Origin of the sequence: Fontibacillus panacisegetis, from assembly GCF_900102215.1 — a bacterium.
Lineage (GTDB): Bacteria > Bacillota > Bacilli > Paenibacillales > Paenibacillaceae > Fontibacillus > Fontibacillus panacisegetis.
Genome location: NZ_FNBG01000002.1, coordinates 1 through 57,671 on the forward strand (window position 1 = coordinate 1; position 57,671 = coordinate 57,671).

The following is a 57,671-nucleotide window of genomic DNA, read 5'->3' on the forward strand; positions in this document are numbered from 1 at the left end:
CGACGTGATAGACTACAATGAACGTTTTAGCGAACGTGTCATTCGTGGCTTCGGTGATCTGGAGGTAAAGAAGAAACTAAATGAGATGTTTGAAGTACGATATCCAGTGCGGGAGACAGAAGAAAAGTAGCCTAATTCCCTTGTTCTTTGGGGCGGGGTTCCCCCGCCCCAAAGAACATCCACACCGACTAACGAACACCCGAGAAGTTACTGTCTACTCATTTACATAAACTTCTTGACGCTACCCACTCAGAACATACGTGCCTGTGTTCGGCAAAAGAAAAAGCGCCGTTTAGGGCGCTTTGACTACTAAATCGAATATTACATCAATGTATCCAGAAAAAGTTTCAACCCAATCTTCATTTGGAGCATCTTCTTTGCTGTAGAATTCCAGAGTTTCGTCGTTCCGAAGTGAGATGCTGAGTTCACTACCTTCATAACGGTTTCTAGTATGAAACTGTTTGTTCACTGTTTCCACCTGAAAGTTTTTGTGGACTGTGATCTTAACTACCTGATTGCTCTGCAATCCAAATATCCCTTTCAGTAAACAAGAACAAGGTTAAGTCCTGTTTCCCGGAATAAAGATTCAAGGGATAAAAAGCATTCACACTCTCTGAAGGAACAACTTGATCAATAATGTGTAGAATTTCCCAATAGGCACGATTTTCTGGACTGCTAAGTTCCTTCTTAAACTCCTCGAACGTTGACATCATACTCCTCCCTTCAAACATCACAACTCGACATCAGGAAGGATTTCCCTCTAATCATCAGAATTTCGAAATTTAAAAACTGCCACAAAATTAGATACAGCTTCGAAAGCTCCTAAAAAAATTAAAAAACATTGAGATAAGGAAAGTGACTGTGGCCATGCTGCAACTAAACCTCCATTCTCATAAGTCAAAAAATAAGCTCCAGCTGCTAAAAGGGCATAACCAGTAGCTTTTAGCGCACTTATGGCTCTTTCAAATAAATCAGAATTAAATTTGAAATGTTTAAGAATTAAACTACCAACTAAGAATACCGCCAAAAATACCATACTATCAACTATTATTTTGTTGAAATATTCAATCGGTATCAACTTATCATCCATCATCTCTACCCCCTAATCCCACAATTCGACATTAGGAAATATTTCCCTGCTTTACACATCTCTGTTTACTACAAAACTGCTTTGTCCCTGTCCAGGTTCCCCAAATACACGTTTTGCATCGCTCTGGCTGCTTTGGTTGCAAACGTGGCTTTTGAAGCCTATTACGTTTCCCTGCCATGTCTTCGCTCACCTCTATTCCTGGGTGGCCCCGCTCTCCCGAAAGTCACTTTTACCAACCATTTGATGATCTTCACACCATCACGCTCCGTTCAACAAATAAAAAAAGCCGCTCCGGATCAGGAACGGCTTTGGCTGTACTATGTACGGTATTTACGGAATAAATAACGCATTTTGAAGGAAAAACACTAATTATGGCTGCTACTATAACGCTTATTAAAATCTGGCGAACATAGTGTCCGCCGCAAAAACGCTACGCTCTTTGCTTTAAAGAATACGTACTCAGTTACTAGAGAGGAATGACAAGACCATTTTATCGAGCAGACTATAATCGGGTCAAAATATGTTTACTTCGAATTCGTTTAAAAACCACGTATTGTCCGCCTAAATCTGAAAAAACCTCACTATTTCGCATTTACCTAACTTTACTGGTCTTCATGTACCTACATTTTGGGAAGCTGCTGCAACCATAGAATTGCCCTTTTGCACTCTTCCGGAGCACCAACTTATTCCCGCATTTTGGACAAGTCATTTCGTCAACTGATGTTGTAGCCATAACCGCCTTTGGTTTCGGAGTAGTTCCCGGGTTCATTGCAAGAATCATTTCAACCAATTCCTCACGGTTTACCAAGCGGACTCGATTCGACTTCGCTAAGTCATAAGTTGCAGCAGTGAAATCGCTATTTGTGACGACCCATGCCTCAGAAGCCCCATAATGAGCAATAGCTGCCTGCGCTTCTTGTACTGCTTTGATTCCGACATTCTTACTATATCGTTTCGCCTGAACAACGATTTTCTTACCATCCTTCTGGATGATCAGATCGGCGCCAAAGTCGCCAGCAGCTTTGGTCACCTGTGCTTTGTATCCCTAAGCTTGGAATAAATGGCCTAGATATTGCTCGAACTGAACGCCTTCCATCTTGTCTATATCAGCGATTCCGGACCGTTTAAGTCGCTCAGTTCTTTTTATGCTAATCATTGTAGAAATAGCTATAAAAGTAGCCAAGGCTATGACTGTAACAATAATAGCCGCATTAAATGACTTGGTTAGACCATACGTACCAAAAATAGAAGCGAACAACAGAAGCCCGAATAACCCCTGAATAAATTCCTCTTACTGCTTTGCCTTACTCTTTCTTCTTGCCATAATAATCCCCCATCGAATTTTATCTTTACACAATCATTCGACAATTGGGACTATATTCCTGCAATGCATAGAAAAGGCGAGAAGAGGTACGCTCCGGTGCAATGCCGCATTCATGCAGCCGTGCGTGTCATTCTCGCCTTTTTCTATGCTCCTAATGTATCATGGAAAAACTGTCATGTAGTGTTCAAGTTAGCGTCAAAATGGAAAGTAATTCTTTCAAAATTAATTAGGCAAATTATTAGTAATATCTATAATGTCATTTCTTATATCGATGTTAAAAACAAATATTGTTAATAGACACAATAAAATTAGGACCACTAAAATTATGCAAATTATAAGTAAGTTTCGCTTCATAGATGTTTTTTCCCTTCCTGCACTTAAAGGTTATACATACCACCGTCAGCTTCTTTAGCCTTACTAACCGAAATCCACTGATGTTTTGTCCCTATAACTATACCAGTCGTAGCTTCTTTAAATTCCCAGTTACAGGTGAAATAGGCATAGTATCCATCAGATGTAATATGAGGAGTATCAGGGTTTTTATTGATTTGTGCCATAGGTACCCAGTTTTGAATGACATCTGCCGAGTGTCTTAAAATTCTAGATATTTTACTGGTGTCTTTAGCAACTACTTTGATTTCTACTTCAAAACTTAATCTCAATTTATACCAGTCTATACCCAAAAGGGTAGCAGTTGCTTCAATGCCTTTACTAAAAATTTCTGTATCTCCTATAGCCAGTGTTGATACCCCATAACTATTTATAGAAGGTTCGGAAGTAGTTTCTATTGTTTGTGTACTTATGATTAAATCCCCGTTAAAAAAAGATTGTTCCTCTGTATTATTTAATGATGAAGTAGTAGCTGTGAACAAAGTTTTAAGAAAATTAGGATCATTTAAATATTTGACAATCTTCTCTTGTTTTTCCCTTGGAAGACTTTTGTACTTATTAATAAAAGATTTTGAATCTTGGAAAGAATTTGTAGAAAGGCTTGCAGTAGATTCGTAATAACTTATTAGCTGCTCAGGAGTCAGTATTTTAAAGGGTTTTACAGAATCTGCACTAACGCTTGGAACCAACACCAACAATAAAATAAAAGACATTAATACTGCACCAATTTCCTCATCTCTTAATCCTCCTAATTGGATTTTTTGTCCAGTTAATTTGAATAACTGGGATAATTAACCATTACTATCATATGTCAACAAAAATATTTATCAATGTATACAATGTGAATATTTAACTATAATTATATAAATATACTTTTTCGTTTTATTTTTTTGTCTCGTTTTCGAAAAAAACCATCAGTTTTAGGGTATTTGAGATACATTCGACTCCTTCTAAGATCTTTCGTCGTATAGTGCTTTCTGACAAGCCCCGTCGGAAGAATAGCAACGTCTCTTTGTAAGAAAATCCCTGAATGTACCGATATTCGATCACTCGCTTCACATCTTCATCTAGGATGAGCGACCAGGCACGCCGCATCTGGTGCGTATATAAATGATACTGTTTATATACCCAACGCTGCTTTTCAATAAGGATAGCCGCATTCGCAGTCTTGTCAGCATACAAATCTTCCTGATCGATACGGCGCGTAACCTCCCCATCAACGGCCACCTGTTTCAGATCCTCTTCGAACCTTTCAAAATCCTGCATAAGCATTGTCATCTCTTTATATTTACCGAGCATGAATTTTGTACGCTGGATCTCTTCTTCTGTTGCTTTCGGAAATAGTTCTCCTTGTTCCCAAGCCATCGCCATTCCCCTCATTCCCCTTTATGGTATAATTTCAAGAGGAATAGTTTACTGATTGACCCCCTCTCCCGGCCAGGTTATGGGGGGCATTGTATAAAATATTTGGCACGCTTAATTTGGAGGGCTTGATTTGAACGAAATTTTGTCTGCCTGGTACCTAGACCTCACTACGATGTTTATAGGCATTTTAGGAATAGGTATAAGCTATGGGTTTGAAAAACTATTTAAATGGAAACATCAAAAAAATGGAACAAGTCCCAGATCGAGATTCGATGATCCCAGTGTCTATAGGATAACGATTTATTTCTATATTGGGCTTATCATTTATATTATAGTCGAACCTATTTTCAAGTTTTTCTTTTAATGAAGGCGAAAGTTAAATGCTTCTCGGCCTGATACTGGTCCAATTCCACAGTCCTTGCTGGCCCTTGGCCGGAATCGGTTCTGGCAGCATCCGAACATTATCCAATTCCCAAGCGTAACGCCCTAACGAATAATCGCTAAATTTACATTCTTTAGCACTTACATCCTTGGTAGCTCCGTTTTCACCATTGAACAATACTGTTGCTCCGCTGACGTAATCTTCTCCGATCGCCCAACATTCTAATAAATAGGCAATTGCCACAATACCACCGGTTGGCAGATTATCCGCCGTACAACCATGTTTTTCGAGCGTGGATTTGATCGGTCCCCATTCGCATGCTTGCCGATCAACTTTCTTGCCCGCATGAATCGCCAGTTGCCCTCGGTAGTTGGTACGCCACCCTCTGGTTTCATTATGTTTTTCATTAATGGCTATCAATGTCGCATACGGTTGATGAATCGTTATGGCTTTCACGAAATCGCCTCCCTTGGATAAGCAAGTGGCTGTTGGTTGGAAGCAATATACAGCGGGTGCTTTGGATGTCCGCCTGCTGTAATATCAAGACTTACTGGTTTATATTTTGCGATCAAATCAATAACTTCTCGATCACGTCCTTTATAACTGCCTTTCGTCCCCCACGCGACCACGATTTTATGTGCAACTTCCGCTGACTCAAGTATGTGCCGATTATTCTCCGGACCAACTGGATCGGAACAGAATTTAAGTTCTCTCGGGTCCGTCGCACGGTAAGCAAATAAGTTTCTGACTTCTAACGCACCATATCCCCATTTCTTTGCAAATCCAACGCATCGACGGATAGTAGGATCGTCCTCATGCGTATCAGCTGTACTCGGATTAATCATGATGAATAAGATGACTGGCAATTTTACATCCCATATTCGCCATAAAGAGTATCTATAAATTCCGGTTGGATCAATTACTGCTCCTTTGTTATAGATTGCTTTATCACTCATAGATTTCACCGTCTTTCTAATAAATTGGAAACACTGCATTCAACTTCTCAATTTCATGGGATTTAATAATTCGAAAATACCCCGTTAAAGCAGCATTATGCTGCTCCTTTAGACCCTCAGCGAACAGTCCGCAAAGGTGGAGCATTATCTCAAGATCGGCTCGGTTGTTTGCTATTAGGTAGAGTCTCAATTTCCCATCGCGACCAGCATTCCAGGTTATCTGAGGTACCTCTGGAATATAACTTTTACTTACCATTGCTCAGTTGCAAGGTTTTGATAGCTATATTCTTCATCGTGATCGCTGAACTTCCGATAATGTCCATGCCGGCAATGCGCTCCAATGCCTCTTGAAGTCTGGTGATCTTTGCATCCTTATCCGCTATCGATTCGTGCCCAACGATCTGCAGCTCACGAGGTCCGTTTCCCTTCTTGATAAATCCCTTCCGTACAAGGTTCTCAAGTATGTTAAATGCCGTTGAGGATGAGTTATGACCCATGTACTCTGCTATCTCCCGCACTGTAGGAGGATAACCTTTACTGGATACGAATGATTTTATGAATTCAAGCGCCTGCGCTTGGCGCCGGGATAATGGTTTGGTACTCAATGTAATCTCTCCTTTTAAAACAATTCCATTTGTCCGAACTCTAAATCTTTTAACTGAACAAAATTCGGAGCTTGTTCCCAAGCATCTCCGCCATAACCAATAAATTCACGCTCTCGGCGGATTTCGTAGGGTTTCCTTAGTACCCTGTAATGATAAAGGCGGCCTGCAGTATACCCCGACAATGCCCGACCGATGATGTTCCATTTATAATATTTGTTAACTGCGATCAGTTCGATGTTGGCACCCACAGCAGCAAGGATTTCATTAATCCCCTCAGCATGTTGAATCATCTCTGGCTTGCTGGCTTCCACTGCACGAGAAGATCCTCTATAAAAGAAATCAAGCATGATCATTCTCCTTAGAACAATGTCAATTGAATCGGATCGGGTTCCTTCAATACAGCTAAGCGATCCCAATTTGTTGCTGGCCAATCTCCAGCATAGTTCTCCCCTCTAAAGAAAACTCGTTCATATCCAGAAGGAACAATCACACGTTTTTCAAAACGAGCCTGGCCTTCAGGAATGATATGTGTCCAATTGCCGGGAGGAGAAAACAAAATCTCCCGGCTCAAGTCCACACATTCTTGCCATGTGATATGATTTTCCATTTCATCACCTCAAATAATCCCTAACTAATTCAGCGCCAACTGATTCCTTTGTGCCAACTTGGCTGCTGCAGTATTTCCAATGCTTTATGCAGCATTTCCTTATCAAACCACCCGAAGTGGCATTCAGCGTGAGGAATACCAAGTACATTCGCGAGTCTTCCATACGCCTGCTCACGCTTGATATTCTGGTTAAGTTTCCATATCGGATCAAACAAGGCGTGGCATTTTTTCTTGAGCTCTCGCAGCTCACGATTGGCTAATCGCCCGAGTGGAATATCAGTCCCAGTATGAACGCCAACATACGCGTCACAACTTGTACATTTATAGCACCGACCATTGCCATACTCTTTGCCATATATCGCAGCATTGCTAGTAAAAACGACGCTACTACTGCAATATGGGCAACTTGTTGGAATCGGGTATATATTTATCATATTTATCATTTTTCTCATTTCACAGTTCACACCGCTTCTTGTTTACTAAATGCCTGGCGGTTATGCTCCGAAAAGAACCTTTGAACATGCTCTGTCACATCTTGACCAGGAAGCAGCTCCGAGAGATCCGTTGCCACGAAACGGACAACCAACTGCATCAGGTCAAACAGTTCGCGCATAATACGCTCCCGATCCAAACCGAGTGATTCGAATGTGCCTCCCAGGGCTTCCAGCCCACTATATACGTTCTGCCTCTCCTGGAGGGGATCAGTGCCGGCGGTGATTGGAACGAACAGCGAAACGGCTGAACCAAACACTGGCGTTACAACTTTACTGGTCTGACCTGCAGTTGCAAGTTCTTGCTTCAGTCGAGTGTTCTCTTCCTCTAACTCCGAGATGCGAGTACCAGCTTGATCAGCAATGACAGCAGCTCCGGACATAGCATCCTTCAGCCGTGAGATCTCTGCAGCTTGTTTTTGAGCAGCGTGAGCTGAAGGTCATCCAAACCGCCAACTGGACACGATCGGGGCTCGTTATACAGCGTCAAAGACGAATGACTCCATACGCCGAGTAAAGTTATTCCAGGCTGTTATAGACGATCTGCAGGAGCGTTACAAGCAAATCCAAGCTATAAAGGATGAGTATGGGGATGCATACGAGGATAATGACCTTGTCTGCTGCTATCCCACCGGAGGATATATTAAGCCAAAACGTATTACAGAGGGCATGGATGTACTTGTGCGAAAAAGGCTGATGTTAAGAAGATTCGCTTCCATGATCTCCGCCACACACACGCTTCGTTTCTTCTTAAGATTGGTATCAATCCTAAGGTAGCTGCCGAACGCCTCGGGATGACTCCGGCCATGTTTAACGAGCGATATTCTCACCTGCTCCCTACAATGCAAGATGAAGCTGTAGATCGGATCGAAGCTGAACTGAAAAAGCATGCCGAAAAATCGATTGATTCTTCTGATAATTGAGCCACCGTTAGCAAATCCGTTAGCAAATCATCATTTCTGGCCTTTTTTCATCCTACTATTCACCTTCAAACACATTCTATACACAGCAAAAAACCCTTGCTACGCAAGGGTTTCTCTTCTTATGGGCCCTGAGGGACTCGAACCCCCGACCAATCGGTTATGAGCCGACCGCTCTAACCAACTGAGCTAAGGGCCCATGTTACTATTATTGCGGGGGCAGGATTTGAACCTGCGGCCTTCGGGTTATGAGCCCGACGAGCTACCGGGCTGCTCCACCCCGCGTCAGTAAACAGCGACAATATTTAATATACACGAATATGTCGGGATATGCAAGTCTTTTAAGGAATAAATCTTACTCCATATTTTCCTCTGCGGGAACGGAAAATTTCAATTTCCCTCATTTCATCAAAGCCGTATATCCAGCCATCCTGCTCCAATCTCTTCGCAAGACAACCCGCTTGAAATTTAGTTCTGTACAGTTTATTAAAATATATCCAACGCATTAAATGTGATTCCCCTTCCGTTAATGTAATTTATGTCTCTGACTATAGAGTACCCAATTAAGCTCAAAAAAAGTAATGATAATGAAAAAAAGACCACCAGATTATTGGTGGCCTCACTAATCCCTTTTTTATTTTATCAAGCTTGATTAACCCCTTACTTCTCCCTCTGGAATAAATGGAGTTCCGTCATCCTGAAATTGGGTTTTAGGGTTCAGCTTAATTTCCTGAAGCATTCCATTGCCCTTTTCCGACCATTCCTTCAAGGCTTCTTCAGGAGTTTTCTTGTTCTCCAATACCTCATTAAAATAGGTTCGACCTACATTCGTTATGCTGTAAAGGCCTGGCTTATCAGCCATCAGCTTATCAGCCTTTGGATCAGTTGGTGGGAATGGCTTCAACGTATAGAACGCCTGAATGTTATACGAAAGACCTTGTCTAGGCTGAATATAGGACTTGCGCGACACCATTTCATACGTATTGCTCCGGGATTTCAGCTTCGCGTACTCCTCCCCATTCACAAACTGAATGAATTCCCAAGCTGTCTCAGGATTTGCCGCACTGCTGTTAATTGAGAAAGTATAGTTATACCAAATGTTTCCCCCTATTCCAGGGTTCTCTGGATGCACAGGAACCGTTACAACATCCCAATCAATTGGTGTAAAGTTTTTAATTTTTGCAGCATTGTTGTTTGCATCCGCGATTTCATTGACGAAATTGCTCTCAGAAACGGTCATTGCTACTTTTCCAGAGAGGAACAAATCACTCGAAACAGCACTCCACGTCTCATTTGGATCGTTAAGGTTAGCTCCAGGAATAATCTTATCTTTAGACAGCTTGCTAATCGTCTCCCATACCTTCACCCATTGAGGGGAACTCACGGTCATGTTTTCGGCTTTGTCATCGTAAACCTTAAGCTGTAAACTGTTAACATAGTTATACTGCATATCCCAGAAAGGGTCATTACCTTTATAACGATTGAAGGAGAAGCCGTATACTCGATCCTTACCTTCTCCATTAGCCACCAGGCGAGCTTTGTTAAACATATCGTCCCATGTCATATTGTCAGTTGGGGGCTCCACACCAGCATCCGTGAAGATTTTCTTATTGAAATACAACGCTGATGAAGAGAAGGATGGTGTCAATGCATACAATTTGCCCTCACCAATATCCTTAAGGCCATTAATAACAGAAGGGACAAAATCCGTTGTGTCAAATTTATCCTCCTGAATCAAAGGATCGAGCTCTTTCACCATGTTTTCCTGAATTAATTGCTTCAAAATAGAAGTATCCCCCATAACAACATCTACAGGGTTGCTTCCAGTCATAATTTTCTTCATGCTTTCCATGTTATCGGGTTGTTCAATCGGTGTGGTTCCATCATTATAACGATATTGGTTTTGATCCACCGCCGGAACGATTTCGATCTTTACATTATTGTGTGTAAACTCAAAAATATCCGTATATTGTTGACGAAGCCACGAATCATCCGATCCACCGTACAATACGCCTATACGAAGAACTTTTTCTTCATTGGTATTCGACTTTTTTGTTCCATTGCAACCGGACAATAGCCCTACAGCAAGCGTAACTGCCAAAGATACTGTCAATACCTTTCCCATTTTCTTCAACCTGTTCGTCATCATCATTTATCCCCCTCTAATGATTTCGGTGCCATAATTACGATACGTTCGCCATCAAATTCCATACTGGCACGTCCGTCGATGCCAACAGCCTCTAGATACTCTTTAGGGACTTGAAGTCTACCGACCCGATCTACTACTACAAAAGCTTCGTGTATCTCCTGTAAACCGCCGTTCAAAGCACCTTCTACAGTTGCCAGATCCAGATTAGGATTACGCTTCACAAACTCGGTGCTTGTTAACCCATCCCGGATTGCTACAACCCGATCTACCTTACTGGCTAGTGTCAGATCGTGTGTAACGATAACAATCGTAATTCCTAGCTCACGGTTTACCTCGCGGAATATTTTCATAATTTGATCCGAAGTAGAAGTATCAACTGAACCTGTAGGTTCATCAGCAAGAAGCATCTTAGGACGATTAGACAAAGAGATGGCGATTGCGACCCGCTGCTGCTCACCGCCCGAAAGCTGATGCAGCTTATTGTGCATACGGTCCTTCAGACCAACCCATTCCAGCAATTGCTTAGCGTAAGCCCGGTCAAGCTTGCCAGTTAACAGCATTGGCATTTCTACATTCTCGAGCGCTGTCAAATAGGGGAGCAAATTTCGCGCATTATTTTGCCAGACAAATCCAACCGTATTCCGCTTGTACTCTACCAGCTGATCATCACTAATTTTAAGCAAATCCCATCCTCCGACATTGACCTGACCAGCCGAAGGCCGATCAAGTCCACCGAGGATGTTGAGCAATGTTGATTTACCACTACCACTGTTACCGATAATCGCCATCATTTCGCCTTGCTCAACCGTTAAATTTAATCCTTGAAGAGCAACTACTTCGATGTCATCGGATTTAAAAATTTTTACTAGTCCTTCACAATGAATCATATTACCGCTCCTCTCCCATCTTGACCGCCTGATGGACACGGAGACGACGAATTTGCCAGAACAGAAGTCCCGCCCCAAGCATCAGCATGATGAATACGACAGCGTATAGTTGTAAAGTGTCCGAGGAATTAAAGACAATCCTGAACGGAGGTACTTGTGTTGTTACGTTATCAGCCGTCTGCAAGAATGGAAGATAGAGTTTCCCGACAAGCTTGCCGATTACGATCCCTAGTACAATAGATAATCCCGCGGTCAAAATCTGCTCGGTCAGCAGCATAAACGTTAACTGTCTGCGAGATAAGCCCATCGCACGCAAAATACCAAATTGCACTACTCGACCTGATAAATTAAAGAACCAGTACAGTACATAACCGATCAATGATACAATGACTGACACGAGGAACCCTAGGCTTAAAATACCAAATACGCCACCACGGGTAGGATGCTTACTTTGTGCAGTCAACTCACTCCGCACATCCTTAACTGAATACAGCTCTACCCCTTGATCACTCAATTTCTTCATTAATGGCCCTACCAAAGCACCCGGTTTCATTTTAAGCCATACTTCATAAGGTATTAGAGGCGATTGGTCATAAATATAATCCAGATTTGCCACGATAAATGGTGCTTGATCAGGATATTGGCTAGGCCAATATGGTATGATTCCATACACCGCGAAATCAATCGCTTGATCTCCAATAGAAACGGTAATTACGTCCCCTGTCTTCAGCTTGAATTTCTCAGCCAAATTTGAAGGGACTAGAGCCGCACTCTCATTCATCCCTAATAAATTCAAATATTGATACGGATGCGAAGGAAATAGATCGTTACGGAACCAAGCAACCTGTGCAAAATCCACATTATCAACACCCATCACATTGCCTTGCCCGGCAGAACGGCCAGAAATGATAATATTCCCTTTAGTCTGCAAAACTCTAGCAACGTGCTCAACCCCATCCAATTCATGAAATACTTGGAACGGCGGCTCTGAAAAAATTTGTTTTTCCGGCTGACCGTTTTGGCCGCCTTGACCGCCACCTTGACCTCCTTGGCCACCCTGACCTCCGTTTTGCCCCTGACCGGAACCACTCTGAGTTTTTTTCATTTCAGGCGTAGCTTCCCACACAGTTTTCATAATAACGTCTGCACCATATTTATAGAGCGTTCGTTCTGTAGAATTCAGATCGATCGTTCTCGCAGCTGAAGCATTATATACTCCCAGTCCTAAAGTTAGAACAAGCAAAATCATTAGCGGATAATAGGACGAAGCCGATCTTGACAATTGAGTCAAGCTCAAATAATAAGGTACCGGCAGCCATTTCTTCCCAAGCCAGCCAATCAGTTTGAGCAGCCACGGGAAAACACGGAGAAAGAATAGTCCTATCGAAAAAATAGCAAGAGCAGGCACAAAGAACAGGAATGGCTGAACCTGCAGCTCATCTGTCGTCATTCCAGTCTGAAACGTCAATATTTGACGCTCTTGGAACAAATAAAATCCATATCCCGCGATTCCTACCAGGATAATATCAATGAACCAGCGCTGCCAAAATGGAAGTCGATCTGAGCGCGCTTGTTTCTGCTTTGCATTCACAATTGAAGCGCGAGCATAGGATATCGCCGGTAATAGCGTTGCAAGAATAGCAATTATGACAGCGGCAGCTCCCAGCGCAATTGCATCCAGATTGAATCCCACCGGAATCGACTTTCGATTTACAAAGGTCAAAAATCCGTTAGCAGAGCCGATGCTTTTGGACATAAACCAGCCTAATAAAGGTCCTAGTATCATAGCTACAGCACCGAGAATAAGACCTTCAAGAAGATAGATCATAATGATTTGCTTCGTAGATGCGCCACGACTTCGAAGCACTGCAATATCACTTTGCTGTTTATCTAACGACTGACGGGCATTCATCACAATATAATAGAAAACCATAGCAATCATCGGTGCCGCCAGTGTAAATAATAACGTCTGCATTTGCAGGCTTTGCTTGCGGAACTCACTCAAAAGACTGCCAAAGGAAATATCAACCTTTGTATCCTTCAGCTTCTGGTACAATTCCACGTTTAGACGGTCCAAAGTACTTGATAGTGGTGTCAACTGGCTTGTTGTGATCTCTCTGAGATCAAACGCATAATACCAGCTAGAATTATGTAATGGAATGGACAAGTTCTTTAGCAGACCGTCATTAAATACCTTTTCACTAACAAAAAGGTTGTTCATCATGCCTTCGAAACCTTGGTACCAATAAGGATCGGTTTCTTCTGTCGCTTGGAACGTACCTACGATTTTTACTTTGAGCGTAACATCCACACCACTGGATATCGGATACTCCATTACATCTCCGACATGCAGATCTTGTCGGTACATCGCTTCTTCCAGCATCAAGGCTTCCAGCATATTTCCGTCCATTTGGTCGGAGTACATTTGCCCTCCGGTTACAGAGACTTGATCACCTAATTCACTCATAGAGACGATCGTCATTGTTCGTGTTCGGCTGGCATCGACCTTGGATGGATCTTCCGGATACACTTCCGTACTCCGAATCGAACGGGAATTCATGTAAGTCTCAAACGGAAAGCCTATTTCCTTGGGTACTTCATCCTTAATATATTGACTTACAGCCTCAAGACCTGCTAAATCGGTTTTGGTGCCTCCCGGGGCCTGATAGCCCATGATTAACGATCCAGCTGGAAGTCCTTTACTCTCTTCTTTTAATGAACTGGATACAACGCGCTTAAGAGAGCCGTCAGAATACATCGGTATACTGACCGTAAATGAAACCGCAACGACCAATCCAAGCAAGGTGCTAAGCGTCAGCCATTTCGTGTTCCACATTTTGCGGAACATCAGACGTATAAGAGGTACTCCCATTAACGACCCACTACTTTCTGTCCAGGTGTTAATCCTTTAAGGATTTCCATTTCGGTCGCTGTTTGAAGGCCTACTTCCACATCAACCTCACGCTTCGAGCCGTCATCTTCAATGACCTGTACATAAGTACGCGATCCTACCGTGCGCAGTGCTGCAATCGGAATCAACGTTGCGTTCTCTTTCCGCTGGGTTACAATGCTGGCACTCAGCGGTCGACCGCGTTCCACATCACTAGGCCATTTATCCAGCTCAATGATCAGGTATTTATCAATAGAATCCTTATTGGCATTATTTCCGCCGTCGTTGTTATTGTTATCATTTGTGGAAGCCGTGTTAACTGGCATTACTTTAACCTTGCCAGCGAACTCGCCAGCTGCATTAATATCAACCTTCGCTTTCATGCCTACAGACAATTTCGCCAAATCCTCTTTGGCAAAAGATGCTGCAACCACCAAAGACGAAGTGTCTGAAATTATGCCGAGCGAATCATATGACTTCACCGTTGCGCCTTTTTCTGCTTTTATCGAAACTATCGTGCCCGCGAACGGTGCCTTCAGCGTTCCATCAGCAATTTTTTGTTCAAGGTCAGCCAATTCCTGACGTTGTTCCTCGAATACGATCGCTGCTTTTTCGAATTCAATTTCATCCATTTCTTCTTTCGTCCGAAGCGTCTCTTTCATAGAAATCTCCTGTTGTCGGAAATCAAGCCGCTTCTTTCGAAGATCTTTCTGCAGACTCTTAACGTCCAGCTGGATCAATGTGTCACCTTTTTTGACCTTATCTCCAGCCTTTACCAGGACACTTTGGATATGAAGTCCATCTTCAGTAAAATACAATGCTTCTTCACGCTGACTCATGAGCTTGCCTACAGCGCTTACTTTTAGCTCAATCGGTCCTGAAGTAACTTCATATTCAGGTTTTTTGGAAACAGTCGGCGGTGTAATAACCGGCAACACTTCTTCTTCGTCTTCATTCGGGAGCAAGGAACAACCCGTCGCGGCAACTAAAATAAAGCATAATGACAACAAAGTCAGCGTACGTGCCAAAGCCCCTTTTTTTCTACTAGATAAATACTCCATCCACCATTTCGTAAACATGGTCCGCTACCTCCAAGATTGTAGGATCGTGTGTAGTCATACAAATTGTCACTTGTTCTGTATGTATTATATTTTTGAACACAGCCATTATCTGAGCACCCATCTGCGAATCCAGATTCGCGGTAGGTTCGTCTGCCAGAAGCAGCTTCGGTCTATGAGCGATAGCCTTAGCGATCGCAACACGTTGCTGTTCCCCACCAGACAATTCAAACGGGCGATGAAACATTCGTTTTCCAAGACCGACTAGTTCAAGGCAATGCTTCACCCGTGCTTTCCACTCTTGAGGTGGAACGCCCGCCATACGAAGGGAAAGCTCGACGTTTTCCCAAGCAGAGAGCAAGGGCAACAGTGCATAGGCCTGAAAAATAAAACCGATCTGGTCACGGCGAAGAACAGTCCGTTTATCGTCGCTTAATTCATGCAGTGGCTGCCCACGAAACAGTATCTCCCCCGTTGTGGGTTGATCCAGGCCACCTAACATGTTGAGCAGTGTCGTTTTCCCCGATCCTGATCTTCCTTTCAACATGACCAGTTGGCCGTGGAGCACCTCCATATTTATTCCTTTAAGGACGTGAATTTCCCCCCCTCCCACCGGAAAAGTACGATGCACTTCCTTTACAGACAAAATAGACCCTTGCTCTTTGACATGTTCCGGAACTGCGTATGCTTCCTCAGTAACAGATAGCTCTTGATCAGCCATTCCAAGCTCGGTTTGAAGTTCAACATCCATCTGATTTAATTCATCAGGTTGTTGTTCTTCAACCCCCTCCTGAAGCTGCTGGTTAACTCCATCATCCACTATTGCCCTATCAGTCAATTTGTCGGAATCTGCAAGTTTTACCTCTTTGCGAAACCATCGCATCATCGTGTATCGATCTCCTAAATCGTATTTTCACTCTGTTACCTAACCGTTTAACCCTTATAGAAATTAACCAATATTATCTACTAACGATCAGGTCCCTTGCATTATAAACGAAAAACAGTTCCAAAAAGTTACAATGTTTTTTACGATATTGAAATTAATTTTCCATATTTTTATTACTGAATATATTTGTCATTTCTGATAGGATAGCTACGATTGCCTATGAAGACTTGTATCATAAATTCTTCTCTGCACTTCTAATAGAGTTACTAAAATTGGTGGAAAGAGGCCTTTATTGTTATGAAACCTATCAAATATGTCCTTCTGCTAGCCACCTTGGTATTTACTACTTCAATCCAATCATTGACACAGGTAGCCAGTAAGGGTTTTCCCTATAGCGATATTGCTAACAGCTATGCGAAAGATGCAATTATGAGCTTGTACAATCAAAATATTATGAAAGGCACATCTGCAACTTTATTTTCTCCGAAACAATCCATTACCCGGGCTCAGTTCATGACCACCCTTATTCGACTTCTAGATATGGAAGCTGTTAATTCTTCGATTCCTGCATATAGTGACGTTAAAAAGAGCGCGTGGTACTACGGAGCAGTTCAAGCTTCCACAGATTTAGGCTTAACGGATGGAACCGGTAACGGCACATTTAATCCTAATCAATCCGTGACCCGTCAGGAAGCAGCCACTTGGATCGTTCGGGCATTGCAGAAAACTTCATCCAGTGCCTACCCGGATACAGGTTACAAAGACGATACATCTATTTCAGATTGGGCTCGTCCCTATGTATCTATCATTTCACAGCTTGGACTAATGCAAGGTAATCAAGGAGCTTTTCATCCGAAGCAGCCATTGACTCGGCAGGAAACCGCGATGATCATAGATCGTTTGCTGCAAAATGATGATTTTACTGACAAGCTGGATCAAGATTACAGTCTCGGAATTCAATTAGGCTGGCAATATGGGCAGACGGATGAGGAATATAAGAAGTCCATTCTACAATCCAATGTGAATACATTATCACCAAGATGGTATTTTCTGGATTCTTATGGAGCTTTATCAGATCATACAGAACCTTCTCTAGTAAAATGGGCAAATAATAATGGTAAAAACGTGTGGGCCATGTTCGGCAATCGTTCAGATCAAACCATTACACATCAGCTTTTATCCTCTTCTGAACGGTCATCAGCCCTCATCAAGGAAATAAAAAGTGGTGTTACTCAATACGGAATTCAAGGCATTAATTTGGATTTTGAAAATGTCGCTCCAGCAGATCGGGCAAACCTCACGAAATTTGTTAAAAATCTGGCGAGCGAGCTGCATTCCGTCAACGCAGTCTTGTCTGTTGATGTATCGCCGAACTTAAATTCGGACTGGACAGCGGCTTTTGATTATGCGGCATTAGGAAAAATCGCGGATTATATCGTTTTGATGGGATACGATGAGCATTGGACAGGAGGAGCTTATCCTGGCTCTGTGGCATCTTTGACATGGGTTGAAAATGGATTGGATAAATTGCTTGCAGATGTCCCACACTCGAAGATTATTTTAGCCCTCCCTTTCTATAACAGAGATTGGGTCGTCAATTCCAAAGGGCTCTCAGCAAGCTCTGAAGATATTTCTTTATCTGAGCAAGCTTCGAGAGTAGCTAACAAAAAACTAACCGTGAAATGGGATGCTGCCTTAGGACAATACACAACTACTTACTGGCAGTCCAAGACACAGCACAAAATTTGGCTTGAGGAATCTCGTTCATTATCGCTCAAATACAAAATGGCACTGGATCATGGCATCGCAGGATTCGCCTATTGGTCCATCGGTGGAGAAACCACGGATGTTTGGACAAGCCTGAGAAATGCAGCCAAATATAACGCAATGAGAGATTAGTCCGTAAAGTGACAGCTTGAGATTAAAAAGCAGCAGCTTGAGAGAATTTTACCTCATAGCTGCTGCTTTTTTATTTATTTTTTAATTACCAAACGCGCTTGGGTCTTCTCTCCAAGACTTCAGTAACTCCAGATCCTCTGACTTAATTACGCCTCGCTCTACAGCAACATCAATCAGAGCAGAATAATTGGATAACGTTTGAAGAGGCACACCCGCTTCAGCAAAGGCGTTAACTGCCTTGTCCAGTTGGTAGCTAAAAATAGCAAGCACTGCTTGAGGATCAGCCCCTGCTTCACGAACGGCTTGAGCAGCCTTAATCGAGCTTCCTCCAGTAGAGATCAAATCCTCGATGACGATCACTTTTTGTCCGGCTTTGATTAAGCCTTCGATTTGGTTCTCCTTGCCATGACCTTTTGCTTTGTCGCGAATGTAAGCCATCGGCAAGCCCAACTTCTGAGCCACAAATGCCGCATGAGGAATGCCTGCTGTTGCAGTCCCTGCAATCACTTCGGTGTCTGGATAAGATTCACGAATAACTGTTGCAAAAGACTCCGCAATCAAATCGCGAATTTCTGGATAAGACATCGTCAGGCGATTGTCACAGTAAATCGGTGATTTAATACCTGAGGTCCAGATGAAAGGCTGATGCGGACGAAGTGCCACCGCTCCGATTTCCAGCAAGCTTTCTGCAACCTGCTTAGCAATTGAATTTATGTTTACCATGCCTTTTTCATCTCCTCAATAATTTGTTCTGCAGCACTGCGTGGATCAGGGGCTGCCGTTATGGGACGGCCTACCACAATGTAGTTAGTGCCTTGGCGAATGGCCTCTTCTGGCGTCAAAGTACGAGATTGATCACCTTTCTCGCTGCCTGCCGGTCTAATTCCTGGTGTTACAGTAACGAAATTTTGTCCACATCGCCCCTTGATAGCTTGTACCTCCAAAGGAGATGCGACTACTCCATCAAGGCCAGCTTCTTTCGTTACTGAAGCATAAGACAACACCGCCTGCTCTACAGTTCCCGGAATACCAATCTCCTCATTAAGTGTCTCCTGATTGGTACTTGTTAACTGGGTTACACCGATCACGATAGGCATTGTAAGTGAGGAATCCTCCTGGAGAGCATCAAGTACACCTTCCTTCGCTGCTACCATCATTTTTTTGCCCCCTGCAGCGTGTACATTAAACATATCTACGCCAAGACGGGTTATGCTGTGGGCTCCGCCCTTTACAGTATTCGGAATATCGTGCATTTTCAAATCCAGAAAAACCGAGTATCCACGAGATTTAAGTTCTTTTACAAAATCCGGACCCGCGCTATAAAAAAGCTGCATTCCTACCTTCATGTAGCAAGGTATTCCCTCCAGCCTTTCAATCAATTGTCTAGCTTGCTCTGCGGATGGATAGTCCAGCGCAACCATTAATTTTCCGGCAGTTTGCTCAAAAAGACTCAACGAATACTCCTCCTTCTCATAATCACGGCCCCGAATCAAAATCACTCGGAGCCGCATGGTTTTTTATTATTTCATTAGAGTGACGGCATCGCTTGAGATGAGAAGTTAATTGTCTCGAGCATATTCAGCAAGGCGCGAACTGTATCAAGGGAAGTCATACATACAACACCGTTCTCTACTGCTTCACGACGAATTCGGAAGCCATCACGCTCAGGTTCCTTGCCTTTAGTCAAGGTATTGATCACAAAGTGTGCTTCACCGTTACGGATCAGATCAACAATGTTCGGTACTCCCTCAGTCAGCTTATGGACTGTCGTTACATGGATACCTGCAGCAATCAGTGCCGCGGCAGTGCCTTCTGTAGCGATAATTTTGTAGCCGAGATTAGAGAATCCACGCAGAAGCTCAACTGCTTCTTCTTTATCTTTATCTGCTACAGTTGCGATAATTGCTCCAGTTGTAGGAATTTTCATTCCTGCACCGATCAGACCTTTGTACAGAGCTTTCGCATATTGTGGATCGCGTCCCATAACTTCACCAGTAGATTTCATTTCTGGCCCAAGCGTTGGCTCAACGCGGCGCAGCTTGGCGAAGGAGAACACTGGCACTTTAACCGATACTTGATCGCTTTCAGGCCACAAGCCATCGTGATATCCGAGATCCTTCAGCTTCGTACCCAAAATACATTGCGTAGCTACATTCGCCATCGGAATGTTCGTAACTTTGCTGAGGAACGGTACTGTCCGTGAAGAACGCGGATTCACTTCAATAACATACACTTCGTTTTTATAGATGACGAACTGAATGTTCACAAGCCCTACCGTCTTGAGTTCTTTCGCAATTTTAATTGTGATGTCTACGATTTTTTCCTTTAGCTCATCGCTAAGATACTGTGGTGGATATACCGCGATGGAGTCACCGGAGTGAACACCTGCACGTTCTACATGTTCCATAATTCCCGGAATCAGTACTGTCTCACCGTCGCAAATGGCGTCAACCTCAACCTCTTTACCAAGCATGTATCGGTCGATCAGTACCGGATGCTCAGGATTGATATTCACAGCCTCTTCCATATATTTCAATAACTCTTGGTCAGAGTAGACAATTTCCATTGCACGTCCGCCAAGTACATAGGATGGACGTACAAGCACCGGATATCCGAGCGATTGAGCAGTTCCGACAGCTTCATCGACAGATGTTACTGTGCTGCCTTTTGGCTGAGCGATGTGAAGCTTGGACAGGAGCGCTTCGAATTTTTTGCGATCTTCCGCTTCGTCGATGCTTTCAAGCGATGTTCCGATAATTTTAACGCCAGCCGCTTGAAGTGGAGCAGCCAGGTTGATGGCCGTCTGTCCACCAAATTGTACGATTACGCCTACCGGTTGCTCTTCTTCAATGACGTTCATGACATCCTCGAAAAACAGCGGCTCGAAGTAGAGACGATCCGACGTATTAAAATCTGTTGATACGGTCTCAGGGTTGTTATTGATTATAACTGCCTCGTATCCTGCTTTTTGAATAGCCCATACAGCGTGTACTGTCGAGTAGTCAAATTCAATCCCTTGACCGATCCGGATTGGACCGGAGCCGAGTACGACGATTTTTTCCTTGCCTGTGCGAATAACCTCATTCTCAGTCTCGTAAGTCGAGTAGTAGTAAGGTGTAGATGCTTCGAATTCGGCTGCGCACGTATCAACCATTTTGTATACCGGACGAAGTCCATGTTCCTTACGGAAGTTTTTAACGCTGGACTCAGTAGTATGACTACCGGACTGCTGTCCGATGGAGCGAAGCTCTGCAATTGCACGATCTGTGAAGCCAAGGCGTTTAGCTTCGTACAATGTTTCATAAGACAGTGTAGGTTCAGCAACAATTTGAGCCTCAAATTGTACCAGATGCTCAATCTTATCAAGGAACCACCAGTCAATTTGAGTCAAGTCATGAATCTCTTGCAGTTGGTAACCGCGGCGGAACGCTTCAGCGACCAGGAACAATCTCTCGTCATCCGCTTTAACCAGACGTTTGTTCAGCGTCTCAGTATCGATTTCATCTGCACCTTTTAAGTAAAGACGATGTGTGCCGATTTCCAAGGAACGAACCGCTTTGTGAATAGATTCCTCAAAAGTACGGCCGATGGCCATAACCTCGCCAGTAGCTTTCATTTGCGTTCCGAGCTTGCGGTTGGCATGCACAAATTTATCGAACGGCCAGCGCGGTATTTTGCTTACGATGTAATCCAGTGTAGGTTCGAAACAAGCGTAAGTTTGTCCTGTTACCGGGTTCACGATTTCATCTAGTGTATATCCCATAGCGATCTTTGCTGCCATCTTAGCGATTGGATAGCCTGTCGCTTTAGATGCAAGTGCCGAGGAGCGGCTAACCCGTGGGTTTACTTCGATTACATAGTATTGGAAGCTTTGTGGATCAAGCGCAAACTGTACGTTACATCCGCCCTCAATGTTCAGCGCACGGATGATTTTGAGCGATGCCGAGCGAAGCATTTGATATTCGCGGTCAGACAGCGTTTGGCTTGGTGCTACTACGATACTGTCACCTGTGTGCACGCCTACCGGGTCAAAGTTCTCCATGTTACAAACAACGATACAGTTGTCGTTGGCATCACGCATAACTTCATATTCAACTTCCTTAAGGCCCGCGATCGATTTCTCGATCAAGCACTGTCCAATCGGACTGTAGCGGATTCCGGAAGCAACGGTCTCTTTCAACTCTTCTTCTGTAGCACAGATCCCGCCGCCTGTACCGCCAAGCGTATATGCTGGACGAACGATGACCGGATAACCGATTTCGGCAGCGAACTGTAGAGCTTCTTCTACTGTAGTGATGATCGTGCTTTCTGGAACAGGCTGTTCCAACTCGCGCATCAAATCGCGGAACAGATCACGATCCTCCGCTTTTTCAATCGAGGTCAATTGTGTTCCGAGCAATTTCACGTTCTCACGCTCAAGAACTCCTGCACGAGCAAGCTCAACTGCCATATTCAGACCAGTCTGTCCCCCGAGTGTTGGAAGCAAACCGTCAGGACGTTCCTGGCGAATAATTTGCGTAACAAAATCCAGAGTGATTGGCTCGATATATACTTTATCCGCCATATTAGTATCTGTCATGATCGTTGCAGGGTTGCTGTTAATCAGTACGACTTCAACGCCTTCTTCTTTAAGCGCTTGACAAGCTTGGGTTCCGGCATAGTCAAACTCTGCTGCCTGCCCGATTACAATTGGACCAGATCCGATAACGAGTATTTTTTTAAGTTCTTTATTGATCGGCATTTTTTACAGTTCTCCTTTCGCTGCTGCCATCAGTACGGCCTGACGAGGCTTTTGCGGATGCTGCCGTTTATGTTCTTGAATCATTTCGATGAAGCGATCAAATAAGTAGCTGTTGTCATAGGGTCCCGGTGCTGCTTCAGGATGGTATTGTACCGAGAAGGCCGGGTATTTAAGGTGTTTTACACCTTCGATGGTTTTGTCATTGTTGTTGATATGAGTTACTTCCAGATCCGTTCCGGCAATCGAAGATTCAGTTACGGTGTAGCCATGGTTCTGCGAAGTGATGTAGCAACGGCTTGTTGCAAGATCTTTCACTGGGTGGTTACCGCCGCGATGACCAAATTTCAGCTTTTCAGTATCTGCTCCGCATGCAAGAGCCAACAGCTGATGACCAAGGCAAATTCCGAAGATCGGATACTCTCCAAGCAGCTCGGAGATCATTTTAACAGCGTGCGGAACATCTTTAGGGTCCCCGGGGCCATTAGATAATTGGATTCCATCCGGGCACAGACGGCGGATTTCGTCAGCCGTTGTATCATGAGGTACGATTACGACGTCGCAATCTCTTTTATTCAGCTCACGAAGAATACCGCTCTTCGCTCCAAAATCTACGAGGACGATCCGTTCTTTGGAACCTGGACTGCTGTATACATGACGAGTAGATGTACGTGCTACCTGATTGCGAAGTTCGTCAATGCTAGTAGAAGCCATCATTTCTTGCAGCTCCTGAACAGATTTAGTGGAGGTAGTAATGATCCCCTTCATTGTTCCGTGGTGACGAATGATGCGAGTCAACATGCGAGTATCGATATCAGAAATAGCTGGGATCTCATATTCCTTCAGAAGGTCACCCAGATTGTATTGCGCTCTCCAGTTACTTGGCGTTGGTTCATATCTGCGCACAACAAATCCGTGAATCGAAGGTGCGATCGACTCGAAATCATCTCTTGAGATTCCGTAGTTTCCAATCAGCGGATAGGTCATCGTAACGATTTGGCCGCAATAAGATGGATCTGACAAAACCTCTTGGTAACCCGTAATTCCTGTATTAAAAACGACCTCGCCTGTTTTTTCGACTTCAGCACCGAAAGATTTTCCGGTAAACAGTGTGCCGTCCTCCAACAACAATCTTGCTTGCATCCTGTAGCACTCCTTTGCACTTGTCTATTTATCTAGCGGTATGTGAACTTTCTATCTATAAAAGCCTAAGCCTCTTGTTCGCTCCAAACAACTTTCCCTTGAACAACCGTTGCAACCGGCCACCCCTTAAGCTGCCAGCCCGTAAATGGGGTGTTGCGGCCTTTTGAAGCAAATTGTTCAGGATCAACTTCTTTTTCATTCTCCAGATCGACGATGGTAATATCAGCAGGAGCGCCAACCTTCAACGACCCACTGTTTAATCCGAATACTTTTGCCGGATCAGAGGTCATCCGGTTGACCAGCATATTTAGACTCCAGCGGCCTGTCGCAACAAACTTGGTGTAGAGCAGCGGGAACGCTGTCTCAAATCCTACGATGCCAAAAGGTGCAAGCTGCATCCCTTTTGCTTTCTCCTCAGCACTGTGAGGAGCATGATCGGTAACCACGATATCAATCGTTCCGTCCTCCAGCGCTTGTATACAAGCCTCAACATCTCTCTTGGATCGAAGTGGAGGGTTCATTTTCCAGTTTGCATCAAGCCCCGGAATATCCTCCTCAGACAAAATCAGGTGATGTGGACAAACCTCGGCAGTTACGTTGATTCCGATTTCCTTAGCCTGGCGAATCAAACGGATCGACTGCTCTGTACTTACATGGCATACGTGATAGTGAACTCCGGTTGCCTCAGCCAGCAAAATATCCCGACCTACATGAATCGCTTCAGACTCATTTGGAATTCCTTTGAAACCATGGCGTTTAGCAAATTCACCTTCTGCTACCGGAGCACCCTCAACGAGCGAGTTATCTTCGCAGTGCGCGATCACCGGCATATTCATTGAAGCTGCAAGTGCCATAGCGTCCTTCATCATCTGGGCGCTTTGAACACCTACACCGTCATCCGTAAATCCGATGGCTCCTGCTTCTTTTAGTGCCTTGAAATCGGTCAACTCACGACCGAGCTCGCTTTTTGTAATCGCCGCGTATGGCAGCACATTCACGAGGCCGGCAGCTTTAGCTTTTTCCTTAACGAGCTGCACTGTCTCAGAGTTATCTGTAACAGGACGTGTATTTGGCATACAAGCAATGGTAGTAAATCCACCCTTGGCAGCCGAACGCGAGCCTGTCTCAATCGTTTCTTTATGTTCAAAACCAGGTTCTCTCAGATGGACATGCATGTCGATAAAACCCGGTGTAACCAATTTGCCTTCAGCGTCCAAGATTTGAACTCCTGATTCCGAGCTATCCAAAGCGGTCCCAGCATTCTCTATACTCTCAATAATTCCGTCAACAATGCTGATATGTTTTAATTCAAGGTTACCATTTTCGTCCAGTACATTTGCATTGCGTATTATAAGCCTCATGAATGAATGATCCTCCGCTCTTGTTCTATTTTACTGCTCTTTCTATTACTGCCATCCGAATTGGAACCCCATTTTGCATTTGCTTGAAAATACGGGATTGTGGATGTTCAACGATAGCATCATCTATTTCTACGTTTCGGTTCACTGGAGCCGGATGCATGATGATCACATGCGGGTCAAGCTTCGCAACCCGGTCTTCAGTCAATCCATACTCGAGTCGGTATTGCTCAGCAGATTTAAGAATTCCCTCTGCATGTCGCTCTAGCTGAACACGCAGCATCATAATGACGTCAGAGCTCAGCGCTTCTTCCATTGATACATATGAAGCGAAGGCTCCAAGCTCCGGTGCTTGCATGCTGGTTGGGGCACATAGCTTAACTTTTGCACCAAACTTTTGCAATGCCCACAGATTTGATCTGGCTACCCGACTATGCTTGATATCCCCGATAATGGATACGGTCAAACCTTTTAGCTCTCCAAAGTGTTTCTTCATCGTGTAGAGATCAAGCAGCGCCTGCGTTGGATGCTCGTTGTTGCCGTCTCCTGCGTTAACCAGTGGAATCGATACCTTAGTGGCCAGATCAGCAAGCAGCCCGACGGGTTTAAGGCGAATCACTCCGGCGTCAATGCCCATCGATTCCAGCGTACGAACGGTATCGTAGATCGATTCGCCTTTTTCCACGCTTGAGACAGCAGCGGCAAAGTTCAACACCTGTGCTCCAAGTCGTTTCTCGGCCATTTCAAAAGAAAAGCGAGTTCTTGTGCTGTTCTCAAAAAACATGTTTGATACAAAATGGTTCTTCAAAACCGGAATGACTTTCTCTGTTTGACTTTCCCAATAAGCGGCACGATCCAGAATCGAGCCTATTTCATCAGCGCTAAGTTCTCTAAGCCCTAGTAAAGAGCGTTCCTTCAAAGTAGATGCGGTCATGGTCATGTCACTGCTCCCCCCGTTGTTGAAAAATTCTGACCAAATCACTGCCATCAACCTCTTCCAGAAGCACTTCAATTTCTTCGGCTTTTGAGGTTGGTACATTTTTACCAATATAATCAGGTCTGATCGGTAGTTCCCGATGCCCTCGATCAGCTAGCACTGCAAGCTGTATGGATTGCGGTCGCCCGCAGTCCATAATGGCATCCATTGCCGCCCGAATCGTTCGGCCTGTATACAAAACGTCGTCGAAAAGTATTACTTTTTTGTCGTGAATCGGGACAGGGAAGGAGATTTTATCGGCTCCCCGTTCTCTTTCAGAACGATCATCGCGATATGAGGTCACATCCAATTCGAACCAAGGAATAGATTTTCCTTCAATGTTCTCCAATCGTTCCGCAAGACGTTTAGCAAGAAACACACCTCGTGTTTTGATTCCTGCCAATACACAGCCTTCAATACCTTTGTTCCTCTCCAGGATTTCATGAGCAATTCTAGTTAGTGCACGGCGGATCGCCGTTTCATCCATAATGACATGACTCTCCAAGCTCATTCCATCTGCCTCCTCAGGACTAATGATTTCCAGATACCGTGATAGGCCATAAAAAAACTCCTTGCCTGATCCAGGCAAGGAGTCTTTAGCCACAGTTTAAAACCATGACTGTCATGTGGCCCAGGAAAATACCACGCAGATATATGCGTAATGTTCCCCAAAACCACATTCACGTTACCTTGCCAGCCTCACGGGACTGAATTAAAGGTTCTATTGATCTACGTGAATTATGACAGAATGAGGTCAAACTGTCAAGACAACGCTACCGGAAAAAATAGCTAGCCTATAAAGGTCTTATATCTACATCGTCCATATTGGAATAATGACATTGAATGAAACTTATACACACTAATAAATATACATTATTATTAATATTTATTCAATGTCGTTTTTTTCAATAGTCACCTCATTCCAAACAACAAACATAACAAAAACAAGCCTGCCAACACGGCAGACCTGTCAAACTCCAATATTACTTTAAAATTCGAATTTCACTTCACCCAAACGGTGCTTGATTTCCGAGATAACTCTTTCTTCTTCCTCTAAACCCTTTGCTTCAAAAGTTACCGAGAAACGAACAAAATGTCCTGCATCATCCCAAGGTACCGTAGAAATCAGCTTTTCACGAATTAAATATTGAGAGAAATCTTCTGCAGTGGCGAACTTCGGACCACCTGCAACGCCTTTTGGAGCTGCAACATACAGGAAGAAGGAGCCCTTTGGTTTCTTGGCATTAAAGCCCAGTTCATTTAAAACTTGAACGAGCATGTTATGACGGCGTGAATATTTATCTGCAATTTTCTCCGTAATTTCTGGACGGGAAAGTCCGTAAGCAGCCGCCTTCTGAATCGCAATAAACTGACCGGAGTCATTGTTATCTTTTACATCGCTAAATGCCTTAACGATCAGCGGATTACCTGCGACAAACCCTATTCTCCATCCTGTCATGTTGTATGATTTCGATAACGAGTGAAGCTCTACCCCTACGTCTTTGGCTCCCGGAATAGACAGGAAGCTTAGCGGCTTCAATCCATCATAGGTTAAAGCTGAATATGGAGCGTCATGTACTACGATTACATTATATCTGCGAGCCCATTCCACAACTTTGACAAAAAACTCTCTCGTTGCGCTGGCGCCCGTTGGATTGTTCGGATAGTTCAAATAAATCAGTTTTGCCCGAAGTGCAATATCCTCTGGAATGGAGGACAAGTCTGGCAAAAAGTCATTCTCTTCAGTCAATTGTACTGTATACACTTCTCCGCCCAAGTATTTGGTATGTGTCCCGATTATCGGATAACCTGGCACTGTCATAATCGTTACATCACCAGGATTTATAAAGCATGATGGCAGCATCGCCAACGCTGGCTTGGAACCAATCGAATGGACGATTTCAGTTATAGGATCGATGCCCTGAACCTGAAATACTTCCTCCAGATAACGAGCTGCCGCTTCTTTGAATTCGGCTATCCCATTGTCGGCATATCCACGGTTTTCCGGCTTAGCCGCTTCTTCCGCAAGCTTGGCGACGATTCCTGCATCCGCCATTTCGTCAGGCTCACCAACACCCATATCGATCAATTCAATGTTAGGAAAATCCTTTTTAGCCGCTGCTTTCGCACGTTTGATTTTTTCAAATTTATAAATGGCAGTATCTTTGCCGTAATTTGCCCCACCTATACGATCCGCAAACTGCTGTTGAATGTAAGTATCCTGATAAACTTCTATGCTCATTTTTAATCATCTCCTTAATCATACTAGACATTCTTAAATATGATGGAATCAAGGATATTAGAGAATGGATTAATTACCAGAACGTTTGTACTTTTTAACCTTTGGCTGGTTTCGCTGAACTCTGTTTGATTTAATTAAGATCACATCGTTTTCCGGAACAAAATTCCTGCTCAAACAACTATGACACCCAGGCGTCATCACCTAGAATGAAAATAACAACCTCCAAATTTCCAAATTGCGCTTTAGCGAAATAGTACAGCTAGCTTATTCGTGAGAAGCCAGAGGATTGCAGATCGAACACAGTAGAGGAAAAAATATCCTTTATTTTCGAAAATGAGATGATTTTAAAGAAAATAAAGGAAGTATTTTCCTCTATCCTTACTGAAATTGCCCTAAAATACCAAAAACAAGCGTGTAGCACCAAAATAGAGGAATTAAGTTCCTTTATTTTATGATCTTGAGCGAATCCTGATGGAATAGGGGAACTTTTTTCCTTTATTGCTACCGAAGTGCTGAGATAGGCTGACAACGCCCAACTGTAGCTCGTGATGCTTCTGTTTAACACGAGCCTAATCACGATTACTTGTGGCATACTCTTTATTTTCGTATAAAATGCAGACTTTTCCAATAAATTTCCTGTTTTGATTAAAAAACTGCAGAAATGCATTTTTTCATCAGAGCGAAACGAAAATAAAAACACCTGTAACACAAAATCCTTCTAAGAAGGAATTCGCATTACAGGTGCATCATTTACCAATAAATTAACGGTTACGAAGTGCATGAAGCACATGCTCCATGTCTTCCGGAATCGGAGCAGCAAACTCCATATATTCACCAGTGCTCGGATGAATGAATCCCAGTACTGCGGCATGAAGTGCTTGTCCATCCATTTTAATACCTTTGCTGCGACCGTACATAGGATCGCCTACAAGCGGGTGTCCAATAAATTTCATATGCACTCGAATCTGATGAGTACGACCTGTCTCCAGCTTAAGCTCTAGCAAGGTGTAATCGCCAAACCGTTCCACAACATGAAAATGTGTTACAGCATGCTTGCTGTTGCGTTCCTGCACTGTGTACATTTTGCGGTCATGTGGATCGCGTCCAATCGGAGCATCAACCGTTCCTTGATCATGGTTCACATTACCATGGACGAGTGCAAAATATTTGCGAGTCACCGAATGCTCCTTAAGCTGAGCCGCCAATGAAGCATGTGCCTTGTCATTTTTGGCTGCCATCAGGAGTCCTGATGTATCCTTATCGATACGATGTACGATACCGGGACGCAGTTCTCCATTAATCCCTGACAGATCCTTGCAATGATGCATCAGCGCATTCACAAGCGTTCCAGATGAGTGGCCTGGAGCCGGATGAACAACTATCCCCCGCGACTTGTTTACGACAATAACATCCGCGTCTTCATAATATACATCCAAAGGAATATCCTCTGGTTCGATTTCAACAGCTTCCGCCTCAGGTACGAGCAATGTAATGCGGTCTCCCTCGGCAATTTTATAATTAGCCTTGACAACATCTCCATTAACCGTAATGTCTCCACTTTCTATCCAAAGCTGAATCTGATTGCGCGAAATATTTTCACCAAGCTGGGCTTTAACATATTTGTCAATGCGATCCTTCTTAGATGCAGCATCGGCTACCCATTTAAAGGTATCCTCTTCCAGCTCAGATTTGTCCAAATTTGAATTCATACTTGCTCCTTTTGTTCATGTCCTGCTCCTGATGATTGTTTCTCTCTGCGAACCTCAAGAAGCGAATCCAGTACGATTAGAGCTACACCGATAACGATACAGGAATCAGCTACATTGAAAATAGGAAATGTGTAGGAGCCAAAATTAAACTGTAAAAAGTCGACAACCTCACCTGCAACAGCACGATCTAAGAAATTGCCAACAGCTCCGCCGAGAACGAGCGATAATGCTGTAGGCAGCAGCTTATTTCCGTGTTTTATGACCTTTAGCAAATACCAAACGATCCCGATTAGAACAATCACTGTTACAACAATGAAGAACACACGCTGACCCTCTAAAATCCCAAAGGCCGCACCACGGTTGCGATGTGAAGTAATCAGGAAGAAATCGCCGATAACCGGTATTTGTTCACCAATCGTTAATTTCGTGGCAATTAAATATTTGGTTCCTTGGTCGATCAGAAACATAATCAATGCGATCAAAAAGTATACCACGCGGTAAGTCACCTCGTTTTTTCGTCTGATATAACCATTTGTGAAGACCTGTATATTGTAGCATAGCGGGAATTGAACCGTCCATGAGCGATAGGATTTTCCTTAGGTAAATTGTCGTATTCCTGCACAAAATACTTCTAAGACTAATGACTTATTACATCATTATATAAAAACAAATTTTGAAGTACGCCCTAGAGAAGGAGTCGATACGTATGCCACATCTAACTAATGAGCAACGGGCAGAGCTGAAGGCTAAGCTTGAAGCAGCACGCAAGGATCTGAACTCCAGGTTGTCCCAAAATGATCATTACGGAATGGAGGAATCTTTGCGAGACAATACAGGTGAATTATCTAACATTGACAACCATCCCGCTGATTTAGGCAGCGAAATGTACGAACGGGGTAAAGATATCGCTCTAATCGAACAAAACGAACTCATGCTTACCCGTATCGAAGGTGCGCTTCAAGCCATGGAAGATGGCAGCTACGGAGTCTGCCTCACCTGTGGCAAGCCGATCAGCTACGAACGTCTTAGCGTTATTCCGGAGACTCTCTACTGTAAGGATCACAGTCCTCAGTCATTTGTCTCGGCAGCAAGACCCGTCGAGGAACAATTTCTTGCGCCCCCATTTGGTCGTACCAGTCTGGACGAGCATGATGACGAGACAGAATTTGACGGAGAGGACAGCTGGCAAATCGTTGAAAGCTACGGAACTTCAAACTCCCCGGCATTTGCCGAGGAGTCAGAAGTTGACGATTACAACGATATGGAGATCGAAGCGTCAAGTGAGCTTGACGGATTCGTTGAACCATTCGAAAGCTTCATCGCTACAGACATCTATGGTGAAAAAGTTTTCTTTTATCGAAATGGGGTATATCGCAAAATGATGTCTGCGACGGAAGATCTGGATAGTGAAGATTCCCTTGGAACCGGCTCTAATACGTATTAAGCTCCAACTGGCGCTGAACAATCCTAACAATATCCGCGATGTAGTCTCCGATGATCGGTAAATTCAGTGCGCCTAATAGCTGTAAAATGTAAATGATCGTAGCCGCAAAAAAAGTAAACCCGATAGCGATTCCTACGCCTCTTGCTGTACCAGCTAATAAATTGGTCCAAATAAGACGCCATGGTCGATTAAGCAGCTCCGTGTACTCAACGATTTTGGATTTCTCCAGCTGTCTTGACCAATTCAATGTTAAGCGATACATGGCGTTCATTTGTTCTTCTGGCGTAGAAAACGTCTCGTCAACAGAACTTCCCTTAGATTTGCGATGGTCCATTTTAGCACCTCCGAAAACCATGAAACGAGCCTGTTAATCCAATGATCATTACTGTCATTATGGATTACCAAAGCTCGTTTCTTTTGGTTAATCCTTATTATAGCCTCTGGTTGTCACTGCCATACAGAACTGGATTTTTAGGCAATATGCACACCGATCTTCTTCGAACCGAGATCTATAACCTCTATATCACCCTCTGGTTTACCGAATGAAACATCCGTCATCAGCACATTCTCGCGCAAAACGTTCTCGAACGCAGTGATCGCAGCCTTCAATTCATCATCAACATCCAGCGTCAAATGAACTCTCTTCTCAATCGGTAGATCAAGTTTTTTACGTGTATCCTGAACAGCGCGAACCACTTCGCGAACCCATCCCTCTTGTTCAAGTTCAGGAGTGATATCCGTGTTCAATGCTACTGTAATTCCATAGCCTGAAGCTGAAGCAAAGCCTGGTTTAGCTTGTTTCTCAACAAGAAGCTCCTCCGAAGTAATAACCAATTCTTCACCTTCAGGAGAAGTCACTTGAACTTGACCGTTTTCTACCACTTTACGAGTCTCTTCTGCAGGCAGTGATTTCAGGTAACCTTGAAGGAAGCCAACATTTTTACCGTACTTTTTACCGGCTACTTTAAGGTTCAGCTTCAAGAGGAAGTCGACAAATCCGCTATCACTAGTCTCAATGTCGATTACCTTCACATTGATTTCTTCCTTAATGATCTCCTCATAATCAGCAACTGCAAAATCGCGGTTCATTGACACAATCAGATCAGACAACGGTTGACGTGTCTTGATTCCTGTCTCGTTACGAACGTTACGTGCCAATTCAACGATTTGACGTGCACTTTCCATATCCTGCTCAAGCTCTAAATCAATCAATGTTTCATCAGCTACAGGATAGTCCGCCAAATGAACACTTTCCCCACCGTCAAGGTTCGTGAAAATATCCTCAGAGAGCATTGGAGTGAACGGAGCGATTAACTTGGACACAGTAAGCAGAACATTTGTCAAAGTCTGATAAGCGGACAATTTATCCTCACCAAGACCACTTCCCCAGAAACGGTCACGGGAACGTCGAATGTACCAGTTGCTAAGCTCGTCAATAAATTCTTCAATCGCTTTGGATGTGTTGACGAAATCGTTCACAGCCAGTCCTTTATCCATCACCTTTATCAGGCTGTTAAGTCTCGATAAAATCCAGCGGTCAAGCTTGTTGCTCGAAGGACGATATTTATGCTCCTCTGGTTTGTATCCGTCGATTCCGGCATACAATGTCAAGAAAGCGTGAGTATTTACGAGCGTATCGATGACTTTGGATTTTGCTTCAGCTACTATGCCTTTGGAGAAACGTTTGCTGTTCCAAGGTGCACTATCTGATAGTAAAGCCCAACGGAAAGCGTCCGTTCCGAATTCGTTAATAATTTCCCAAGGATCAATGACGTTGCCTTTCGATTTGGACATTTTCTGTCCATTTTCATCCAATACGTGACCCGTAGCAATTACTGCCTTATAAGGAGCTTTTCCTGTAAACAATGTTGATACTGCAAGCAAGCTGTAGAACCAGCCGCGAGTTTGGTCAATACCCTCACAGATCATATCAGCCGGGAATTGCTCTTCAAATGTGTCGACATTTTCAAACGGATAGTGATGTTGAGCAAATGGCATCGAACCGCTATCAAACCATACGTCAATCACTTCAGAAGTACGTTCCATAACGCCGCCTTTACAATGAGGACATTTCACTTTCACTTCATCCACATAAGGTTTGTGAAGCTCAAGATTCTCGCTTACATGACCAACAGCATGCTCACGCAGCTCAGCAGAACTATGTGGTGCAAATTGTCCTCCGCAATCCGGACATACCCAAACGTTGAGCGGAGTTCCCCAGTAACGATTACGGCTAATATTCCAGTCAACAAGCTCCTCCAGAAATTTACCAAATCGTCCTTCACGAACATGGCCTGGATACCAATCCACTGTATTATTGTTAGCAATCAGTTGATCTTTAACTGCAGTTGTCTCAATGAACCAACTCTCCATCGCATAGTAGAGAAGTGGTGATTTACAACGCCAGCAGAAAGGATAGCTGTGCTCATATTTTTCTTTGCTGTACAGCAGCCCTTTTTCAGAAAGTGTCTTCACGATATCAAGATCACAGTCTTTTACGAAACGACCTGCAAAATCGCTAACATCGTCTGTATAACGTCCTTGACCATTAACGACACTTACGAAGCTGATTCCATTCTCACGGCATACACGATAGTCATCCTCACCATGTGCAGGAGCCATGTGTACAATCCCTGTACCACTTGCATTCGTAACGAATGGAGCGCCTACGATCACGTTGATTTTATCTGCTTTGATATAGCTGAATGGCGGAGTATACGTTCTGCCAACCAATTCCGAGCCTTTATGAGCAGAGAGAATCTTATAGTCGCCTTTCATTACTTTTTCTACAAGATTGTTCGCTACAAAATACACGCCATCCTCTTGCTCTACCTTGGCATAATCCATATCAGGATTAACTGCAAGAGCAACGTGTGCTGGCAAAGTCCAAGGCGTAGTCGTCCAAGCAAGTACGTACTCACCCGTATCGTTCAATTTAAATTTAGCAGTAGCGCTAAGGTCCTTCACATCCTCATAACCTTGAGCTACTTCATGAGAGCTAAGTGAAGTCTGACAGCAAGGGCAGTATGGACTAACCCGATGTCCGCGATACAATAGTCCTTTGTCATGAACTGTCGCCAGAATGTTCCACACACTCTCAATGTAATTGTTATCCAGAGTGATGTATGGATCATCAAGATCTGTCCAATATGCAATAGCTTCAGTAAATTCACGCCATTGCTTTTCATAGCCGAAGACACTTGCTTTACACTTCTTAACGAATTCCTCGATACCATATTTCTCGATCTCTTGCTTACCCGAAATACCAAGTTCTTTTTCAACACCAAGCTCAACAGGAAGTCCATGTGTATCCCAGCCAGCTTTACGTACGACACGGTAACCTCTCATCGTCTGGTAACGACCGATAAAGTCCTTGATTACACGGCCAAGAACGTGCCCGATATGCGGCAAACCGTTAGCTGTAGGAGGCCCCTCGTAAAATACATAGTTTGGTTTTCCTTCACGATTCTCAATACTGCGTTTAAAAGTATTCTCTTTACTCCATTTGTCCAGAATACGCAAATCACGATTACGCGCATGCTCTTTGACATCTACCTTTTTCATGGTACGTTTCTCTTCCTTTCCATTTGCATTTGATTCGATCAGGTCACATTGCCCCGAAAAAAAACAAAAAAGCCCCGTCCCAAAAGGGACGAGACTGTACTCGCGTTACCACCCTTGTTTCACACCATCAGCAGATAACTTCTGCATCAGTGTGACACTTTGATCCCATACGCTTCATATGGGGTCGGTATAACGGCCGACAGCCGGCACAGCCTAAAGGTAATTTAAAAAGTCATCTTTTGATCACGAAGTATCACGAGACGCCTATTCGACTTCGAATCTTGAATTCAGTTGAGCCTTCCGGTGCTCACGTACACAAAACGTACGCTCCGCTCCTCAGTCACAACTTCATCCAACCTTCTCGATGCTAAAAACCTGACTTTTTAAATAGTATCCATACCTAAAATTCAGCTATGCTTCTCCGGGATGATATTCCGTCTGCGCATTGAACATTGGCTTGCAGCTTGTTACCGCCAACTCTCTGAGGAACAAAATCGCAACGTACTGGTTCCCATCATCAAATCACTATAATATATATTTATAACTTATTTAATCATTGAATGTCAATCCACGGTGAATGGAGCAGCTCACTGAATTAGTAAATTTCTTTTATTTCCCGATCACGATCGCGACCATGGTCCAAAGAAGGCTCCCGACTGTCTAAGGAATCCCATCCATCCTGACTAAGCAAATCCAGCTGAGCCTCGACCAAAGTACGGAATCTAGCGCGATAAATAGAAGCCTGCTTCTTGAGCTCTTCGACCTCCATCGCAATTTTGCGCGATTTGGAGAGCGATTCATTAACTATTCGATCAGCGTTTTTCTCCGCTTCCTTCACAATTAGCTGTGCTTCCTTCTTAGCATTATTCTTCACTTCGTCAGCCGCTTCTTGTGCAACAATGATGGTCTTGCTGAGGGTCTCTTCAATATTGGAAAAATGGTCCAACTTCTCCTGCATGGACAGCAGTTGATTTTGAAGCTCCTTGTTCTCCCGGATCACGATTTCATAGTCTTTAATTACTTGATCGAGAAATTCATTTACTTCATCTTCATCATAGCCGCGAATGCGCCTTGAGAACTCCTTGTTATGTATGTCCAGCGGCGTTAATGGCATGATCCGCACCTCCTATAGAATTGACACCTCCGCAAAGTGAGAAGTTACTTCATTTCACGGAAGTTGTCACACTGAATCGAAAAAAATAATGACCTTGGGTAGTTATTTTCGACAGCAAATTCGTATTTCCTGCAAGGAATTATACAAATTTGCCGATTGTTACTCGAAGTCTTCCTTTTTTGGTTACCCCATCCATCTCTAACACTTTAAACCGACCAAATCCCTGCAGTGCGACTACATCACCAGCCTTTAACGGCTTTGACGGGTCCTCTTCTGTTTTCCAATTAATCCGGCAGCGGCCGGCTTTAATGGGAATAAGGGCCTTACTCCGGCTTAACCGAAATACGTCGCTAACAACTCCATCCAATCGCAAAGAAGCCACCGTTAATTCTAGTGGCTCAAGTTCTGCTTCCGTCGTTCTTAGCGACTCAAGATCCACGATGTCTGTAAACACGCTTATTCGGTGCACTTGTCGCAAATTCACATCCAGAAACGGAGCTATTTCATCGGTCACAATGACGTGACAACCATCATCGCGTACATGAATATCACCGATCTTGTCCCTTTTAAGTCCCAGACCAAGAATCGCACCCATATAATCTCCATGCTGCAATGTTATAAACTTCTGATCACCTGAAGTAATGCTGAGCACCTTCATTCTCATCGGCTCATTATCCACATCCATATAATCAGGAGCAATTAATGCACGTCTCCGTTCAGCTCCCTGATATCCACCATCAAGCCGGACGACAACATCCGGATGGCGATTAGCAAGGGATTCTACAATGGAGCACTGGCGCGGGTCGAGAAAATCACTCAACTTCACTTCATGATATTGTCCTGCATTCACAATCCATTCCCAGGCCCTGTCCACAAACGGGCGTTCTTCCGGTCTGAAATGATCATAAACATCTAATTTCATATCCTGATTCTACCCACCGATAATGTAAAACAATATGGATTTTAATCCAACTATAGCCCAGTTCAACACAAACAACGCAATAATCGGGGAAATATCAATCATTCCCATAATCGGCGGTATGAACTTCCGAAATGGAGCCAAATAAGGCTCTACAAGCTTTCCAAGCAGTTCACCAATAAAGCTGTCGCGGACATTAGGCACCCAAGACATTAGAATATACGCAAATATCATGTAAAAATAAATATTATATAGCAAATCTACAATAGCAATGATATTACCTAGCAAGATGTCTTCACCTCATTCTGTTGTAGTCTAAATCCTCTGTTAGTATTTCAGTGATCGATCCCTGTATCTCCACTGTATCAGGCGTACATAAGAAGATGTTGCCACCAATTTTTGATATACTTCCGCTCAAGGCGTAAATGGTCCCACTCAAAAAATCGATAATACGCATCGCCTGATCATTACGAACACGTTGAAGATTCACAACTACCGTCCGATGTGAACGCAAGTGATCAGCAATCTCTTGAGCTTCATCATATGAACGTGGTTCATACAGAATCACTTTTACATTTTTCTGTGAATGAATGCTAACGACATTGTTACCTCTGTGATTTTTCCGTGTCTCGAAGTTTGGCGCTTCAAACTCCTGCTCTTCCTGTGCAGCAAATCTTTCGCGTTCTACAATTTCCTCTTCTTCCTGAAGCCCCAGAAAATTCATGAATTTATTCATTACTCCCATTATTTCTCCTCCCCTTTCCCCACTAGAATAGTACCCAGGCGTACCCAGGTCGCACCTTCTTCAATTGCCACTTCAAAATCATCCGACATTCCCATAGAAAGCTCGGTAAGCGGTTCCTTTGTTACACCTTTAGCATTAAGCTCATCGCGCAGTCTTCTAAGTTCACGAAAAAACGGTCTTGTAGCTTCCGGATCATCTTCAATCGGGGCCATTGTCATAAGACCAATAATCTTTACATGAGTTAGATCTGCGGCTTCGGTTAAGAATTGCTCCGCTTCTTCTGGAGTGATACCCTGTTTGGATTCTTCTCCAGACACGTTGACCTGTAAAAAAGCTGATACTTCTGTATCTGCATCCGCAGCTCGCTTTTCCAGTTCTTTTGCAAGGGAAAGACGGTCGAGTGAGTGAATATATTGAAATTTGCCTACGATGTCTTTAACTTTTCTACTCTGAATATGACCGATAAAGTGCCATATACCTTGATCACCTAGTGCTTCCCACTTTGGCCCTGCTATCTGAGGACGATTCTCTCCAAGATGAATGATTCCTTCCTCTAATACCATATGTGTCATCTCTACTGATACATATTTGGTAACTGCGACGATATGAACGTCTTCGCGAGCCCGTCCACTACGATCGCATGCCGCTTGTATGCGCTCTTCCACCTGACCAATCCGTTCCTTTAGCGACAACGAAAGGATCACCTCTCCTTCATGCCGATCCAGCTCGCCATTCTACCTGTGACTCCGCCTTCTTTGCGATATGAGAAGAACTTGTCATTATGACAGCTTGTACACAATAATGTACATTCGATATGAGTCGGCAATATTCCTGCTTTAATCATAATGATTCGATTCAATTCTTTCAAGTTCAGCATTGTTTTTCCTTCATTTTGGGACGATTTTTCGATGAATGAACGATCAAGCTCCACTGAATTTTGTCCAATAATTGCTCTTACCTTGTCCATGACCACGTCATCAACCTCATAACAACAATCTCCGATACTTGGACCGATGGCTCCATAAATATCGCTTCTTTGACTGCCGAATGCGTCCTCCATTGTATAAACAACCTCTTCAGCTATGGCTTGAACGGTCCCTTTCCATCCAGCATGAGCAAGTCCTACAACTCTCTTCACAGGGTCCATAAAATATAAAGGAACACAATCCGCGTAAAAAGATGTAAGTAATATGCCCGGTACATTAGTTACTAAAGCATCTGTATTTTGAAAAGCACTATCACGATCAAGATACCCCTTACCCTTATGCTCTTCCCTGACAACCGCGACATTACTGCCATGCACCTGTTCTCCGCAGGTCCATGACCCATGTTCAAAACCAAGCGAATCCATAAGGCGTTTACGATTCTCAAGCACATCCAGGGAATTATCACCTACATGATAAGCCAAATTCAAGCTGCTGTATGGCGGCTGGCTGATTCCGCCAACCCGTCCAGTAAAGCCAGCGCTTACTTCAGGCAACAACCGCTGGAAAGACTCCAATTCAAATCTTTGCGGCGACTGGTCTATAGAATTCCAAACAAAAGGCTCCATCATCCATCTCCTCGTAGTAGTCCAAAAATACCCATTCTACCTGTAATTCATTATTCAGTGTACCACAACAGCCGCCATAGTGTTTAGTTACGGCGGCTGGCCAGACCATCACGATCGATATACACAGTAGTTTCATTTTGAGGTTGTATTTGCAATTCACGCTGCTCTTCCATTTTAACAAGCACAACATCCGAGCCGATTTTCACTATATTTTTCCACGGTATAATAAGATCAGTACCACCCCCAAAAAGACCCAGAAACTTCGTATTCACCGGCACCACAATAGCCTCAATAATTCCTTGCCTTAAATCCAGCTCCAGATCACTAATGTGACCAAGCCTTTTACCGTCGACCACGTTAATGACGTCTTTGGTTTGAAAGTCCGATATTTTCATACTTGCTCTCACCACACTGTCCATGATTTCGCGATCCCCCGTTCCGTGCAAGCCATTCTCTTTTAACTATATGACGGTCGTATGCAAATAATTAATTCACCATATCAAATTAGAGAAACACCTTCCTAATTCTAGAGCATTTTTTAAGAACTCCATTGATTTAGTTGGCATAAGATTCAAATTTTGTGTTCAGGAGCTCATATTGCGGCTTAAAAAATAAGACCGACCCAACGGATACCAATACGTGGGCAGGTCCTATTGTATTCTACTCCATTCTGGAGACTAGCCTTCTCTTGATTCACCCGCACGTTACCTGAAATATTACCAAGCTCAGTTTTCACACAATATGACCGATATCTTATTTCCTTCAACATATCAGCATCAAGTGATTGGATGTCCGAAAAAGGTAGTCTATCGGTATCAGTCGCTTGCAATGCAAACAGCCTATTCAGTTAGCGTTTACACGAATATATTAATTTTCTTTTATTGGTAAGTCAATCCACTATTTTAATTTTTATTTAATAAAATATTTTTTATTTTTATAAATTCTCTTCTCGATCTGATAGTACGATAACTTTTGCTCACAAATAAAAGACCCCAATAAGGGGCCTTTAACAATTGGCAAAGCAGTTTAAGACTTCACATGCTTCTGCATTTGTAAAATAGCAGATTTCTCCAACCGGGATACCTGAGCCTGAGAGATGCCGATTTCATCAGCAACCTCCATCTGGGTTTTCCCTTCAAAGAAGCGCATCGACAAGATCATTTTCTCACGTCTCCCAAGACGCTGCATCGCTTCACGCAGTGCAATTTCCTCGATCCATGATACGTCCTTATTTTTATCGTCGCTAATCTGATCCATTACATAAATGGGATCTCCTCCATCATGATAGATCGGCTCAAACAAGGATACGGGATCTTGAATGCTATCCAATGCAAAAACAACATCTTCTTTCGGCAGTCCAAGCGCTTCGGAAATTTCAAAAATGGTAGGTTCACGCGAATTTTGATTCGTCAAGCTGTCACGCATCTGCAGCGCTTTGTATGCTATATCGCGCAGGCTACGGGAGACGCGAATCGGATTGTTATCACGTAGATATCGCCTAATTTCCCCGATAATCATTGGAACTGCGTAGGTAGAAAATTTGACATTTTGCGACAGATCAAAATTATCGATAGCTTTCATGAGTCCGATGCAGCCGACTTGAAACAGATCGTCTACATACTCCCCCCGATTGTTGAACCGCTGGATGACACTAAGCACTAGCCTGAGGTTGCCATTCACTAATTTCTCTCTGGCTGATCTTACGTGATCCTGCTGCAAAGAATGAAACAATTCACGCATTTCCGCATTGGTTAGAACGGGCAATTTTGCGGTATCTACGCCGCAAATCTCGACTTTGTTACGGGTCATCGTGTCTTACCTCCCAAGGAGAAACATTAATGATCATTATCTCCTTGGACTGTATTTTTATTCCTGAAAATGATGGCCCTTCTCTACCGGCTATTACACCATTTTGTTGAATTCCTTGCGCAATCGTTTAATAATCCTCTTTTCTAGACGAGAAATATAGGATTGAGAAATACCTAAGAGGTCAGCAACATCCTTTTGTGTCTTCTCATCTCCATCCACTAATCCAAAACGAAGCTCCATGATCATTCTTTCGCGATCACTCAGTTTATCTAGCGCCTTATGAAGCAGCTTACGATCTACTTGTTCTTCAATATTCCGGTAAATCGTGTCATTCTCCGTCCCCAGAACATCGGACAATAACAACTCGTTGCCATCCCAATCGATATTCAGCGGCTCATCAAACGATACCTCTGTCCTGATTTTGCTATTCCGCCTCAAATACATGAGAATCTCATTCTCGATGCAGCGGGAAGCATATGTCGCTAGCTTGATTTTTTTCTCCGGATCAAACGTATTTACCGCTTTTATGAGTCCTATTGCACCAATGGATACAAGATCCTCTATATTAATTCCAGTATTTTCAAATTTTCTTGCAATGTATACAACCAGTCTTAAATTCCTCTCGATCAGCATAGACCGGATCGCCGAATCGCCGCTTGGAAGCCGTTGCAATAAATATTCCTCTTCTTCACGTGTCAATGGAGGCGGCAGTGCTTCACTTCCGCCGATATAATAGATTTCTTCACTTTTTAATCCAAAAATGAACAACAATCGATAGTACTGCAATTGCAGCATAAGTTTCCACTTTACACGCATGTCTCTTTTCCTCCCATTTCATCGCCAGTCATTTGAGCATCGCCAAGTGCCATCACCACGTCTGTCGAATGTATGTTCCTCTCTTTCGATCCTTCCGTTAACTGCGGATGAATAATTGCTCTGTACGCATTATCCGAAGAGAGAGAACCACCATCCAATCCGACAAGCACACGTGTTGTTCTCACTTCCTGACCATCCATGATCACCTTAACTTCATCAGGCTTTAATGCAATCATAAATTGTGTTCCCCTATTTAATCCTCGATAAGGTACTAAACGCAATCGATCTCGCCACCTGAAAGACTCATCCTCAGTCCACTCCATAATAAGGTTGTCCGCACGTTCTGTTGTCCAATTAGTCCCTACGGACTCCGGCAAGTAATCACGCCAAAGCGAAGCCTCCATAACCATGACGGGCATACGGCTCAATGGATCAGTAAGCTGGTTACCCGTATCGATTAACCCTGTACAGCGAATTTCCGTATTCTGAATTGTAACGATTACTTCTGCATAGAATGAAGACATCTTCTCCTGTTTGCGACGTGAAGCCACAACTACCTTGAACCATAGCAATACAATAAAAAACACAACAAACGTGAACAAAGCTCCGATTTTTATCGAAAACCCTAGCCCTCCTGATGCTGAATACCAAATTCCGCTCCAGACCTCACCCGAGTTTTGCAGCAAATAATGAATACCAAGTATACCGCCGGCTGCTGCAAAGTTAACAATATAAAATGCCCCCATATTTCGCAGATAGGTTTGCATACTTCCAAATCCAAACGCAATCCACAACATGGCAACAGAAAAGAGGAATTTTACTAGAAAGGTAAACAGAAAAGACAATTCAGGCAAAAACATCATCAATACATAAGTCGCCCCTAACGAGGCTGATACAACAAGTCGCCATATGACTACCTTTTGCTTACGCATCCATGCTGTGACCAATAAAAGGCTACCATCGATCAGCAGGTTCATTAAAAAGATCAGATCGATATAAACGACCAAGTTTCTTCACCTGCCAGCCCCTCAATGATCTATCCCCTATGAAAATGAGAAAAAAGAGTACACTCATCTATAGGAGTTGGTTTCAAGTATATAGACTCCTATACGTAAAGTCTGTCTAAAATTGAAAGTAGAAGGGCACTATTTTTTCACTATTTTGTCGAGCTGTTGATCTACTGCAAAAAAACCTGAAGCTTTGCCTCAGGCATTTAATCTCGATATGTTAATCCATACAGATAATGTGTATAAATTCATTCTATTTATCTGCTCAAAAAATAAAAGGGTGGCACAGAGCTATTTCTAGCTTGTGTGCCACCCCTTGGGGGAAGACTGAATCTAGTTATTATTATTCGTTGTTGCGACGATTACGAAGGAATGTCGGAATATCAAGTTGATCCCCGCTTGGCTGGTTTCCAAACGGTCTCAAAGCTGAACCCGATTTGTTATCCTGTGGCTCTGAAACTCCAGCCGTTGGTTTACGAGCTGAGGATGCCATAGGTTTATTCTCAAAGCCGGTCGCAATAACCGTAACTTTAATTTCCTCTTTCAAGTTTTCGTCAATAATTGCACCAAAGATCATATTCACTTCCGGATCGGAAGCAGCAATGACAATTTCAGCGGCTTCATTTACTTCGTACAGGGACAGGTTAGCACCACCTGTAATGTTCATGATTACCCCGCGAGCCCCCTCAATTGAAGTCTCAAGCAAAGGACTCATAATTGCTTTGCGAGCAGCCTCAGCAGCACGATTCTCCCCTGTAGCAAGGCCAATACCCATCAAGGCAGATCCACGTTCAGTCATAATCGTCTTAACGTCTGCAAAGTCGAGATTGATTAGACCAGGAACCGCGATCAAATCAGAAATACCTTGAACCGCTTGGCGCAATACATTATCTGCTTCACGGAATGCTTCCAGCATAGGCGTCTTCTTGTCTACGATTTCCAAAAGTCTATCGTTCGGAATAACGATCAGTGTATCCACTTTTTCTTTTAATGCTTCTATACCAAGCTCAGCCTGGGATGAACGTTTACGTCCTTCAAATGTAAACGGCCGTGTTACTACCCCAACTGTAAGAGCGCCACATTCTCTAGCGATCTCCGCAATAACTGGAGCAGCACCAGTACCCGTACCACCGCCCATACCAGCAGTTACGAATACCATATCGGCCCCTTTTAAAGTGTTTGCGATCAAATCACGGGACTCCTCGGCAGCCTTCTTACCGACATCCGGATTGGCACCAGCACCAAGTCCGCGAGTCAATTTATCCCCAATTTGTAGTTTATGCTCGGATTTAGCAAGATGCAGTGCCTGAGCATCCGTATTTACGGTAATAAACTCAACGCCCTGCACTCCATTTTCTATCATTCGGTTAACAGCGTTACTACCTCCTCCGCCTACACCGATGACTTTAATTTGAGCCAAGCTCTCCATTTCGAAATCAAATTCCAACATACTCTTCCATCTCCCCCTCATTGTGCATGGATGGCCCGTCCATCATCCTAGTAATCAATTATATAAATTCGCTAAATAAGTTCTTAATGCGTTCCATGAACCCCGTCTTGCTGTTCGTCTCTTGCGACCCTGAAGATTTCGGACGGTTCACCGTCTTTTTGGGGCTTGTATTCCGGATACGAATATTTCTTATCACTTTGTACAGAACGCCTACGCCTCCTGTAAATCCTGGATCGCGTACCCCAATATAATCAGGAACAGCAATACGTACGGATGCGGATAACTCCTGCTGCGCTATCTTCAAGAGACCTGGCATCGTTACAGTTCCGCCAGTAAGAATGTAACCTCCAGGCAACTCATTGTATCCAAGTCGCTTCACTTCCTGACGAATCAACTGAAAAATCTCTTGAACTCGCGGTTCTGCGATAGCTGCTAGGTCCTCTTGCGTGAACTCTTTGTCCACATTACTGCCGATTCTAGTAACTTTGAAAGTAACATCTGCTGCAGCATCCTCAATCGATGCACAGCCGTATTTAAGCTTCACTTTCTCCGCCTGATCAGTCAGCGTGCGAAGTCCATAAGCAATATCGTTTGTTATAAATTCTCCCCCAATCGGAAGCGTGGATGTTGCAACAATCGTGCCGCTCTCAAATACCGCGATTGTTGAGGAGCCTGCACCGATATCTACCAGCACAGATCCCATCGTTTTCTCATCTTTGGACAGTGACAGCTGACCAGCTCCCAACGACAGAAGAACTAAATCCCGAACTTTTAAACCAGATTTCTCAACACAACGAAGCAAATTATGAATCGCTGTCTTGGCACCGGTAATGATAATCGCTTCTACCTCCAGCCGAACACCGATCATTCCGCGCGGGTCCTGAATACCTTCAAGTCCGTCAACTACATATTGTTTGGCAACTACATCAATAATCTCACGTTCTGGAGGAAGTGCGATCACTTCAGCTGCTTTTAACACACGTTCAATATCTTCTTCACCGATTTCCCGGTCTTCATTTTGTACGGCTACAACTCCGTGGCTCGTTTGGAGTCCGATATGATTTCCCGAAATGCCGACATAAACTTCAGATATTTGAATATCAACCATTCGCTCAGCATGATCCACAGCACTGCGGATTGATTGAACAGTCTGATCGATATCTACAATCGCACCTTTGCGAATTCCTTCCGAGTCGGCAGATCCAACCCCAATAATATTAAAGGTTCCATTATTAATTTCCCCAATAATAGCACGAACTTTGGATGTACCGATGTCCAAACTAACAATGATGTCATTGTTGCTCAAGCCCTTGGCACCTCCCATTTCTACCTAGAAAATATAATAGCAATGTAAAATGTTCACTGTACTTATTCAACGCCGCTTGACCTTTCCCTCTTTTTTCTACAAATTTTTTAGCTTCCAACTTTTACATGTTGATAACAAGAGATACTACCGGACATTTCCCCTTAAAATCTAAAGATATTGCAAAAATCAGAAGAAAAAAGAGGGAGACAGGAACATGCCCATAAAATGTATTTTATCATTATTTCCCACGCATGAGTAGTCTCATTTTATCCACCATCTTCACTGTCTGACGAGCTGTAAGGTACATACGTATCAGCATCCAGTAAAGTTAACATACCAGGATCCTGAGATTCCATAATCATATTCATATATTCGGCTTTTCCCGCCAATAATGAAATAGCAGAAATCACTTCAAAACGTGATCTTGTGTACATTTTGATTCGGTCAGGATAAGATAACGTCGGTGAAGGCGTAATTTCGGAAATATCCGATACTAGCGAATCAGGAATATTGGCAAGCGTACTGCACAGCTTGGACAAATTTGGATCACTCTCTTCCCATCCCGTCAAAATCGGTTTATCCATCGGCATCGAACCGTTCACCAGATCTATCTTTGTTCCATTTGCCAGCAAACCTTTAAGCAATCCATCCGGAGTAAGTTCATAAGCTGCGAGAGCATGCTCCGTAACAATAATTTCTACAGACCCCGGAAAAGATTTGTTCACAACAACCTCATCAATAGAAGGCACTGTTAGCAATTTGTTGCGGATTTTATCAGCGCTTGTCCCAAAAAAGGGTGCCCCAGTCTTCAGACCGCTGATTTCAAGAAGCTCAGTGTTAGTAGAGTAGGTGTTCCCCTTAAACGTGATCTCCGAAATTTTACTTAAGGAAGATCGAAAGAACAATATGCATAACAGGGTCAGAAATAACAGAAAAAGAATGACTGCAACTTTCCTGCTGCCTTTCTTTTTCGGTATAGGGTCTTTTAGGATGGGCATACTCTCTTTTGGCATAACATTTCTCCGATACTATAAAGGTAGTTCAAAAAGCAAGTTTTTGATCACGATGAATTCCTTGAAGCATATTCGACTTCGAATCTTGAATTCAGCTTGGCCCTCCGGTGCTCGCGTACTCTTAAAGTACGCTCCGCTCCTCGGTCCTTCACTTCATTCAACCTTCTCGGTGCTGAAAACTTCACTTTTTGAACACTCATTTACTGGTAGTTCAAAAAGCAAGCTTTTGATCACGATGAATTACTATGAAGCATATTCGACTTCGAATCTTGAATTCAGCTTGGCCCTCCGGTGCTCGCGTACTCTTAAAGTACGCTCCGCTCCTCGGTCCTTCACTTCATTCAACCTTCTCGGTGCTGAAAACCTCACTTTTTGAACACTCATTTTACTGGTAGTTCAAAAAGCAAGCTTTTGATCATACATTAATTAATAGAAATAAAGCCCATATCCCCTCCTGAGGAGGGGATCGTCCGGGCGTTCATATTCACGCTAGATCCAATTGCCTTAGTATAGGAGCTTCCCGATGCATTACACCTCCAAGACGCTGAAACAGCAATTCAATACGGTCGTAACCCCGATCAATATGATGAATCTGCTCCACAACTGTCTTGCCCTGAGCCGCTAATCCGGCTATTACCAGTGCAGCACCTGCCCTAAGATCCGTCGCCTCTACCGTAGCACCGTATAATCTAGGTACGCCGCGAATAAAGGCCGAATTCATGTCAACTGTAATATCCGCACCCATGCGCACCAATTCGTCTACGTGCTTGAATCTTCCTTCGAACACTGTCTCTTTCATCAGACTTAGTCCATCAGCAAGAGATAACAATACCATAATTTGGGATTGTAAATCCGTTGGAAAAGAAGGATATGGCGAGGTTACTATACGTTCAATAGCCTTCGGACGTCCTATGCTACTTATGGTTATTATATCATTGTAAGCCCCGATTTGAACACCAGCCCGGCGCAATACATGAAAGAGCGATGTTAAATGAGACGGATACGTATGAGTAAGTGTAACTGTCCCCCTGGTTGCAGCAGCGGCGATTAGTACGGTTCCGGCTACAATTCGATCAGGGATAATTTCGTAATCACAAGGTTCAAGCCTTGACACCCCCTGAATGGTAATCGTATCCGTTCCTGCTCCCATAATACGCGCACCCATAGCATTCAAAAAATGCTGAAGATCTTGAATTTCCGGCTCCCGCGCCGCATTTGATATAATGGTGGTTCCTTCGGCCAGCGCCGCCGCCATCATAATATTCTCGGTCGCACCAACGCTAGGAAAATCCAGATGAATGTCATTTCCTTTAAGCTTGCTGGCTCTGCACCAAATTTGATGATCGTTCTCCTCAATCTTTGCACCGAGAGCAGAAAGTCCTCTCAGATGCAGGTCAATCTTTCGTTCTCCAATCGCACATCCTCCGGGCTGATAAATGCACACTTCACCAAATCTGGCCAATAGCGGCCCCATTAGAAAAATAGATGAACGCATCTGCTTCATCAAATCTTCCGGCACATGACAAGTATTCGCCCCGCTGGTTTCAACGATCACGGTATCGCCCTTATGAATCGCTGAGCAGCCCAGTCGATTCAATATGCCCAGCATGACGTCAATATCGAGCAATCGGGGAACATTTTGAAGTTGCACCTTACCTTCACATAGCAGACTTGCCGCCATAATCGGTAGTGCTGCATTTTTCGCTCCATGGATACGAATGGATCCTGATAGGGGTCTCCCGCCTTCGATCACCAATTTGTCCAATGTATCACCTCCGAGTTTACCGTTCACCCACGAAGAAGACTTCTGGCACCAGAGCGATTTCATATTTCGAAGCGATGGTGTCCTTTATTTGCTCCATGAGCGTAAGAACGTCCTCTGCTGTCGCTTGCCCGGTATTGACGATGAAATTGGCATGCAGCGTAGATACTTCGGCTCCACCTACTCTCAGGCCCTTCAGGCCAGCAGCTTCAATTAATCTAGCTGCATGATCACCTTGCGGATTACGGAACACACTTCCCGCGCATGGCTGCTGGAGGGGCTGAGTTTTACGACGACGGTCCTTATAAGCTGCCATCGCCGCTGCAATCTCAAGACGATCTCCCTCCTTCAAGGAAAATTGAGCCTCGACCACAATGCCACGCTGATCATGAAGAATGGAATGTCGATAAGCAAACGCCATATCCTCTGCAGTATAGGTTACCAATTCACCTGTCTCCAGAACAATTTCAGCTGATTTGAATATGTGTGACACATCGGACCCATGAGCACCGGCATTCATATATACGGCCCCCCCAACCGTACCAGGGATTCCGCCAGCAAATTCCAGCCCGGTCATACCCTGCTTTCCAGCCATAATACTCAATCTGACGAAGGAAGCACCGCCTCCGGCATTGACTTCCGTTCCAGAAAACTTAATCTGCTCCAGCTCTTGCCCCAGCTTGATCACAGCGCCGCGAATGCCTTGATCCGAGACAAGCATATTGGAGCCCTTGCCGACCATCATCCAAGGAATCTGCTCTTCGTGGAGCAATCTGATGAGGTTGCTGAGCTGTAGTTTGTTCTCAGGAACGATTAAGGCGTCAGCGGGACCACCGATTTTCCAAGTTGTATATTTAGACATCGGTTCGTTTAACAATACCGTACCGACTTCATGTTGTGATAATTTCGAAATCCACTGCTGCATCGCAAAATCCCTCCCTGATTAACTAACGGAAATACCCTGAAAAACACACTAATAAATGATAAGTGTCCCTCCGGTATTACCGTTTGGCTGCGCCGGCACCTGGGTCCGTAGAGACAAGAGAAGGAACACATCCTGCCTCCTGCTCTCCACAAAAATATGTCACCTTGTATACGGTATACTATGCCTTCTTAACGAAGAGTGTGACACTCGCCCAGAGCAGGGTTTAGCCCGGTTTATCTTAACTGCGTTTCGTCTGCTTCACCAGCTCACGCATCTCTTTAACAATAAGATGAGCGGAATCTGGTTTGCCTAGTTTACGTGAAGCTGATGACATGGATAAATGAAGACGATGATCATTCATAATACGCTCAATGGACTGATAGAGAGAATTGCCAGTTAGCTCAGGCTCCAAAATCACTTCCGCCGCTCCCGCCTTTTCCAACGTACGGGCATTTTTCTCCTGATGATTATTCGTTACGTTAGGCGAAGGAATTAGAATTGAAGGAATGCCAAGAGACGTAATTTCTGCCAGAAAGCTTGCACCTGCCCGATTAACGATAAGAGAAGTAGAGGCAAGAACCTCAGGCATATTATGAACATACGGCAATACCTTTAGATTGCCTGGCAGTGATCCATACTTAGACACGATAGTATCTATGGCTGATTGATAGTAATTGTCGCCAGTAACAAATATGAACTGAATATGACCTAGCTTTTTCAATTCGGGAATCATGTCGATCATGGCATCATTGATTGCTCTGGCACCTCGGCTGCCTGACGTAATTAATACAATGGAGCTGTCTTGTGGCAATCCCAACGATTCATATCCTTTGTTTTTATCAGCCTCATACACTGTTGTAGCCCGTGGATTACCGGTGTATAGAATCTTTTTAGCCTGCGGAAAAGATACACCCGATCCTTCGAAGCTGACAGCGACTGTCGACACGTATTTGCTTAGAAACCGGTTAGTAAGACCTGGCACTGCATTCTGTTCGTGAATAACGGTCGGAATGCCAAGCTTGGCCGCTGCATAAACAACTGGTCCGCACACATAGCCGCCGGTACCAATCACTACATCCGGTTTAAAATCTTTAATGAGCTTTTTAGATGAACCTATTCCTCTGAGAAATCGCACGATCGTTTTGACATTTTCAAAGGATACTTTTCTACGAAAACCTGAAATATTAATAGCTTCAAATGGAATATTTGCTTTAGTTACCAAAGAGCCTTCCAGCCCTCGTTCCCCGCCGATATACAAAAATTCCGTATCAGGATGCTCTGCGGCGAATTGGCTGGCAACGGCTAGAGCAGGATAGATATGTCCCCCTGTTCCACCGCCACTTAGAACGACGCGCATAATTTCACCTCGCATAACGTGATAAATTAAGTAAAATACCTAGTGCTGTCAGCATAAGCGTCAAAGATGATCCTCCATAGCTGATCAGCGGCAGAGTAATACCTGTGACAGGCATGAGGCCGATGACAACCCCAATATTGATGACGACTTGAACGCCAACCATACCGACGATACCGACCGCAAGCAAACTTCCAAACATGTCATCTACGGTCATCGCCACCCTCATCCCCCGCCACACCAAAATCAAAAAGAGAATCAGTACAAGCAATCCTCCTATGAATCCTGTCTCTTCAGCCAAAATGGAAAAAATAAAATCCGTCTGTGGTTCAGGCACGTAGCTGTATTTTTGTCTGCTCATACCGAGTCCGAGTCCTGCCAATCCGCCAGGTCCGATCGCATAAAGCGATTGAATGATCTGATATCCCGCGCCTAGTGGGTCTGACCAAGGATCAAGAAAAGCAGTAATCCGCTGAAGACGATACGGTGCAGCAAGAATCAAGCCAACAAACCCGAGTGCTCCAAACGCGGCAAGTCCGGCCAAATGTCTGATGCGTGCTCCCGCAGTAAAGACAATAAGGAGTGAAGCTCCCAGCATAACTGTACCGGTGCCGAGGTCAGGCTGAAGCATAATAAGTCCAAAAGCTAACCCTGTCACTCCCAATGGAGGAAGGAGACCTCTCGTAAACAAATTAATTCTATAATCTTCCTTACTTAGCCAAAACGATAGAAACAGAATCATACCCAGCTTCATAAATTCCGATGGCTGAATGCCAAACGAACTGATTCCAAGCCAGCTTCTAGCTCCTCCACGCACTTCGCCAATACCTGGTATAAGAACGATAACGAGCAGAGCAAAACAAAGAATCAGTCCGATCTTAGCATACTTTTTCAAAATACGATAATCCAGATTCATTGTAAAAAACATCGCAACGAGACCAAGAACAGCGAACAGGATTTGGCGCTTTACAAAATAGAATGAATCCCCGTAGTCATGAAAAGCGAGTACTGAGCCCGCACTATAAACCATAACCATTCCGATTGCCAGCAATCCTAAGACGCTAGCCAGCAGCCAATAATCCGGTGCCAAGCGACTTTTGCCCATCGTGGAAGCCACCTCTTAACAGAAAGTAGGGGCTTTTCCACCCCCCTACTTAAAGGGTATGCACCGCCTCTTTAAAAATGCGTCCACGCTCTTCATAGGAGTCAAACATATCCCAGCTGGCGCATGCCGGTGACAAGAGCACGACATCTCCTGGGTCAGTCAGGCTGGAAGCCTCCTTCAGCGCAGTTTGCAATGTTTGAGCGGCGCTGTCACCAGTATCGACAACCACGATATGAGATAGACCCGCCAGCTTCGCAACATTTGCTATTTTTTCTTTTGTCTGGCCTAAAACTACGATCGCTTTGATTTTTTTCTCGAAGGAAGGAAGCAATTCCATATAATCGGAACCACGGTCAAGTCCTCCAGCAATAAGGACGATCGGAGCATTTAATGCACCTAAAGCCATTATGGTAGCTTTGGAATTCGTCGCTTTGGAATTGTTGTAATAAGTAACTCCATGTTTATTCTCAACAAATTCAAGACGATGCTCAACCCCTCTAAATGTTGATAGAGGCTGTGCAAGTGATTCTGGTGTTGCGCCTGCTGCCAATGAAGCGGCAATCGCTGCTAATGCATTTTCAACATTGAATCTACCTGGCAGAGCAATCTCGCTAACTTTGACAATGTGATGTAACTCTAATTTCTGATCACGATAAACTATGGAACGGTCAATATCATCCTCGACTCCAGGCAAATAGGACGGCTGCACGAATACACCACTAACCTGCAATTCTTCTGTCATTGAAAATGGTAAAAGAGTGGCTTCGATATGTGGAACAAGCTCACGACACACAGGGTCGTCCCAATTGATAACAGCCGTGTCGGTTTTCTGTTGGTTAGCAAAAAGCTTGGCTTTGGAACCAACATAATCCTCCATCGTCCCATGATAATCCAGATGCGTCTCCGCAACGTTAAGGAGCACAGCCACTCTTGGAGCAAAATCCTCAGTTCCTTTGAGCTGGAAGCTGCTTAATTCCGCTACCATCCAATGATCGGCTTGGGCCGACTCGGCAGCATCGCACAGTGGTGTACCAATATTTCCCGCAACAATAGGATGAAGCCCTGCTGCTTCCAACATTTTACCAATCCATGTGGTCGTCGTCGTTTTTCCGTTCGAGCCCGTAATACCGATGATCGGAGCCTTGCACAAGTGATAGGCAACCTCTACTTCAGTCACAACATCAATACCAAGCTCCAATGCCTTAGCGACGGGCGGTGCAGAATAAGGAATACCTGGGTTCTTGACGACAAGTTTAACACCAGAATGAATCAGGCCTTCTGGATGTCCCCCGCATACAACAGAAATTCCCAAAGCCTCCAACTCGGATGCTTCGGGACATTGCTCTCTGTCCTTCTTATCATTTACAGTTACGACCGCGCCAAGATGATGCAAGGTTTTGGCGACTCCCACACCGCTTTTTGCTAAACCGAGGACAACTATTTGCTGTCCAAGGTATTGTTCTGGATGATTCATCTCTACAGCCCCTTGTTCAAATAAAGTCCGATACTTGCCAGCAGCAGGCCAACAGCCCAAAAAGTGACGACTACCCGCCATTCCGACCAACCTGACAATTCAAAATGATGGTGAATCGGACTCATCTTAAATATTCTCTTGCCACGCGTTTTGAAGGATACAACCTGCAATACGACAGACAGCATTTCAATAACAAAAATCCCACCGATCACAAGAAACAATAACTCACTTTTCGTCACAATAGCTATGGCCGCAATCGCTCCGCCGATTCCGAGTGAACCTGTATCACCCATAAACACTTTAGCAGGGTGCGCATTAAATACAAGAAACCCTAGTACAGCCCCGATCATGGCAGCAGCACAAACCGCAGCAGGAATCGATGTAGCCTGCATTGCTATCACAGCATATGCGCCGAAAGCAATTGCACTAACCCCCGACAGCAATCCATCTAGACCGTCCGTAAAGTTAACTGCATTGCTAATAGCGAGCATCATGATGATGATAAAAGGATAATAAAACCAAGCTCCCCAGTCAAAGGAAATATTTGTACCCGGGATACCAATAGCCGTACTATGTCCTTCGGAAATTAGCAGCGCACATACAATACCAGCAAACAGAAGCTGTCCGAACAATTTTTGTCTAGGTGTAAGTCCCAGGGATCGTTTAAAAACGATTTTGATATAATCATCTAAAAATCCAATAAGCCCGAATCCGAGAGTAGCGACTAACAATACATAGAAGTCCGTATTTACTACAGAAAACTTAAGAAAAGCCAATGTAAACGCCAGTACAATGACGATCCCGCCCATTGTCGGTGTACCTGCTTTTTTGAGATGGCTTTTCGGCCCCTCATCACGAATTTGTTGTCCAAATTTCATGCGCCGCAAAAGTGGAATTAATAATGGAGCCAAAATAACTGCAAGAATAAAAGAAACACCTATCGTTAACAAAATTAATCCAAAATCCATGGGTTCACCCCCTTTTTGCTGATATTATTTATGAAGACTGCTAGCTTTGATGGCTTCGACAACTTCCTCAAGCTTCATTCCGCGTGAGCCCTTCACCAGAACGATATCCTTCGGGTTCACAATGGACTCCAGCTTGTGGATCAATTCGCTTTTATCATGATATGCAAAAATGTGATTCGCGTCCAATGCATCTCCGGCACCTTCAGCGATAAGCTCACCAAGCTTGCCATAAGTAAATAGATAGTCAAGCTTGCTGGTGCTTACAAATGCACCAACTTCTCTATGATACTCTTCCTCGGAATCTCCAAGCTCAAGCATATCTCCAAGCACCGCTATTTTATTCCGGTAGCCTTTCATTCGCTCAAGCACAAGAATTGCCGCCTTCATCGAAGTCGGACTGGCGTTATAGGCATCGTTCAGAACCGTAATTCCGCTGGTACCGGTTATCATCTCAATCCGCATCCCTGTAAGCTCTACATTCCGCAGTCCTTCCTGTATCCCTTGCACAGACACGCCATAATGACGAGCTACCGTCAGGGCAGCGAGACAATTAATCACATTATGCTCACCAAGAAGCGGCAGTTCCAGAGTCATATTTCCTATGAGATGTGAAGTAAACAATGTTTTACCGTCCGCAAACATGATCCCGCTTGGATAATCATCATTATCCCCGCTTAAACCAAATGTAGACTTTCGAAGACCCTCAGGCTTCGCTGTAGACTCTTCAGATAACACTATATTCAGCAATGGTTCGTCCCCATTATAAACAAGAAGTCCACCTTGCTTCATCCCACTCAAAATTTCGAGCTTCGCTCTTGCAATTTCGAGTCTGGAACCAAGCTGGAGCAAGTGGGATTCTCCAATATTCGTCACGATCGCCGTCTCTGGCTTAGCCAATTTAGATAACAGCTCAATTTCATGGCGACCGCTCATACCCATTTCCAGAACAGCAATATCACAATCTTCCGGCATCAACAAGATCGTTAGTGGAAGTCCGATATGGTTATTAAAATTACCTTGTGTCTTGTGCACTTTATAGGTGGTTGACAGCAAAGAAAAAACTATATCCTTCGTCGTCGTCTTTCCGTTGCTTCCCGTAATGCCAATGACTTTAGCGCCGCTTTGTGCTAAATAGCTTGCAGCCAGTTGCTGCAAAGCCTCAAGTGTATTCTCTACCAAAACGCCAGGACCAGGCGGCATACCGTTAGCCTTCTCCCACAATATCGCGCTGGCACCAGCTGCCAGGCAATCTCCTGCGAAATTATGCCCGTCAAATTTCTCTCCTACGAGAGGAACGAACAGACAGCCTGAATCAATATTACGAGAGTCCGTCACGACTCCCTGTATAGCAATCTCGGAATCATCAACGTTTGCGAGCTCTCCGCCACACATCGCGGCGATTTCCGCTAGTTTTCTATTTATCACTGTACTAAACCCCTTATCGCTTCTTTGGCAACAATACGATCATCGAAATCAAGCACTTTGTTACCGATCAGTTGGTAGGTTTCATGGCCTTTCCCCGCAATCAATACTACATCTTCATGGCTTGCCATTTCAATAGCCTTTTGAATGGCTTCGTGACGATCTACAATCAACTCATAAGTATCAGTAGGCACATTTATCTCAACTAGACCCTGCTTAATATCTTCAAGTATTGCTTCAGGATTTTCAGTACGTGGATTATCTGATGTTACAATCACATAGTGGGACAGCCTGGCTGCGATTTTCCCCATAATCGGTCTTTTAGTGCGGTCACGATCTCCACCACATCCAAATACGCAAATAACCCGACCTTTCGCAAATTCGTTAACTGTACGAAGTACATTCTCAAGTCCGTCAGGTGTATGTGCATAGTCAACAATTACTGCAAAATCCTGCCCTTCGTCTACAGCTTCAACACGCCCCTCAACACCTTTGATTGACTCAAGGCTTTTCTTGATATCTTTCAATGAAATACCTTCAATCAATGCGGCTGCGATAGCAGCAAGAGCGTTATATACGTTAAATTTACCAACCATTCGAAGAGAAATATCGATGCTGCCTGCAAACGAATCCACGTGGAAAGAGGTTCCTTTTGCTGTAATAGAGATGTTGGAGGCTCGCAGATCGGCATCATGCTCTACACCATATGTGATGACCTCTGCAGCTGTCTGCTTGGCAAAATAATAAGAAGCCTCATCATCTGCATTCAGTACCGCATAACTACGCTCCGAGTAATCATTCTGATACACATTGCCAAGACGAGAGAACATCAATCCCTTGGCCGCTCTGTATTCATCCATCGTTTTGTGATAATCCAAATGATCTTGCGTCAGATTAGTAAAAATAGCGGTACGGAAATGCGTTCCTTTTACTCGTCCCTGTTCAAGAGCGTGAGACGATACTTCCATAACACAATACTGAGTATCAGCTTCAACCATCTCATGCAAATAGCGCTGTAAATCAAGGGACTCTGGAGTAGTTCCCGACATCGGGAATACCTGACCAGCACATTTGCGCTGAATCGTTCCGATCAATCCAGTAGTTTTATGTTGGTCTTCAAGAATACGTTCAATCAAATAAGTTGTCGTCGTCTTACCGTTCGTTCCCGTAACCCCGATGACCTTCATTTGTGAACTTGGAGATTCAAAAAAAGCATTACTCAGCACAGCCATCGCAAGGCGGCAATCTTTTACTTTCAGCTGAGGCAGCGGCACTTCTTCCAGCCAACGTTCCACAACAAGCGCTACTGCTCCTTGAGCCATGGCTTGCGCTCCATAATCATGTCCATCTACCGTATGACCGGGAAGACACAAAAACAAATCTCCAGCCTGAACCTTACGGGAATCTATCGCTATTCCATTACAATGGACCTCATCATCACCATTAATTTCTGAAGCTATTAAGTAAGTTGCTAGATCTTTAAGCAGCATAGGCTACCCCTCCGTCACATTCTAAAAAATCATATTTATATTATCACCCAAAATTTGTTAATCATGTTCATGATCGGCATGCTCCTCTTCAGCATCACCTTCACTACCCATATAAATACGAATTGTTGAACCACGTTCCACCCTTGCTCCAGCTTTAGGCGATTGATTAATTACTACATTACCTGCACCTGATTTTGCAAGGTTAAAATTCATATTCAAATCCTCATAAATTTCCTGTACACTTTGCCCCATGAGATCAGGCACAGTAACAATAGGAACCTCACCGTATTTGTACTTCTTTGCTACCTGATCGTCTCGGCGTGGAACCTTCATGTATTCCAGAGCGTCAGCAAGAATGCTGCGTACG

The 57,671-nt window shown here is 43.9% G+C and carries 56 protein-coding genes, 2 tRNA genes, 3 pseudogenes and 1 other annotated feature (1 of these 62 running past the window's edge); of the genes and pseudogenes, 4 read left to right on the plus strand and 57 right to left on the minus strand.

The window, feature by feature from the left end; genetic code table 11:
- Positions 1–130, plus strand: a pseudogene (locus BLS49_RS25695) (IS256 family transposase); the annotation flags it as partial.
- A 162-nt stretch (positions 131–292) separates the two neighbouring features.
- Here the strand turns inward: BLS49_RS25695 and BLS49_RS24685 are convergent.
- The 15 genes and pseudogenes from BLS49_RS24685 to BLS49_RS02555 all read right to left on the minus strand — a co-directional run bounded on the left by BLS49_RS24685 (position 293) and on the right by BLS49_RS02555 (position 7,593).
- Positions 293–526 carry a hypothetical protein gene (locus BLS49_RS24685; protein WP_217640020.1) on the minus strand — a complete coding sequence of 78 codons (234 nt, stop codon included), beginning with the start codon at positions 524–526 and terminating at the stop codon, positions 293–295.
- Positions 504–710, minus strand: a complete 207-nt coding sequence (locus BLS49_RS02490; RefSeq protein WP_091226471.1) for a hypothetical protein — start codon at positions 708–710, stop codon at positions 504–506. Before BLS49_RS02490 ends, BLS49_RS24685 begins: the two co-directional genes overlap by 23 nt.
- Positions 711–760: 50 nt before the next feature.
- Positions 761–1,093 carry a hypothetical protein gene (locus tag BLS49_RS02495; protein WP_139173091.1) on the minus strand — a complete coding sequence of 111 codons (333 nt, stop codon included), beginning with the start codon at positions 1,091–1,093 and terminating at the stop codon, positions 761–763.
- Positions 1,094–1,682: 589 nt separating this feature from the next.
- Complete coding sequence (locus BLS49_RS25570) at positions 1,683–1,871, minus strand: topoisomerase DNA-binding C4 zinc finger domain-containing protein (protein WP_342707167.1); 189 nt, start codon at positions 1,869–1,871, stop codon at positions 1,683–1,685.
- A gap of 6 nt (positions 1,872–1,877) precedes the next feature.
- Positions 1,878–2,123 (minus strand): annotated as a pseudogene (locus tag BLS49_RS25575) (restriction endonuclease); the annotation flags it as partial.
- Positions 2,124–2,135: 12 nt separating this feature from the next.
- Entirely contained in the window at positions 2,136–2,348 is a 213-nt protein-coding gene (locus BLS49_RS25580) for a hypothetical protein (protein ID WP_342707160.1), read from the minus strand.
- 443 nt (positions 2,349–2,791) lie between these two features.
- The gene (locus BLS49_RS02505; RefSeq protein ID WP_091226475.1) at positions 2,792–3,517 is read right to left on the minus strand and encodes a hypothetical protein; all 726 of its coding nucleotides are present in this window, start codon (positions 3,515–3,517) and stop codon (positions 2,792–2,794) included.
- Positions 3,518–3,686: 169 nt separating this feature from the next.
- Entirely contained in the window at positions 3,687–4,175 is a 489-nt protein-coding gene (locus BLS49_RS02510; RefSeq protein ID WP_175471279.1) for a hypothetical protein, read from the minus strand.
- A 370-nt stretch (positions 4,176–4,545) separates the two neighbouring features.
- On the minus strand, positions 4,546–5,007 hold the full coding sequence (locus BLS49_RS02520) for an ASCH domain-containing protein (protein WP_091226478.1): 462 nt from the start codon (positions 5,005–5,007) through the stop codon (positions 4,546–4,548).
- Entirely contained in the window at positions 5,004–5,507 is a 504-nt protein-coding gene (locus BLS49_RS02525) for a DUF1643 domain-containing protein (protein ID WP_091226480.1), read from the minus strand. Before BLS49_RS02525 ends, BLS49_RS02520 begins: the two co-directional genes overlap by 4 nt.
- Positions 5,508–5,752: 245 nt before the next feature.
- Positions 5,753–6,112 carry a LexA family protein gene (locus tag BLS49_RS02535; protein WP_175471280.1) on the minus strand — a complete coding sequence of 120 codons (360 nt, stop codon included), beginning with the start codon at positions 6,110–6,112 and terminating at the stop codon, positions 5,753–5,755.
- Between the two features lie 14 nt (positions 6,113–6,126).
- Positions 6,127–6,459: a hypothetical protein gene (locus tag BLS49_RS02540; protein ID WP_091226485.1), complete on the minus strand. Its 333-nt coding sequence runs from the start codon at positions 6,457–6,459 to the stop codon at positions 6,127–6,129.
- An 11-nt stretch (positions 6,460–6,470) separates the two neighbouring features.
- Positions 6,471–6,719, minus strand: coding sequence for a hypothetical protein (locus BLS49_RS02545; RefSeq protein WP_091226486.1), 249 nt, complete (start codon positions 6,717–6,719; stop codon positions 6,471–6,473).
- Between the two features lie 29 nt (positions 6,720–6,748).
- On the minus strand, positions 6,749–7,171 hold the full coding sequence (locus tag BLS49_RS02550; protein WP_217640022.1) for a zinc-finger-containing protein: 423 nt from the start codon (positions 7,169–7,171) through the stop codon (positions 6,749–6,751).
- An 8-nt stretch (positions 7,172–7,179) separates the two neighbouring features.
- Positions 7,180–7,593 (minus strand): hypothetical protein, encoded by a 414-nt coding sequence (locus tag BLS49_RS02555; protein ID WP_091226488.1) that lies wholly within the window; start codon positions 7,591–7,593, stop codon positions 7,180–7,182.
- Between the two features lie 324 nt (positions 7,594–7,917).
- On the opposite strand from BLS49_RS02555, the pseudogene BLS49_RS25145 reads away from it, so the two are divergent.
- A pseudogene (locus tag BLS49_RS25145) lies at positions 7,918–7,983 on the plus strand (hypothetical protein); the annotation flags it as partial.
- Between the two features lie 272 nt (positions 7,984–8,255).
- On the opposite strand, the gene BLS49_RS02565 reads toward BLS49_RS25145, so the two are convergent.
- From BLS49_RS02565 to BLS49_RS02595, 8 genes are all read right to left on the minus strand, one after another.
- A tRNA-Ile gene (locus BLS49_RS02565) sits at positions 8,256–8,329 on the minus strand.
- A gap of 12 nt (positions 8,330–8,341) precedes the next feature.
- A tRNA-Met gene (locus tag BLS49_RS02570) sits at positions 8,342–8,415 on the minus strand.
- Between the two features lie 56 nt (positions 8,416–8,471).
- A complete protein-coding gene (locus BLS49_RS24690; protein ID WP_175471281.1) occupies positions 8,472–8,636 on the minus strand; it encodes a hypothetical protein in 165 nt (54 codons plus the stop codon).
- A 146-nt stretch (positions 8,637–8,782) separates the two neighbouring features.
- On the minus strand, positions 8,783–10,282 hold the full coding sequence (locus tag BLS49_RS02575; protein ID WP_342707161.1) for an extracellular solute-binding protein: 1,500 nt from the start codon (positions 10,280–10,282) through the stop codon (positions 8,783–8,785).
- The gene (locus BLS49_RS02580; RefSeq protein WP_091226489.1) at positions 10,279–11,166 is read right to left on the minus strand and encodes an ABC transporter ATP-binding protein; all 888 of its coding nucleotides are present in this window, start codon (positions 11,164–11,166) and stop codon (positions 10,279–10,281) included. The genes BLS49_RS02575 and BLS49_RS02580 overlap by 4 nt, the downstream gene beginning before the upstream one ends.
- A 1-nt stretch (position 11,167) precedes the next feature.
- Complete coding sequence (locus BLS49_RS02585; RefSeq protein WP_091226491.1) at positions 11,168–14,038, minus strand: ABC transporter permease; 2,871 nt, start codon at positions 14,036–14,038, stop codon at positions 11,168–11,170.
- The gene (locus BLS49_RS02590) at positions 14,038–15,135 is read right to left on the minus strand and encodes an efflux RND transporter periplasmic adaptor subunit (RefSeq protein WP_091226493.1); all 1,098 of its coding nucleotides are present in this window, start codon (positions 15,133–15,135) and stop codon (positions 14,038–14,040) included. Before BLS49_RS02590 ends, BLS49_RS02585 begins: the two co-directional genes overlap by 1 nt.
- Positions 15,101–16,000, minus strand: a complete 900-nt coding sequence (locus BLS49_RS02595; RefSeq protein WP_091226495.1) for an ABC transporter ATP-binding protein — start codon at positions 15,998–16,000, stop codon at positions 15,101–15,103. The genes BLS49_RS02590 and BLS49_RS02595 overlap by 35 nt, the downstream gene beginning before the upstream one ends.
- Before the next feature lie 297 nt (positions 16,001–16,297).
- Here BLS49_RS02595 and BLS49_RS02600 point away from each other — a divergent pair, with 297 nt between their 5' ends.
- Complete coding sequence (locus BLS49_RS02600) at positions 16,298–17,899, plus strand: S-layer homology domain-containing protein (RefSeq protein ID WP_091226497.1); 1,602 nt, start codon at positions 16,298–16,300, stop codon at positions 17,897–17,899.
- Positions 17,900–17,980: 81 nt separating this feature from the next.
- On the opposite strand, the gene pyrE is transcribed toward BLS49_RS02600, so the two are convergent.
- From pyrE to lspA, 10 genes are all read right to left on the minus strand, one after another.
- On the minus strand, positions 17,981–18,622 hold the full coding sequence (gene pyrE / locus BLS49_RS02605; protein ID WP_091226499.1) for an orotate phosphoribosyltransferase: 642 nt from the start codon (positions 18,620–18,622) through the stop codon (positions 17,981–17,983).
- Positions 18,616–19,353, minus strand: a complete 738-nt coding sequence (gene pyrF, locus BLS49_RS02610) for an orotidine-5'-phosphate decarboxylase (protein WP_425432101.1) — start codon at positions 19,351–19,353, stop codon at positions 18,616–18,618. The genes pyrE and pyrF overlap by 7 nt, the downstream gene beginning before the upstream one ends.
- Before the next feature lie 74 nt (positions 19,354–19,427).
- A complete protein-coding gene (carB, locus tag BLS49_RS02615) occupies positions 19,428–22,640 on the minus strand; it encodes a carbamoyl-phosphate synthase large subunit (RefSeq protein ID WP_091226502.1) in 3,213 nt (1,070 codons plus the stop codon).
- A 3-nt stretch (positions 22,641–22,643) separates the two neighbouring features.
- Complete coding sequence (locus BLS49_RS02620; protein WP_091226504.1) at positions 22,644–23,780, minus strand: glutamine-hydrolyzing carbamoyl-phosphate synthase small subunit; 1,137 nt, start codon at positions 23,778–23,780, stop codon at positions 22,644–22,646.
- 65 nt (positions 23,781–23,845) lie between these two features.
- A complete protein-coding gene (locus tag BLS49_RS02625; RefSeq protein ID WP_091226506.1) occupies positions 23,846–25,141 on the minus strand; it encodes a dihydroorotase in 1,296 nt (431 codons plus the stop codon).
- Between the two features lie 25 nt (positions 25,142–25,166).
- Positions 25,167–26,078 (minus strand): aspartate carbamoyltransferase catalytic subunit, encoded by a 912-nt coding sequence (locus BLS49_RS02630; protein ID WP_091226507.1) that lies wholly within the window; start codon positions 26,076–26,078, stop codon positions 25,167–25,169.
- Position 26,079: 1 nt separating this feature from the next.
- On the minus strand, positions 26,080–26,625 hold the full coding sequence (gene pyrR / locus BLS49_RS02635; RefSeq protein ID WP_091226509.1) for a bifunctional pyr operon transcriptional regulator/uracil phosphoribosyltransferase PyrR: 546 nt from the start codon (positions 26,623–26,625) through the stop codon (positions 26,080–26,082).
- A 477-nt stretch (positions 26,626–27,102) separates the two neighbouring features.
- Entirely contained in the window at positions 27,103–28,356 is a 1,254-nt protein-coding gene (locus BLS49_RS02640) for an LL-diaminopimelate aminotransferase (RefSeq protein ID WP_091226510.1), read from the minus strand.
- Positions 28,357–29,117: 761 nt separating this feature from the next.
- Complete coding sequence (locus BLS49_RS02650; RefSeq protein ID WP_091226514.1) at positions 29,118–30,065, minus strand: RluA family pseudouridine synthase; 948 nt, start codon at positions 30,063–30,065, stop codon at positions 29,118–29,120.
- The gene (lspA, locus tag BLS49_RS02655) at positions 30,062–30,559 is read right to left on the minus strand and encodes a signal peptidase II (protein ID WP_091226515.1); all 498 of its coding nucleotides are present in this window, start codon (positions 30,557–30,559) and stop codon (positions 30,062–30,064) included. The genes BLS49_RS02650 and lspA overlap by 4 nt, the downstream gene beginning before the upstream one ends.
- A gap of 212 nt (positions 30,560–30,771) precedes the next feature.
- Between lspA and BLS49_RS02660 the strand changes: the two genes are divergently transcribed.
- Positions 30,772–31,509: a TraR/DksA C4-type zinc finger protein gene (locus tag BLS49_RS02660; RefSeq protein WP_091226517.1), complete on the plus strand. Its 738-nt coding sequence runs from the start codon at positions 30,772–30,774 to the stop codon at positions 31,507–31,509.
- On the opposite strand, the gene BLS49_RS02665 is transcribed toward BLS49_RS02660, so the two are convergent.
- The 24 genes from BLS49_RS02665 to BLS49_RS02780 form a co-directional block, all read right to left on the minus strand.
- On the minus strand, positions 31,496–31,843 hold the full coding sequence (locus BLS49_RS02665) for a DUF5665 domain-containing protein (protein ID WP_091226519.1): 348 nt from the start codon (positions 31,841–31,843) through the stop codon (positions 31,496–31,498). The two genes, BLS49_RS02660 and BLS49_RS02665, sit on opposite strands and share 14 nt — an antisense overlap.
- A gap of 137 nt (positions 31,844–31,980) precedes the next feature.
- On the minus strand, positions 31,981–35,073 hold the full coding sequence (gene ileS / locus BLS49_RS02670; RefSeq protein ID WP_091226521.1) for an isoleucine--tRNA ligase: 3,093 nt from the start codon (positions 35,071–35,073) through the stop codon (positions 31,981–31,983).
- Between the two features lie 81 nt (positions 35,074–35,154).
- Positions 35,155–35,600, minus strand: a binding site (T-box leader).
- Positions 35,601–35,668: 68 nt separating this feature from the next.
- Complete coding sequence (locus BLS49_RS02675) at positions 35,669–36,187, minus strand: DivIVA domain-containing protein (RefSeq protein WP_091226522.1); 519 nt, start codon at positions 36,185–36,187, stop codon at positions 35,669–35,671.
- Between the two features lie 139 nt (positions 36,188–36,326).
- Complete coding sequence (locus BLS49_RS02680) at positions 36,327–37,109, minus strand: YlmH family RNA-binding protein (protein ID WP_091226524.1); 783 nt, start codon at positions 37,107–37,109, stop codon at positions 36,327–36,329.
- A gap of 9 nt (positions 37,110–37,118) precedes the next feature.
- Positions 37,119–37,394: a YggT family protein gene (locus BLS49_RS02685; RefSeq protein ID WP_091226526.1), complete on the minus strand. Its 276-nt coding sequence runs from the start codon at positions 37,392–37,394 to the stop codon at positions 37,119–37,121.
- 7 nt (positions 37,395–37,401) lie between these two features.
- Positions 37,402–37,851 carry a cell division protein SepF gene (locus BLS49_RS02690; RefSeq protein WP_091226528.1) on the minus strand — a complete coding sequence of 150 codons (450 nt, stop codon included), beginning with the start codon at positions 37,849–37,851 and terminating at the stop codon, positions 37,402–37,404.
- Positions 37,851–38,543, minus strand: a complete 693-nt coding sequence (locus tag BLS49_RS02695) for a YggS family pyridoxal phosphate-dependent enzyme (protein WP_091226530.1) — start codon at positions 38,541–38,543, stop codon at positions 37,851–37,853. The genes BLS49_RS02690 and BLS49_RS02695 overlap by 1 nt, the downstream gene beginning before the upstream one ends.
- A gap of 8 nt (positions 38,544–38,551) precedes the next feature.
- Entirely contained in the window at positions 38,552–39,403 is an 852-nt protein-coding gene (pgeF, locus tag BLS49_RS02700; RefSeq protein ID WP_091226531.1) for a peptidoglycan editing factor PgeF, read from the minus strand.
- An 83-nt stretch (positions 39,404–39,486) separates the two neighbouring features.
- A complete protein-coding gene (locus BLS49_RS02705) occupies positions 39,487–39,822 on the minus strand; it encodes a YlmC/YmxH family sporulation protein (RefSeq protein WP_091226533.1) in 336 nt (111 codons plus the stop codon).
- A 607-nt stretch (positions 39,823–40,429) separates the two neighbouring features.
- Positions 40,430–41,212: an RNA polymerase sporulation sigma factor SigG gene (sigG, locus tag BLS49_RS02710; protein WP_091226535.1), complete on the minus strand. Its 783-nt coding sequence runs from the start codon at positions 41,210–41,212 to the stop codon at positions 40,430–40,432.
- A gap of 93 nt (positions 41,213–41,305) precedes the next feature.
- A complete protein-coding gene (gene sigE, locus BLS49_RS02715; RefSeq protein WP_091226536.1) occupies positions 41,306–42,028 on the minus strand; it encodes an RNA polymerase sporulation sigma factor SigE in 723 nt (240 codons plus the stop codon).
- Entirely contained in the window at positions 42,019–43,035 is a 1,017-nt protein-coding gene (spoIIGA, locus tag BLS49_RS02720) for a sigma-E processing peptidase SpoIIGA (RefSeq protein WP_091226538.1), read from the minus strand. The genes sigE and spoIIGA overlap by 10 nt, the downstream gene beginning before the upstream one ends.
- Positions 43,036–43,378: 343 nt before the next feature.
- Positions 43,379–44,485 carry a cell division protein FtsZ gene (gene ftsZ / locus BLS49_RS02725; RefSeq protein WP_091226540.1) on the minus strand — a complete coding sequence of 369 codons (1,107 nt, stop codon included), beginning with the start codon at positions 44,483–44,485 and terminating at the stop codon, positions 43,379–43,381.
- Positions 44,486–44,543: 58 nt separating this feature from the next.
- Positions 44,544–45,791 (minus strand): cell division protein FtsA, encoded by a 1,248-nt coding sequence (gene ftsA, locus BLS49_RS02730; protein ID WP_091226541.1) that lies wholly within the window; start codon positions 45,789–45,791, stop codon positions 44,544–44,546.
- Between the two features lie 266 nt (positions 45,792–46,057).
- Entirely contained in the window at positions 46,058–46,804 is a 747-nt protein-coding gene (locus tag BLS49_RS02735; protein ID WP_091226543.1) for a cell division protein FtsQ/DivIB, read from the minus strand.
- Positions 46,805–47,288: 484 nt separating this feature from the next.
- Positions 47,289–48,569, minus strand: a complete 1,281-nt coding sequence (gene murA, locus BLS49_RS02740; protein ID WP_091226544.1) for a UDP-N-acetylglucosamine 1-carboxyvinyltransferase — start codon at positions 48,567–48,569, stop codon at positions 47,289–47,291.
- Between the two features lie 16 nt (positions 48,570–48,585).
- Positions 48,586–49,491, minus strand: coding sequence for a UDP-N-acetylmuramate dehydrogenase (gene murB / locus BLS49_RS02745; protein WP_091226546.1), 906 nt, complete (start codon positions 49,489–49,491; stop codon positions 48,586–48,588).
- A 238-nt stretch (positions 49,492–49,729) separates the two neighbouring features.
- Entirely contained in the window at positions 49,730–50,848 is a 1,119-nt protein-coding gene (gene murG, locus BLS49_RS02750; protein WP_091226548.1) for an undecaprenyldiphospho-muramoylpentapeptide beta-N-acetylglucosaminyltransferase, read from the minus strand.
- 4 nt (positions 50,849–50,852) lie between these two features.
- The gene (gene spoVE / locus BLS49_RS02755; RefSeq protein WP_091226549.1) at positions 50,853–51,950 is read right to left on the minus strand and encodes a stage V sporulation protein E; all 1,098 of its coding nucleotides are present in this window, start codon (positions 51,948–51,950) and stop codon (positions 50,853–50,855) included.
- A gap of 49 nt (positions 51,951–51,999) precedes the next feature.
- A complete protein-coding gene (murD, locus tag BLS49_RS02760) occupies positions 52,000–53,424 on the minus strand; it encodes a UDP-N-acetylmuramoyl-L-alanine--D-glutamate ligase (RefSeq protein WP_091226551.1) in 1,425 nt (474 codons plus the stop codon).
- Positions 53,425–53,426: 2 nt separating this feature from the next.
- Positions 53,427–54,392 carry a phospho-N-acetylmuramoyl-pentapeptide-transferase gene (gene mraY, locus BLS49_RS02765; RefSeq protein ID WP_091226552.1) on the minus strand — a complete coding sequence of 322 codons (966 nt, stop codon included), beginning with the start codon at positions 54,390–54,392 and terminating at the stop codon, positions 53,427–53,429.
- 24 nt (positions 54,393–54,416) lie between these two features.
- On the minus strand, positions 54,417–55,814 hold the full coding sequence (locus BLS49_RS02770; protein WP_342707168.1) for a UDP-N-acetylmuramoyl-tripeptide--D-alanyl-D-alanine ligase: 1,398 nt from the start codon (positions 55,812–55,814) through the stop codon (positions 54,417–54,419).
- Complete coding sequence (locus BLS49_RS02775; RefSeq protein ID WP_091226555.1) at positions 55,814–57,304, minus strand: UDP-N-acetylmuramoyl-L-alanyl-D-glutamate--2,6-diaminopimelate ligase; 1,491 nt, start codon at positions 57,302–57,304, stop codon at positions 55,814–55,816. Before BLS49_RS02775 ends, BLS49_RS02770 begins: the two co-directional genes overlap by 1 nt.
- Positions 57,305–57,361: 57 nt before the next feature.
- Positions 57,362–57,671: the 3' portion of a stage V sporulation protein D gene (locus BLS49_RS02780; RefSeq protein WP_091226557.1), read on the minus strand. It continues 1,649 nt past the right edge of the window; 310 of the gene's 1,959 nt are visible here — the last part of the coding sequence; its start codon lies off the right edge, out of view — the gene reads right to left on this strand; the stop codon is at positions 57,362–57,364.

Bases quoted from the DNA above. Each gene is read 5' to 3' on its own strand.
- BLS49_RS02490 (WP_091226471.1), bottom strand. From the start codon at position 710: ATGTCAACGTTCGAGGAGTTTAAGAAGGAACTTAGCAGTCCAGAAAAT.
- BLS49_RS02495 (WP_139173091.1), bottom strand. From the start codon at position 1,093: ATGATGGATGATAAGTTGATACCGATTGAATATTTCAACAAAATAATA.
- BLS49_RS25570 (WP_342707167.1), bottom strand. From the start codon at position 1,871: ATGATTCTTGCAATGAACCCGGGAACTACTCCGAAACCAAAGGCGGTT.
- BLS49_RS02505 (WP_091226475.1), bottom strand. From the start codon at position 3,517: ATGTCTTTTATTTTATTGTTGGTGTTGGTTCCAAGCGTTAGTGCAGAT.
- BLS49_RS02510 (WP_175471279.1), bottom strand. From the start codon at position 4,175: ATGGCGATGGCTTGGGAACAAGGAGAACTATTTCCGAAAGCAACAGAA.
- BLS49_RS02525 (WP_091226480.1), bottom strand. From the start codon at position 5,507: ATGAGTGATAAAGCAATCTATAACAAAGGAGCAGTAATTGATCCAACC.
- BLS49_RS02540 (WP_091226485.1), bottom strand. From the start codon at position 6,459: ATGCTTGATTTCTTTTATAGAGGATCTTCTCGTGCAGTGGAAGCCAGC.
- BLS49_RS02545 (WP_091226486.1), bottom strand. From the start codon at position 6,719: ATGGAAAATCATATCACATGGCAAGAATGTGTGGACTTGAGCCGGGAG.
- BLS49_RS02550 (WP_217640022.1), bottom strand. From the start codon at position 7,171: ATGAGAAAAATGATAAATATGATAAATATATACCCGATTCCAACAAGT.
- BLS49_RS02555 (WP_091226488.1), bottom strand. From the start codon at position 7,593: ATGTCCGGAGCTGCTGTCATTGCTGATCAAGCTGGTACTCGCATCTCG.
- BLS49_RS24690 (WP_175471281.1), bottom strand. From the start codon at position 8,636: ATGCGTTGGATATATTTTAATAAACTGTACAGAACTAAATTTCAAGCG.
- BLS49_RS02575 (WP_342707161.1), bottom strand. From the start codon at position 10,282: ATGATGATGACGAACAGGTTGAAGAAAATGGGAAAGGTATTGACAGTA.
- BLS49_RS02580 (WP_091226489.1), bottom strand. From the start codon at position 11,166: ATGATTCATTGTGAAGGACTAGTAAAAATTTTTAAATCCGATGACATC.
- BLS49_RS02585 (WP_091226491.1), bottom strand. From the start codon at position 14,038: ATGGGAGTACCTCTTATACGTCTGATGTTCCGCAAAATGTGGAACACG.
- BLS49_RS02590 (WP_091226493.1), bottom strand. From the start codon at position 15,135: ATGTTTACGAAATGGTGGATGGAGTATTTATCTAGTAGAAAAAAAGGG.
- BLS49_RS02595 (WP_091226495.1), bottom strand. From the start codon at position 16,000: ATGATGCGATGGTTTCGCAAAGAGGTAAAACTTGCAGATTCCGACAAA.
- BLS49_RS02600 (WP_091226497.1), top strand. From the start codon at position 16,298: ATGAAACCTATCAAATATGTCCTTCTGCTAGCCACCTTGGTATTTACT.
- pyrE (WP_091226499.1), bottom strand. From the start codon at position 18,622: ATGGTAAACATAAATTCAATTGCTAAGCAGGTTGCAGAAAGCTTGCTG.
- carB (WP_091226502.1), bottom strand. From the start codon at position 22,640: ATGCCGATCAATAAAGAACTTAAAAAAATACTCGTTATCGGATCTGGT.
- BLS49_RS02620 (WP_091226504.1), bottom strand. From the start codon at position 23,780: ATGCAAGCAAGATTGTTGTTGGAGGACGGCACACTGTTTACCGGAAAA.
- BLS49_RS02625 (WP_091226506.1), bottom strand. From the start codon at position 25,141: ATGAGGCTTATAATACGCAATGCAAATGTACTGGACGAAAATGGTAAC.
- BLS49_RS02630 (WP_091226507.1), bottom strand. From the start codon at position 26,078: ATGACCATGACCGCATCTACTTTGAAGGAACGCTCTTTACTAGGGCTT.
- pyrR (WP_091226509.1), bottom strand. From the start codon at position 26,625: ATGAGCTTGGAGAGTCATGTCATTATGGATGAAACGGCGATCCGCCGT.
- BLS49_RS02640 (WP_091226510.1), bottom strand. From the start codon at position 28,356: ATGAGCATAGAAGTTTATCAGGATACTTACATTCAACAGCAGTTTGCG.
- BLS49_RS02650 (WP_091226514.1), bottom strand. From the start codon at position 30,065: ATGAATTCAAATTTGGACAAATCTGAGCTGGAAGAGGATACCTTTAAA.
- BLS49_RS02660 (WP_091226517.1), top strand. From the start codon at position 30,772: ATGCCACATCTAACTAATGAGCAACGGGCAGAGCTGAAGGCTAAGCTT.
- BLS49_RS02665 (WP_091226519.1), bottom strand. From the start codon at position 31,843: ATGGACCATCGCAAATCTAAGGGAAGTTCTGTTGACGAGACGTTTTCT.
- ileS (WP_091226521.1), bottom strand. From the start codon at position 35,073: ATGAAAAAGGTAGATGTCAAAGAGCATGCGCGTAATCGTGATTTGCGT.
- BLS49_RS02675 (WP_091226522.1), bottom strand. From the start codon at position 36,187: ATGCCATTAACGCCGCTGGACATACATAACAAGGAGTTCTCAAGGCGC.
- BLS49_RS02680 (WP_091226524.1), bottom strand. From the start codon at position 37,109: ATGAAATTAGATGTTTATGATCATTTCAGACCGGAAGAACGCCCGTTT.
- BLS49_RS02690 (WP_091226528.1), bottom strand. From the start codon at position 37,851: ATGGGAGTAATGAATAAATTCATGAATTTTCTGGGGCTTCAGGAAGAA.
- pgeF (WP_091226531.1), bottom strand. From the start codon at position 39,403: ATGGAGCCTTTTGTTTGGAATTCTATAGACCAGTCGCCGCAAAGATTT.
- BLS49_RS02705 (WP_091226533.1), bottom strand. From the start codon at position 39,822: ATGGACAGTGTGGTGAGAGCAAGTATGAAAATATCGGACTTTCAAACC.
- sigG (WP_091226535.1), bottom strand. From the start codon at position 41,212: ATGACCCGTAACAAAGTCGAGATTTGCGGCGTAGATACCGCAAAATTG.
- sigE (WP_091226536.1), bottom strand. From the start codon at position 42,028: ATGCGTGTAAAGTGGAAACTTATGCTGCAATTGCAGTACTATCGATTG.
- ftsZ (WP_091226540.1), bottom strand. From the start codon at position 44,485: ATGTTGGAATTTGATTTCGAAATGGAGAGCTTGGCTCAAATTAAAGTC.
- BLS49_RS02735 (WP_091226543.1), bottom strand. From the start codon at position 46,804: ATGCCAAAAGAGAGTATGCCCATCCTAAAAGACCCTATACCGAAAAAG.
- murB (WP_091226546.1), bottom strand. From the start codon at position 49,491: ATGCAGCAGTGGATTTCGAAATTATCACAACATGAAGTCGGTACGGTA.
- murG (WP_091226548.1), bottom strand. From the start codon at position 50,848: ATGCGCGTCGTTCTAAGTGGCGGTGGAACAGGGGGACATATCTATCCT.
- spoVE (WP_091226549.1), bottom strand. From the start codon at position 51,950: ATGGGCAAAAGTCGCTTGGCACCGGATTATTGGCTGCTGGCTAGCGTC.
- murD (WP_091226551.1), bottom strand. From the start codon at position 53,424: ATGAATCATCCAGAACAATACCTTGGACAGCAAATAGTTGTCCTCGGT.
- mraY (WP_091226552.1), bottom strand. From the start codon at position 54,392: ATGGATTTTGGATTAATTTTGTTAACGATAGGTGTTTCTTTTATTCTT.
- BLS49_RS02775 (WP_091226555.1), bottom strand. From the start codon at position 57,304: ATGCTGCTTAAAGATCTAGCAACTTACTTAATAGCTTCAGAAATTAAT.